This is a genomic window from Hahella sp. HN01, from assembly GCF_018986435.1.
Classification (GTDB): Bacteria; Pseudomonadota; Gammaproteobacteria; order Pseudomonadales; family Oleiphilaceae; genus Hahella.
In genome coordinates this window covers 1-57,227 of record NZ_JAHMIN010000017.1, presented here as the reverse complement: position 1 = coordinate 57,227, position 57,227 = coordinate 1, and the positions used below count along the sequence as shown (strand labels likewise).

Annotated in this window: 53 protein-coding genes (1 of these 53 running past the window's edge); 25 read left to right on the top strand and 28 right to left on the bottom strand. The window is 56.6% G+C overall.

Annotated features, from left to right (window positions below; genetic code table 11):
• The 4 genes from KP814_RS17145 to KP814_RS17130 all read left to right on the top strand — a co-directional run.
• On the top strand, positions 1-1,654 hold the 3' portion of the coding sequence (locus tag KP814_RS17145; protein ID WP_216737891.1) for a methyl-accepting chemotaxis protein. The gene continues 317 nt to the left of window position 1, outside the view; only the last 1,654 of its 1,971 coding nucleotides appear in the window; the start codon falls outside the window, past its left edge; the stop codon is at positions 1,652-1,654.
• 417 nt (positions 1,655-2,071) lie between these two features.
• Positions 2,072-3,553 carry a glycoside hydrolase family 19 protein gene (locus tag KP814_RS17140; protein WP_216737890.1) on the top strand — a complete coding sequence of 494 codons (1,482 nt, stop codon included), beginning with the start codon at positions 2,072-2,074 and terminating at the stop codon, positions 3,551-3,553.
• Between the two features lie 29 nt (positions 3,554-3,582).
• The gene (locus tag KP814_RS17135) at positions 3,583-6,723 is read left to right on the top strand and encodes a chitinase C-terminal domain-containing protein (protein ID WP_216737889.1); all 3,141 of its coding nucleotides are present in this window, start codon (positions 3,583-3,585) and stop codon (positions 6,721-6,723) included.
• A gap of 236 nt (positions 6,724-6,959) precedes the next feature.
• Entirely contained in the window at positions 6,960-7,499 is a 540-nt protein-coding gene (locus KP814_RS17130; protein WP_216737888.1) for a suppressor of fused domain protein, read from the top strand.
• Positions 7,500-7,569: 70 nt separating this feature from the next.
• On the opposite strand, the gene KP814_RS17125 is transcribed toward KP814_RS17130, so the two are convergent.
• The 6 genes from KP814_RS17125 to KP814_RS17100 are packed head-to-tail and all read right to left on the bottom strand — an operon-like array spanning position 7,570 to position 11,491.
• Complete coding sequence (locus KP814_RS17125; protein ID WP_216737887.1) at positions 7,570-7,866, bottom strand: cyd operon YbgE family protein; 297 nt, start codon at positions 7,864-7,866, stop codon at positions 7,570-7,572.
• Positions 7,867-7,869: 3 nt separating this feature from the next.
• The gene (cydX, locus tag KP814_RS17120) at positions 7,870-7,986 is read right to left on the bottom strand and encodes a cytochrome bd-I oxidase subunit CydX (protein ID WP_216737886.1); all 117 of its coding nucleotides are present in this window, start codon (positions 7,984-7,986) and stop codon (positions 7,870-7,872) included.
• 50 nt (positions 7,987-8,036) lie between these two features.
• Complete coding sequence (gene cydB / locus KP814_RS17115) at positions 8,037-9,176, bottom strand: cytochrome d ubiquinol oxidase subunit II (RefSeq protein ID WP_216737885.1); 1,140 nt, start codon at positions 9,174-9,176, stop codon at positions 8,037-8,039.
• A 27-nt stretch (positions 9,177-9,203) separates the two neighbouring features.
• Entirely contained in the window at positions 9,204-10,778 is a 1,575-nt protein-coding gene (locus KP814_RS17110) for a cytochrome ubiquinol oxidase subunit I (protein WP_216737884.1), read from the bottom strand.
• Positions 10,768-10,965, bottom strand: coding sequence for a cytochrome oxidase putative small subunit CydP (cydP, locus tag KP814_RS17105; RefSeq protein WP_127973335.1), 198 nt, complete (start codon positions 10,963-10,965; stop codon positions 10,768-10,770). The genes KP814_RS17110 and cydP overlap by 11 nt, the downstream gene beginning before the upstream one ends.
• Positions 10,958-11,491: a hypothetical protein gene (locus KP814_RS17100; protein ID WP_216737883.1), complete on the bottom strand. Its 534-nt coding sequence runs from the start codon at positions 11,489-11,491 to the stop codon at positions 10,958-10,960. Before KP814_RS17100 ends, cydP begins: the two co-directional genes overlap by 8 nt.
• Before the next feature lie 187 nt (positions 11,492-11,678).
• Here KP814_RS17100 and KP814_RS17095 point away from each other — a divergent pair, with 187 nt between their 5' ends.
• The 3 genes from KP814_RS17095 to KP814_RS17085 all read left to right on the top strand — a co-directional run bounded on the left by KP814_RS17095 (position 11,679) and on the right by KP814_RS17085 (position 14,063).
• The gene (locus KP814_RS17095) at positions 11,679-12,995 is read left to right on the top strand and encodes a sigma-54-dependent Fis family transcriptional regulator (RefSeq protein ID WP_253938447.1); all 1,317 of its coding nucleotides are present in this window, start codon (positions 11,679-11,681) and stop codon (positions 12,993-12,995) included.
• Between the two features lie 75 nt (positions 12,996-13,070).
• Complete coding sequence (locus tag KP814_RS17090) at positions 13,071-13,289, top strand: hypothetical protein (RefSeq protein ID WP_216737882.1); 219 nt, start codon at positions 13,071-13,073, stop codon at positions 13,287-13,289.
• 384 nt (positions 13,290-13,673) lie between these two features.
• Positions 13,674-14,063 (top strand): hypothetical protein, encoded by a 390-nt coding sequence (locus KP814_RS17085; RefSeq protein ID WP_127973331.1) that lies wholly within the window; start codon positions 13,674-13,676, stop codon positions 14,061-14,063.
• Between the two features lie 53 nt (positions 14,064-14,116).
• Here KP814_RS17085 and KP814_RS17080 read toward each other — a convergent pair whose 3' ends face one another.
• Both KP814_RS17080 and KP814_RS17075 read right to left on the bottom strand, forming a co-directional pair.
• Complete coding sequence (locus KP814_RS17080; RefSeq protein ID WP_216737881.1) at positions 14,117-14,473, bottom strand: response regulator; 357 nt, start codon at positions 14,471-14,473, stop codon at positions 14,117-14,119.
• Complete coding sequence (locus tag KP814_RS17075) at positions 14,470-15,207, bottom strand: hypothetical protein (RefSeq protein ID WP_216737880.1); 738 nt, start codon at positions 15,205-15,207, stop codon at positions 14,470-14,472. Before KP814_RS17075 ends, KP814_RS17080 begins: the two co-directional genes overlap by 4 nt.
• 184 nt (positions 15,208-15,391) lie before the next feature.
• Here KP814_RS17075 and KP814_RS17070 point away from each other — a divergent pair, with 184 nt between their 5' ends.
• On the top strand, positions 15,392-16,687 hold the full coding sequence (locus KP814_RS17070) for a hypothetical protein (RefSeq protein WP_216737879.1): 1,296 nt from the start codon (positions 15,392-15,394) through the stop codon (positions 16,685-16,687).
• A gap of 131 nt (positions 16,688-16,818) precedes the next feature.
• Here KP814_RS17070 and KP814_RS17065 read toward each other — a convergent pair whose 3' ends face one another.
• A complete protein-coding gene (locus KP814_RS17065; protein ID WP_216737878.1) occupies positions 16,819-17,721 on the bottom strand; it encodes a LysR family transcriptional regulator in 903 nt (300 codons plus the stop codon).
• A 137-nt stretch (positions 17,722-17,858) separates the two neighbouring features.
• Here KP814_RS17065 and KP814_RS17060 point away from each other — a divergent pair, with 137 nt between their 5' ends.
• The 3 genes from KP814_RS17060 (at position 17,859) to KP814_RS17050 (ending at position 19,547) form a co-directional block, all read left to right on the top strand.
• Positions 17,859-18,446, top strand: coding sequence for an NAD(P)H-dependent oxidoreductase (locus tag KP814_RS17060; protein WP_216737877.1), 588 nt, complete (start codon positions 17,859-17,861; stop codon positions 18,444-18,446).
• A 60-nt stretch (positions 18,447-18,506) separates the two neighbouring features.
• Positions 18,507-19,295: a (S)-ureidoglycine aminohydrolase gene (allE, locus tag KP814_RS17055; protein ID WP_216737876.1), complete on the top strand. Its 789-nt coding sequence runs from the start codon at positions 18,507-18,509 to the stop codon at positions 19,293-19,295.
• A gap of 93 nt (positions 19,296-19,388) precedes the next feature.
• Positions 19,389-19,547, top strand: a complete 159-nt coding sequence (locus tag KP814_RS17050) for a hypothetical protein (RefSeq protein ID WP_216737875.1) — start codon at positions 19,389-19,391, stop codon at positions 19,545-19,547.
• Positions 19,548-19,596: 49 nt separating this feature from the next.
• On the opposite strand, the gene KP814_RS17045 is transcribed toward KP814_RS17050, so the two are convergent.
• From KP814_RS17045 to KP814_RS17005, 9 genes are all read right to left on the bottom strand, one after another.
• The gene (locus KP814_RS17045; RefSeq protein WP_127973323.1) at positions 19,597-19,815 is read right to left on the bottom strand and encodes a hypothetical protein; all 219 of its coding nucleotides are present in this window, start codon (positions 19,813-19,815) and stop codon (positions 19,597-19,599) included.
• Positions 19,816-19,970: 155 nt separating this feature from the next.
• Entirely contained in the window at positions 19,971-20,201 is a 231-nt protein-coding gene (locus KP814_RS17040) for a hypothetical protein (RefSeq protein WP_216737874.1), read from the bottom strand.
• Positions 20,202-20,433: 232 nt separating this feature from the next.
• On the bottom strand, positions 20,434-21,936 hold the full coding sequence (locus tag KP814_RS17035) for a CoA-acylating methylmalonate-semialdehyde dehydrogenase (RefSeq protein ID WP_216737961.1): 1,503 nt from the start codon (positions 21,934-21,936) through the stop codon (positions 20,434-20,436).
• 125 nt (positions 21,937-22,061) lie between these two features.
• A complete protein-coding gene (gene iolE / locus KP814_RS17030; RefSeq protein ID WP_216737873.1) occupies positions 22,062-22,961 on the bottom strand; it encodes a myo-inosose-2 dehydratase in 900 nt (299 codons plus the stop codon).
• 31 nt (positions 22,962-22,992) lie between these two features.
• Positions 22,993-24,843, bottom strand: coding sequence for a 3D-(3,5/4)-trihydroxycyclohexane-1,2-dione acylhydrolase (decyclizing) (iolD, locus tag KP814_RS17025; protein WP_216737872.1), 1,851 nt, complete (start codon positions 24,841-24,843; stop codon positions 22,993-22,995).
• 152 nt (positions 24,844-24,995) lie between these two features.
• Complete coding sequence (iolC, locus tag KP814_RS17020) at positions 24,996-26,918, bottom strand: 5-dehydro-2-deoxygluconokinase (protein ID WP_216737871.1); 1,923 nt, start codon at positions 26,916-26,918, stop codon at positions 24,996-24,998.
• Between the two features lie 368 nt (positions 26,919-27,286).
• A complete protein-coding gene (locus KP814_RS17015; protein ID WP_305858197.1) occupies positions 27,287-28,369 on the bottom strand; it encodes a Gfo/Idh/MocA family protein in 1,083 nt (360 codons plus the stop codon).
• Complete coding sequence (locus KP814_RS17010) at positions 28,347-29,243, bottom strand: sugar phosphate isomerase/epimerase family protein (RefSeq protein ID WP_216737870.1); 897 nt, start codon at positions 29,241-29,243, stop codon at positions 28,347-28,349. Before KP814_RS17010 ends, KP814_RS17015 begins: the two co-directional genes overlap by 23 nt.
• Positions 29,244-29,289: 46 nt before the next feature.
• Complete coding sequence (locus KP814_RS17005; RefSeq protein ID WP_216737869.1) at positions 29,290-30,126, bottom strand: TIM barrel protein; 837 nt, start codon at positions 30,124-30,126, stop codon at positions 29,290-29,292.
• Between the two features lie 647 nt (positions 30,127-30,773).
• On the opposite strand from KP814_RS17005, the gene KP814_RS17000 reads away from it, so the two are divergent.
• From KP814_RS17000 to KP814_RS16990, 3 genes are read left to right on the top strand one after another with little or no spacing between them, the layout of a single operon-like run.
• A complete protein-coding gene (locus KP814_RS17000; protein WP_127973318.1) occupies positions 30,774-31,703 on the top strand; it encodes a sugar ABC transporter substrate-binding protein in 930 nt (309 codons plus the stop codon).
• A 39-nt stretch (positions 31,704-31,742) separates the two neighbouring features.
• Complete coding sequence (locus KP814_RS16995) at positions 31,743-33,290, top strand: sugar ABC transporter ATP-binding protein (protein ID WP_216737868.1); 1,548 nt, start codon at positions 31,743-31,745, stop codon at positions 33,288-33,290.
• A 59-nt stretch (positions 33,291-33,349) separates the two neighbouring features.
• Complete coding sequence (locus KP814_RS16990) at positions 33,350-34,372, top strand: ABC transporter permease (RefSeq protein WP_216737867.1); 1,023 nt, start codon at positions 33,350-33,352, stop codon at positions 34,370-34,372.
• A gap of 93 nt (positions 34,373-34,465) precedes the next feature.
• Here KP814_RS16990 and KP814_RS16985 read toward each other — a convergent pair whose 3' ends face one another.
• The 3 genes from KP814_RS16985 to KP814_RS16975 form a co-directional block, all read right to left on the bottom strand.
• Entirely contained in the window at positions 34,466-35,497 is a 1,032-nt protein-coding gene (locus KP814_RS16985; RefSeq protein ID WP_216737866.1) for a LacI family DNA-binding transcriptional regulator, read from the bottom strand.
• 14 nt (positions 35,498-35,511) lie between these two features.
• The gene (locus tag KP814_RS16980) at positions 35,512-35,973 is read right to left on the bottom strand and encodes a thioesterase domain-containing protein (RefSeq protein WP_216737865.1); all 462 of its coding nucleotides are present in this window, start codon (positions 35,971-35,973) and stop codon (positions 35,512-35,514) included.
• 115 nt (positions 35,974-36,088) lie between these two features.
• Positions 36,089-36,910: an ABC transporter substrate-binding protein gene (locus KP814_RS16975; RefSeq protein WP_216737864.1), complete on the bottom strand. Its 822-nt coding sequence runs from the start codon at positions 36,908-36,910 to the stop codon at positions 36,089-36,091.
• A gap of 196 nt (positions 36,911-37,106) precedes the next feature.
• Here KP814_RS16975 and KP814_RS16970 point away from each other — a divergent pair, with 196 nt between their 5' ends.
• Positions 37,107-38,582 carry a hypothetical protein gene (locus KP814_RS16970; protein ID WP_216737863.1) on the top strand — a complete coding sequence of 492 codons (1,476 nt, stop codon included), beginning with the start codon at positions 37,107-37,109 and terminating at the stop codon, positions 38,580-38,582.
• 135 nt (positions 38,583-38,717) lie between these two features.
• Here KP814_RS16970 and metE read toward each other — a convergent pair whose 3' ends face one another.
• Entirely contained in the window at positions 38,718-41,006 is a 2,289-nt protein-coding gene (gene metE / locus KP814_RS16965; RefSeq protein ID WP_216737862.1) for a 5-methyltetrahydropteroyltriglutamate--homocysteine S-methyltransferase, read from the bottom strand.
• 102 nt (positions 41,007-41,108) lie between these two features.
• On the opposite strand from metE, the gene KP814_RS16960 reads away from it, so the two are divergent.
• Positions 41,109-42,002, top strand: a complete 894-nt coding sequence (locus KP814_RS16960) for a LysR substrate-binding domain-containing protein (RefSeq protein WP_216737861.1) — start codon at positions 41,109-41,111, stop codon at positions 42,000-42,002.
• Between the two features lie 32 nt (positions 42,003-42,034).
• Here the strand turns inward: KP814_RS16960 and KP814_RS16955 are convergent, their stop codons facing one another.
• Entirely contained in the window at positions 42,035-43,309 is a 1,275-nt protein-coding gene (locus tag KP814_RS16955; protein WP_216737860.1) for a sodium:proton antiporter, read from the bottom strand.
• A 223-nt stretch (positions 43,310-43,532) separates the two neighbouring features.
• Between KP814_RS16955 and KP814_RS16950 the strand changes: the two genes are divergently transcribed.
• The 3 genes from KP814_RS16950 to KP814_RS16940 all read left to right on the top strand — a co-directional run bounded on the left by KP814_RS16950 (position 43,533) and on the right by KP814_RS16940 (position 46,756).
• Positions 43,533-44,399 carry an MBL fold metallo-hydrolase gene (locus KP814_RS16950; protein ID WP_216737859.1) on the top strand — a complete coding sequence of 289 codons (867 nt, stop codon included), beginning with the start codon at positions 43,533-43,535 and terminating at the stop codon, positions 44,397-44,399.
• Positions 44,393-45,079, top strand: coding sequence for a DsbA family protein (locus KP814_RS16945; RefSeq protein ID WP_216737858.1), 687 nt, complete (start codon positions 44,393-44,395; stop codon positions 45,077-45,079). Before KP814_RS16950 ends, KP814_RS16945 begins: the two co-directional genes overlap by 7 nt.
• Positions 45,080-45,217: 138 nt before the next feature.
• Positions 45,218-46,756: a DUF11 domain-containing protein gene (locus KP814_RS16940; RefSeq protein ID WP_216737857.1), complete on the top strand. Its 1,539-nt coding sequence runs from the start codon at positions 45,218-45,220 to the stop codon at positions 46,754-46,756.
• A gap of 93 nt (positions 46,757-46,849) precedes the next feature.
• Here the strand turns inward: KP814_RS16940 and KP814_RS16935 are convergent, their stop codons facing one another.
• Together KP814_RS16935 and KP814_RS16930 are read right to left on the bottom strand one after the other, a co-directional pair.
• Positions 46,850-47,956, bottom strand: coding sequence for an alkene reductase (locus KP814_RS16935; RefSeq protein WP_216737856.1), 1,107 nt, complete (start codon positions 47,954-47,956; stop codon positions 46,850-46,852).
• A 13-nt stretch (positions 47,957-47,969) separates the two neighbouring features.
• Positions 47,970-48,380, bottom strand: a complete 411-nt coding sequence (locus KP814_RS16930; protein WP_216737855.1) for a VOC family protein — start codon at positions 48,378-48,380, stop codon at positions 47,970-47,972.
• A 106-nt stretch (positions 48,381-48,486) separates the two neighbouring features.
• On the opposite strand from KP814_RS16930, the gene KP814_RS16925 reads away from it, so the two are divergent.
• Positions 48,487-49,449: a LysR family transcriptional regulator gene (locus tag KP814_RS16925; protein ID WP_216737854.1), complete on the top strand. Its 963-nt coding sequence runs from the start codon at positions 48,487-48,489 to the stop codon at positions 49,447-49,449.
• An 8-nt stretch (positions 49,450-49,457) separates the two neighbouring features.
• Here KP814_RS16925 and KP814_RS16920 read toward each other — a convergent pair whose 3' ends face one another.
• Positions 49,458-51,203 (bottom strand): alkaline phosphatase, encoded by a 1,746-nt coding sequence (locus tag KP814_RS16920; RefSeq protein ID WP_216737853.1) that lies wholly within the window; start codon positions 51,201-51,203, stop codon positions 49,458-49,460.
• Positions 51,204-51,318: 115 nt separating this feature from the next.
• Positions 51,319-52,233, bottom strand: a complete 915-nt coding sequence (locus KP814_RS16915) for a LysR family transcriptional regulator (protein ID WP_216737852.1) — start codon at positions 52,231-52,233, stop codon at positions 51,319-51,321.
• Between the two features lie 227 nt (positions 52,234-52,460).
• Here KP814_RS16915 and KP814_RS16910 point away from each other — a divergent pair, with 227 nt between their 5' ends.
• Both KP814_RS16910 and KP814_RS16905 read left to right on the top strand, forming a co-directional pair.
• Positions 52,461-53,165, top strand: coding sequence for a pirin family protein (locus KP814_RS16910; RefSeq protein ID WP_216737851.1), 705 nt, complete (start codon positions 52,461-52,463; stop codon positions 53,163-53,165).
• Between the two features lie 80 nt (positions 53,166-53,245).
• On the top strand, positions 53,246-54,232 hold the full coding sequence (locus tag KP814_RS16905; protein ID WP_216737850.1) for a hypothetical protein: 987 nt from the start codon (positions 53,246-53,248) through the stop codon (positions 54,230-54,232).
• On the opposite strand, the gene KP814_RS16900 is transcribed toward KP814_RS16905, so the two are convergent.
• Positions 54,218-54,697, bottom strand: coding sequence for a lasso peptide biosynthesis B2 protein (locus KP814_RS16900; RefSeq protein WP_216737849.1), 480 nt, complete (start codon positions 54,695-54,697; stop codon positions 54,218-54,220). The two genes, KP814_RS16905 and KP814_RS16900, sit on opposite strands and share 15 nt — an antisense overlap.
• 204 nt (positions 54,698-54,901) lie before the next feature.
• Here KP814_RS16900 and KP814_RS16895 point away from each other — a divergent pair, with 204 nt between their 5' ends.
• From KP814_RS16895 to KP814_RS16885, 3 genes are all read left to right on the top strand, one after another.
• Positions 54,902-55,597: a hypothetical protein gene (locus KP814_RS16895; protein ID WP_216737848.1), complete on the top strand. Its 696-nt coding sequence runs from the start codon at positions 54,902-54,904 to the stop codon at positions 55,595-55,597.
• Between the two features lie 90 nt (positions 55,598-55,687).
• Entirely contained in the window at positions 55,688-56,461 is a 774-nt protein-coding gene (locus KP814_RS16890) for an ABC transporter substrate-binding protein (protein WP_216737847.1), read from the top strand.
• Positions 56,462-56,747: 286 nt separating this feature from the next.
• Positions 56,748-57,227 (top strand): DUF6531 domain-containing protein (locus KP814_RS16885; RefSeq protein WP_216737846.1); only part of this gene is annotated, 480 nt, incomplete at its 3' end.

Here is a 57,227-nt window from a genome sequence, read left to right as displayed (position 1 = left end):
CCGACCACAACTGCTGGAGCTGATGAAAACCGTCGATGACCTGATAGCGCAAATGCCGCAGATCCGACAACGGGTCGACAGCCTGAATATTCCCGCCGCCGAAGCCATCGGCTATTACACCAAGCTTAACGCACTGCTGCTTTCCTCCGCAGCGACCGTCGCCGATGACGCGGTGACCCCTCAGATCAGCTCGGCGCTGATGGCTTATTACAACTTTCTGCAGGGCAAGGAACGGGCGGGAATCGAGCGGGCAGTGCTCAGCAATACTTTCGCCGCCGGGAAGTTTGCGCCCGGAAATTATGAAAAATTTATCCGGTTGGTCAGCGAACAGAATGTTTACCTGGATACCTTCGACCAGTTCGCCCAGCCTGAGCAGGTTGAATATCGCAAGCGCACCTTGCAGGGCGATGCGGTGGAAAAGGTGGAAAAATACCGCAGCTTCGCCTTGAGCGGCGAGTTGCAGCAGGATGCGGCGGATTGGTTCAAGCAGTCAACTGGACGCATTAACCTGCTGAAAAACATCGAAGATAAATTGACGAGTGATGTGTTGGCGCTAGCTGAGCAGGTTAAGAGCGATGATCTGAGTTTGCTATGGTGGCATTGCGCGCTGACTCTGATTTCTCTGGTCATCGTCGGGGGTATGGCGACATTTCTGACCCATGGCGTGCACAAGCAGGTGAGCAGCCTGATGGAGACCATGCGCGCCGTATCTATTCGTAAAGACCTGCGCAGCCGGGCGAAAGTCCTGGCGGGAGATGAGCTGGGGGAAATCGCAAGCCTGCTGAACGATATGCTGGATAATTTCCGCGACGCGGTGCATCGGATTTCCGCCTGCAGCGGGCAATTGGCGTCCGTGGCGGAAGAAAGCGCCGTGACGGTGGCGACGACCGCGGACAGCCTGGGTACGCAGAAGCAGGATACGCTCATGGTCGCCTCCGCCATCGAGGAAATGAGCGCTTCCATCAAAGAGGTTGCGGAGAACACGTCCAGCGCCTCCAGCGCCGCCGGTTCCGCAGATTCGCTGGTGAACAAAGCCAATGAGCTGATCTCGGATGCGGCGGCGACTATTGATACCGTCGCGGCGCAGGTCGGCGAAGCCTCGACTTCTATTCGCAGTCTGCGTGATAGCAGCGAGCGTATTTTCCAGGTGGTGGACGTCATCAAAAGCATCGCGGAACAAACCAACCTGTTGGCGCTCAACGCCGCCATTGAGGCGGCTCGCGCGGGTGAACAAGGACGTGGGTTCGCCGTGGTGGCGGATGAAGTGCGTTCGTTGGCGCAACGCACTCAGAGTTCAACCACAGAAATTGAAGATATGATCCGCGCTTTCCAGGACGAAAGCGGCCGGGCGGTGTTGAAAGTGGAGGCGAGCAAGGATTCCGTCAACAAGAGCGTGGTGAGTGCGGGCGAGGTGCGTCAGGTGCTGAACGACGTGCTGGCGGCGATCCACGACATCAATCAGCGCGCGTTGCAGATTGCGGCGGCGGTGGAACAGCAGGCGCAGGCCAGCGGCGATATCGCCTCCAAGATGCAGTCAATTGGAGAAAAATCTCAGGTTGCTGAGGAAGCCGGGGACCAAATCTCCGCCGCCGCCGGCGAGCAAAGTCGCCTGGCGGACGAACTCAAAACCCTTTCCACCGCATTTCAGGTGTAATTACTCAGAATAAAAAAGCATAAGAGGCCCTGCCTCTTATGCCTGTCGCTTTGTTTTTCCTGCTTGTCCGCCTCAAATAAATAACGCCTGTCCTAAGTTAAAATCAAATAAAACAAACTGTTGCGTATTGCCTTTCGGCCTTGGCGGCCACTCACTTCATCCGCCAAATTGCATAGAAAAAATACCTTTCTGGATGATACCAATTCGTGTACTAATATATACCATTGAGATACCAATAATAAGTAATCTCATGTGGTAGGTAGGTCCATTGATATAAGTGGTACGGTATAGGCGGTCCAATATAGCCCTAACGAGGCGTGCAAGGCGCAGCCCAGTAAACCGGCCTGGGCCGCTTATTACAAAAATCCAATAAGGAGTCCCGTAAACGCCGGGACGTTTTGCCTCAAGGAAATAACTATGCGTACTCAATTTAGATTCGGAATGGGGATATTAGCCTCTGTTTTCTGTCTATCCAGCGCAGTGGTCATGGCTGCTGTGCCGGAGTGGAAAAGCAACTCCGTTTATCAGGGCGGCGATCAAGCGCACACCGCCAATACGATTTTTCAGGCCCGCTACTGGACGCAGGGAGATGATCCCACCGCCTCGGGAGAGTGGGGCCCCTGGAAGCAAGTAGGACCTTGCGACGCCTCCTGCAGCGGTGGCGACAGCCCCGGCGATGGCGGCGATAATCCGGGAGATGGCGACGATAGCGCCAGTGATCTGCCGCAACCTCTACCGGGCGGCGGCTACAGCATGAAAGCCTCTGCGCTGGACGCAGCGGAAGCCAGCCTCACTGATACGCCTCTCTTCAACAAAGTCAAAGACTCCGTCAAAACCCTGGATAACGCTCAAGTCGAAGCCATCGCTCCCGGCGCCGCGTCTAACCCGGCGAACGTCAAACGGGTGGAGAACATCATGTCTTCCGCTCAGTTCGAACAGACCTTCCCGCAGCGTCATGAGTCCTACACCTACACCCGCTTTCTGAGAGCCGTCGGCAAGTTCAAAGGATTCTGCTCCACCTATGATGACGGCCGCGACAGCGACGCCATCTGCCGTAAATCCCTGGCGACCATGTTCGCTCACTTCACTCAGGAAACTGGCGGCCATGATGGCAACTCTTCCATTCCCCAGTGGCGTCAGGGTCTGGTGTTCGTCAGAGAAGCCGGGTGCGACGCGAATAACTCAGGATGCGGCTACAACGCGGAATGCAGTCCGGACACCTGGCAGGGCAAAACCTGGCCTTGCGGGAAGGACGCCAGCGGCGACTATCTGAAATATTTCGGCCGCGGCGCCAAACAGCTCAGTTACAACTACAACTACGGTCCCTTTTCCCAGGCCATGTACGGCGATGTGAGGGTGTTGTTGAACGATCCTGAAAAAGTCGCCGACACCTGGCTGAACCTGGCTTCCGCCGTGTTTTTCTTCGTGTATCCGGCGTCTCCGAAACCCAGCATGTTGCACGTGGTGGATGGAACCTGGACGCCTAACGCTCACGATGCGCAACTGGGCATCAAACCCGGTTTCGGCGCCACCACCAATATCATCAATGGCGGCATCGAATGCGGACACGGTTATGAGAAGCCACAGTCAGTCAATCGCATCGACTATTACCGCAACCACGCTCAGGCGCTCAACGTCGCCATTGGCGCCAACGAAGAGTTGGGATGCAAGGATCAGAAAAGCTTCGACACCCAAGGCTCCGGCGCATTGCAGGTGTACTGGGATCAGGATTGGGGTTACTACCCGGACATGCCCGAAGGCAAATCTTTCGCCTGCAAGCTGGTCGGCTATCAGACCCCCTACTTCGCGCTGGCGCAAGGCGACTATCGCAGCTGCGTGGAGAACTTTTTCAACGTCACCGTCGTGACTGATGAAAAACAACAAACAGCGGGACAATGAAGCCCGCGACCGCAAAAGGACTATAAATTATGAAAATGAAATTGCTGACCGCCACCTTGATTGCTGCGGGAGCCCTCAGCCAATCGGCGTTCGCCTATGATTGCGCGGGACTTTCCGACTGGGACAGCGGCGCCGTATACACCGGCGGCGCGAAAGTGAAGCACAAAAACAGCGCCTATGAGGCGGCCTATTGGTCGCAGGGCGCTGATCCTGAAACTCATTCCGGCGACTGGCAGGAATGGAAGCCCCTGGGGCAATGCGACGACGGCGGCCCTGTCGATAACAAACCGCCCAGCGTGACGTTGACTGCGCCTAAATCCGGCTCTGAATACGCCGTCGGCGACAATGTCGTGCTATCCGCTGACGCGTCCGATGAGGACGGTTCTATCGCCAAAGTAACCTTTATGGTGGATGACAAAGTGGTCGGCGAAGACGACAGCGCGCCTTATTCCGTAGAGTGGAAGGCGGAGCTGGGCGACCACACTGTCAGCGCTACCGCAGTGGATGACGACGATGCGGACGCCACGTCCGTCAAGGCCAGCATTAAAGTTTCCGATGACGATACGCCACCGGATAATCAGGCCCCTACGGCCAGCGTGACGTCTCCCAAAGCGGGCGAAGAATTCAATGTGGACGACAACGTCAATATCAGCGTTGACGCCGCGGATGCCGACGGCTCCGTCAGCAAGGTGGAGTTCTATGTGGACAACGCCCTGATCGGCGAGGACGACGCTGCGCCCTATGAATTGGACTGGAAAGCCAAGGCCGGCGGTCATCGCATCGCCGCCAAGGCGATTGACGATAAAGGTCTGAGCGGCATGGCTCCAGCGGTCGCCATCAAAGTGAATGGCGGAACCGATCCTGGCGGCGAAGACTGTCGTCCGGAAGGTCTCTATCAGACTCCTGGCGTCGATGTGCCCTACTGCAGCATCTACGATGAAAACGGCCGCGAAAAAATGGGCGCGGATCATCCCCGTCGCATCATCGGTTACTTCACGTCCTGGCGCACCGGCAAGAATGGCGCGCCGTCCTATCTGGCCAGCGATATTCCCTGGGAGAAGCTGACCCATATTAACTACGCGTTCGCTCATGTGGATGGAAACAACAAGATCTCCGTGGGCAATGTGAATAATCCGGAAAACGCCGCCACCGGTCTCACTTGGGATGGCGTGGAAGGCGCGGAAATGGACCCAAGCTATTCCTATAAGGGCCATTTCAACCTGCTGAACAAGTTCAAGAAGCAGTATCCCAACGTGAAGACCCTGATCTCCGTTGGCGGTTGGGCGGAAACCGGCGGCTATTTCGACGATGACGGCAAGCGCGTTGACAGCGGCGGCTTCTACACCATGACCACCAACGCGGATAACAGCATTAACCAGCAGGGCATCAACACCTTCGCCGATTCGGTGGTGGCGTTCCTGCGTTCTTATGGCTTTGACGGGGTGGATATCGACTACGAATATCCCACCAGCATGAATGACGCCGGCAACCCGGATGATTTCTCCATCGCCAACGCCCGTCGCGCCGGTTTGATGGCCTCTTACGTGGAATTGATGAAAACCCTGCGTGAGAAGCTGGACGCCGCGTCGGCGGAAGACGGCAAGCACTACATGCTGACCATCGCTTCGCCATCTTCAGGCTATCTGCTGCGGGGCATGGAAGTGATGCAGATCACGCCGTATCTGGACTACGTCAACATCATGTCTTACGACTTGCACGGCGCCTGGAACCAGTTCGTTGGTCCCAACGCGGCCTTGTATGACACCGGCGAAGACGTGGAGTTGAAAGCCTGGAACTACTACAACACCTCTCAGTACCAGCGCATTGGTTATCTGAATACCGACTGGGCCTACAAGTATTTCCGTGGAACCATGCAGGCGGGCCGCATCAATATCGGCGTGCCTTATTACACCCGCGGCTGGCAGGGCGTGAACGGCGGCGACAACGGTCTGTGGGGCACGGCTTCCGCGCCGGATCAGAACAACTGTCCTCCCGGCACCGGTTCCGGCGATAAGAATGACTGCGGCAACGGCGCCGTCGGCATCGACAACATCTGGCATGACCTGGATAAACAGGGCAATGAGATGGGCGCCGGCTCCAACCCGTTGTGGCACGCCAAGAACCTGGCGGAAGGCGTAGCGGGTAGCTACATCGCGGACTACGGTCTTGATCCGGCCAACGATCCTACCGATGTGCTGACCGGCTCCTACAGTCGCCACTATGACTCGACTGCGGTGGCGCCCTGGTTGTGGAATGCGGAAAAACGCGTGTTCCTGTCCATCGAAGATGAAGAGTCCATTGGCGTAAAAGCCAAGTATGTCGCGGATAACGGCATTGGCGGCGTCATGTTCTGGGAGCTGGCCGGCGACTACGACTGGAATGCGGACAAGGGCGAGTATTTCATGGGCGACACCCTGACTACGCAGTTCTATGACGCGTTCAAAAACGCAACGCCATACGGTGATCAGGTCGGCTCCGATGTGCCGGCGACCAGTCTGGACATCAAGTACAGCATCAGCGGCTTCAAATTGGGCGATCAGAACTATCCGATCAATCCCAAACTGAAGATCACCAACAACTCAGGGCAGACCATCCCAGGTGGAGCCACCTTTGAGTTCAATGTGCCCACGGCGATTCCCGACACCATCAGCGATCAGAGCGGCGTAGGCCTGAAAGTTATCGCCAGCGGCGCTAACAGCTCAGGCAACAACATCGGCGGCCTGGAGAACGATCACCACAAGGTGGCGTTCACCCTGAAAAACTATCAGGCCCTGGCGGACGGTGAGAGCATGGACATCACGCTCAACTACCATCTGCCGATGTCGACGCCTTCCAGCTGGAGAGTGAAAATCGGCGGCGCCACCTTCGCCCTGAAACAAGAGCATCCGGAACTGCCCGCAGGCTCTTTGGACGGCGGCGATAATGGCGATGGCGGAGACGACGGCGGCGATGATGGCGGTAACGACGGCGGCTCCTGCGCCGACGCCAACGTCGATCCCAGCAAAGTGAACGTCTATCCCAACTGGACCCAGAGCGACTGGCAGGGCAATCCCAACCACGCGGGCACAGGCGACCTGATGTCACACAACAAGGTCGTCTACCGCGCAGGCTGGTGGACCCAATCCACCCCAGGCAGCGACGGCAGCTGGACCCTGGTGTGCCGCTTCTAAACTAAATCCACCCAGTCCGCCCCTTTAACCGGGGGCGGACTCAGAACTGAATAGCTCGCCTTGTGCGGGCTTTTTACTGTTGCTCTAAAGTAGCTGACGGTGAAAATGCTGGCATTCGTGGTAGAGTGGAGCGCCTTCGTACCTCGCCGATTTCCACAAGACCGATACTTTATTTGTGCGCGAATCAGCAGGAGTTCGGGTGAAGGTGAATGAATCTTTTAATTGGCGGATGAAATATGGCTACGGTTGCCGATTACTATTACTTCAGGTTTGGGGCGCCAGCAAGGAAGGCGAAATATGTGACGCCCGAGGGAATAGAAATTTTTGTGTTGAAGTGGGATGAATCACAGACGAATGAAGGCGTTACGATCTATGCGACGCTAGGCGCAAGCAATGTATTGGGCGCGCAGAATGAAAGCTGTGAGTTTTTCATCGGGCTGACTCCTGAGGTGGATAGTATCGCTGAAGCGTTGGCGGAAACTGCTCTGCATGGCAATGGCGCCAAGCACATTCCAAACAGCGGCGATACGACGACTCTGACCTATTGTTTGTGGAAGGGAACCACGGCGAAGACATTTATGTTCTCAAATGGCGACGATATTATTCCGCCGATACAAGAGGGGCTTCCCAAGCGGGTGCGATTTATTCAGCTGACGCCTTTATTTGATAACGAGTTGGAATACAAAAAAGCCCATGGAGAAAGGTCCTTGTGGGGAAAGTTTGAGGCGTCCGAAGTTGCCTATTGGGACTCCGCAAGGGGCGACGCTTTTCTGTAAGTCCACCGCATGAGGAAAGCGCACCTGCGCAGGCTTTTTCTGCTTCTATCTCTCAAGAGCTTCCAAACGCTCACATCACCCACAAGTACACGCATAACGCCATCACTGGCCAGCCTACGTAGGGGCCTAGCGTCCAGCGCCAGATCGTCAGGCGCGGTACGTAGCCGACGCCGTGGACGAAGCCGGCGCTGACGCCCCACAGGCAGAGCGTCAGCAGGCCGTGTTTGAGTTCCGCGGAGCTGGCGGCGATGAGCTGCGGCGCGGCGAACGCCATGGCGGCCAGCGCCAGGGCGCTCAGCAATGACAGGCCCCGCGCCCAGCCGGCGTAAAGCGGCCCGTAAGCCATGTAGTCGCCGGGATGGCTCATGGGTTAATCCTTGATGTCGGGTTCGCGGTCTAAGTTCTCGGTGACTTCCAACCACAGGGCGTTGATCAGCCCGAATGAACACGCTAATAGTACGCCCAGAATCCAGGTGAAATACCACATATCCGGTTCTCCTCTAATCGTAAAAGCTGTTTCAATTCGCCATTGCGGGTTCAATAAACGCCGTGTTTGTTGCTCTCGATAAAATCCGTGGTCAGTCGTCCCCACATTTTGTAGTAGCCCCAGAGGGTGTAGGACAGCACAATCGGCACGAAAATCATCGCCACCCAGAACATGATGTTCAGGGTTTTCTCACTGGATGTGACGTCCCACAGCGTGAGGCTGTGTCCCGGCATCAGGTTGGAGGGCATCACAAAGGGAAACAGACTGAAGCCGGCGGTGCAGATAATGCCGGTCAGCGCCAGGGAACTGCCCACAAAAGCCAGTCCGCTGCGCTGGGCGGCGGTCATAATCAGCGTCAGAAGCAAGCCTGCGTATGCCAGAATCGGCGCGGTCAGTGTGATTGGATATTTGCCGTAATTGGCCAGCCAGGCGCCCTCTTTCAGTTCGACGGATTTCTGCAGAGGCGTCATGGCGGCGCCGACATCAGCGCTGGCGGTGATGACATAACCTTCAATGCCGAAGTACAACCAGATTCCCGCCAGAGTGAAGCAAGCCGCCACCACGATAGCCAGCAGGCGCGTGTAACCGCTGGCGCGTTGACGCAACTCCCCGTCAGTGCGCATTTGCAGATACGCGGCGCCGTGCATGGCCAGCATACTCAGACTGACGACCCCGCACAGAAGCGCGAACGGATTCAGCAACGCCCAGAACGAGCCGGTGTATTCGGAGCGCATCAACTCGTCCAGTTTGAATGGCGTGCCCAGAAACAGGTTGCCAAAGGCGACGCCGAACACCAGCGCAGGCACGGCGCCGCCGGCGGTCAGTCCCCAGTCCCAGGCGTTGCGCCAGCGCGGATCTTCCATCTTGGAGCGGTACTCGAAGCCCACCGGGCGGAAGAACATGGCGAACAACACCAGCAGCAACGCCCAGTACAGACCGGAAAAGGCGACCGCGTAAACTACCGGCCAGGCCGCGAAAATAGCGCCGCCGGCGGTGATGAACCAGACTTGGTTGCCATCCCAGTGCGGGCCGACGGTATTCAGCAGCACCCGCCGCTCGTTGTCGTTTTTGCCGATGATGCGTAACAGCGCGCCCACGCCCATATCAAAGCCATCGGTGACTGCGAAGCCAATCAGCAACACGCCGACCAGCACCCACCAGATCATTTTCAGCGTTTCATAATCAAACATACTTTGACTCCTGATATCCGTAAGGGCTTAGGCGTTGGCGGCTGCGGAGGCGGCCGATTGTTCGAGGTCGTAACGCCCGGTGTGCAGACTGGAGGGACCCAGGCGCGCATAGCGAAACATCAGGTACATTTCCGCCACCAGCAACAGGGTGTAGAACCCGATGAAACCGGCCAGACTCATGTACAAATCCGCTGCTGTACGCGTGGAGGCGGATAAGTAGGTCGGCAGCACCTCACCGATGGACCAGGGCTGACGCCCGAACTCGGCGACGAACCAGCCCATCTCAGAAGAGATCCAGGGCAGGGGAATGGCGAACAGCAGCGCCTTCAGCAGCCAGCGCTGACGCTCCACGCTATGGCGGGAGCTGTGATAGAACGCCAGTCCGATCAGAATCAGCATGGCGAACCCCAGGCCGACCATGATGCGGAATGTCCAGAACATGGGACCCACGGAGGGAATGGTGCCGTGCGCCGCCTGCTTGATCTGCGCTTCGCTCGCATCCACCACATTGTCCGTGTATTTCTTTAGCAGCAGCCCGTAGCCAAGGTCTTTTTTCAGGGCGTCGAAGGTTGACAGCGTTTGCGCAGACTGGTCGCCGCCTTTGAGTTTCTGCAGCAGCGCATAGGCCTGCATACCGCGGCGAATGCGCTCTTCATGCTCTACGATCAGATCTTTGATGCCAGTGACTTCTTCGTCAATGGAGCGGGTCGCGATCAGGCCCAGGGCGCCGGGTACTTTGAGCGCGTAATCCGTTTTCATGTTTTCGCTGTCGGGAATGCCGAAAAGCGTAAAAGCCGCCGGCGGTTCCACCGTTTCCCATTCCGCTTCAATGGCCGCAAGCTTGGTGCGTTGCACATCGCCCAACTCGTAGCCTGACTCGTCGCCAAGCACGATGACGGAGAGTATGGACGCGAAGCCAAAACTGGCGGCGATGGCGAAGGAGCGCCGTGCGAAGGGAAGGTCGCGCTTTTTCAACAGATAGTAGGAAGAAATCCCCAGCACGAACATGGCTCCAGTGACATAACCGGCGGAGACGGTGTGAACGAATTTCACCTGCGCCACCGGGTTGAAAATCAGTTCGCTGAAACTGACCATTTCCATGCGCATGGTTTGATAATTGAATTCGGCGCCGACCGGATTCTGCATCCAGCCATTGGCGATGAGAATCCACAGTGCGGACAGGTTGGAGCCAATCGCCACCAGCCAGGTGACCGCCAGATGCTGGACCTTGCTGAGGCGGTCCCAACCGAAGAAGAACAGGCCGATGAAAGTGGACTCCAGGAAGAACGCCATCAGCCCCTCAATGGCCAGCGGCGCGCCAAAGATATCGCCGACATAATGAGAGTAATAGGCCCAGTTGGCGCCGAACTGAAACTCCATCGTAAGACCGGTGGTGACGCCGAGCGCGAAGTTGATGCCGAACAGTTTGCCCCAGAACTTGACCATGTCCTGATAGACCTGCTTGCCGGTCATCACATAAGCCGACTCCATGATGGCGAGAAGAAACGCCAGTCCTAGGGTTAAAGGCACGAACAGAAAATGGTAGAAGGCGGTGATCGCGAACTGGAGCCGCGACAGGTCCACCACGTTTTCACTGATCATAGTGATCCTCCGATTGAGTAGGAATAACGCCGAACTGCTTGGAAATGCTTTCCTCTGGATGGGATAAATCCACAGGATCAGAGAAGTAGGCCGCCTTGATGGCGAAAATCAGAATCAGTTTGAGCAGCAGAAACAGACTGAGCTCGCGCACCAGAGGAATGGAAAAGATGGACTTGCGCTCAGGCATTGCGGGATCTCCCTGACGTCTCCCGCGCCGCAATCGCCTTCTCCTGACCGAGGCTGGTGATGCGTTGTCCGCCGACGATGCGACCGGGGTAGACTATGGTGTCGTCCGCCAGTTCCAGCAGGGACTGCAACAACGCAGGAGAAGGTTCCTTTACTGTTGTTAAGTAATGCAGGGCGCCAGGAGAAAACCACTGGCCGGTGAAGGCGAATCCCTCACAACGAAATCCGCAATACTCACCGGCTGCGTCAGGCAAGGTCCATAAAATGGTTTCCCCCAAAGGCAGACTCTGGGGTAATCGCTCCCCTGACGTCGGCGCAATGCGTAGTCCTGCAATATCAGAAACATCCGATGTTTCCGCGGTGGTATACAGCAGATATTGATTACTGAGCCCCTTGCTGGTCAGAAAGCTCCGGTAGCTGTCCGAAAGCGCGGGAAGGGCGTCGATCAGAGCGCTGCGCCGTGAGATGGGCTCGAACAGCAGGTAGCTGAGTCGGTCGCCGTAAATCCATTGTTTCACTCTGGCCATGGTTAGTCGTCGAATTTGGGGTAAAGGTTTTTGTGGTCTGCGATGAGGATTGAGCAAGCGGCGGGCCAGAGGCGGGAATGTCTTGTATTCCGCGGAGATAGAAGCAAAAACAGGGGCTGCGCCGCTTTACTTTATGGTGATGTCGCGCCATATTTGTCATGAGTTATGACATAAATGGCGGTCTGTTATGACAGAGTCCTCTTATCCCACACTCCCCGCTATCAGCTCTATGCTGGAAGCGATTCCTGCGCCCGCTGTGTTGCTGGATCGCGAATACCGTATCCGCGCCGCCAATGACGCCTATCGCCGCACCTTTCAACAGGACGGCGCGCTGCTCAATCGCCATTGTTATGAAGTGTCCCATGGCTATTCCGTGCCTTGCGATCAGGCGGGGGAGACCTGCCCCTTGCGTCAGTGCCAGGAGAGCGGACGACGGCAGCGCATGCTGCATATTCACAACACGCCGAAGGGGCGCGAGCATGTGGATGTGGAGCTCAGTCCGATTCGCGATGAAGAAGGCGAAATTCGCTTCTATGTCGAGATCATGCAGCCGGCGCATCCTGGCCGCAGGGAGCGCAGCGAACGGCGCATGATTGGATTCAGTAACGCGTACACGCATATGCTGGAGCTGCTCAGTCGCGCTGCGCCTGCGGATATCAGCGTGCTGCTGTTGGGGGAGTCGGGAACCGGCAAGGAACTGGCGGCGGAATACCTGCATGAACGCAGCCCTCGCGCAAGCAAACCCTTCGTCACCGTAGAGTGCTCCGGATTGACCGACAGTTTGTTTGAAAGCGAGTTGTTCGGCCATGAGAAGGGCGCTTTCACCGGCGCGACGCACCGCAAGATGGGACTGGTGGAAGCCGCAGCGGGTGGTACGCTGTTTCTGGATGAAGTGGGCGATATTCCTCTGAGTATGCAGGTTAAGCTGCTGCGTCTGCTGGAATCCGGCGCCTATCGGCCGGTCGGTGGGGTGACGCCGAAACAAGCGGACTTTCGCCTGGTCTGCGCCACGCATCAGCCGTTACAGGAACTGGTGCGGGAAGGGCGTTTTCGTCAGGATCTGTACTATCGCATCAGTCCTTTTCCTGTGCGCTTGCCGGCGTTGCGCGAACGCGGCGACGATGTGCTTCATCTGGCTCGACACCTTCTCGACAGTCTCAGCAAACAACGTATTCTTAACTTCGCAGAAAATGCGGAGCATTGGCTGCGACGACAATGCTTTCCCGGTAACATCCGGGAGTTGCGCAACCGGATTGAAAGGGCGATTCTGCTCTGTGACGGCGCGGAAATCGAAGCCTCTCACCTGCAGCTTGATGACGAGGCGACGACGGATAACCGCCCGCTTATCGCGGCTGCGGAAGAGAAGCTTCTGACCTTGGAAGAAGCTGAGCTTTGCTACTTGCAACAGGCGCTTGAGCGACATCAGGGCGATAATGCGTCCCTGGCCAAAGCGCTGGGCGTTAGCGAAAGAACGTTATATCGGAAAATCAGGACGTTGAAATAGGGGCCGGCCACGCCCCGCCGATAGCCTGTCGACACATCAGGGCCTGTGTGCGTCGATGAAAAAGGGAGTATAAAAATGGGCGTTATTCTTCGAAGACTGTTTGCTTTCTCCATGATTGTTCTGGGTGGAATCCTTTTCATGTGGGGGGCGTCCGACCTGTTTACGGTGAAGAGCATCATGGGCGATAAGTTCGTCGCCGGTGGGAAAGATAGCGCAAGAGACGTCGTTATTATGCTTTCGGGGCTGGCGCTGATTGGTTATGGCGTTTTCGACATCAAGCTAACCGGTAATTAAACATCTGCGTAACCATTGATTACCTCTTTTTCCTTACTTGCCGTTCTGCTCTCAGCTGTTCAGTAATGAGAGGCGGCGCCTCTCAATCCGCCGAAAAACCACGTCGTTAAATTGCGTAAAAACTTTCCAGTCGTTTATAGGGGAAATTAATCCTCCTGTGCTAAGATGCCCCGGATTTTTCGGACGTTATGCACGCGTTCGCTGCATTTTTTGATATCTAGACGCTCAAGCCGAACTTTTACGAGCGTCGTCGCCGGCGCTAAGCCGGTCACTCTTCATCCAAAATACAAGGAGGTAACCCGACAAGACGGATATTTGTAACCCCTCATTTTTCTTGCATAAAAAATATACTTACGACATTGGCTAACGTACAAAGAAATTAAAATGAAAAAGTTGAAATTGACTCTGGTCATGCTGGCGACCTTGATGCTGGCTCCATCTCTTTCCTACGCAAAAGGCATCCCCATGTTCTTCAACACGGGCGACGAGATTTTTGAAATCGAAGGCGCTCCGCAATATGAAGAAGGTTACTCGCTAGGTTACGCCTGTAAGCGTTTCGGCCTGTTCGGCGCGGATATCTGGACGTGGGACTGCAAGATGATGGCGGTGAACCTGAACTTGTTCTCCGTCGCGGATATCGACGAGTCTGACCTGACGGAGTTTTCCGCCAAGTACTCCCTGAGCGACCGCAAGCGCAACCTGTGGAATCACTATGGCATCGCGCTGCTGCTGGTGGTGATTGTCGCCTTCGGTCTGCTTAAGCGCAGAGCCTGATGGGCAATAGGGCGAAGGGAAGCACGACTGAATGTGGCGCTTCCCTTCGCCGCTCATATTGGGCGTTCTAAAGCCCTCTCTATCGTTTCTCTGATTTTACTGAACTCCATTTTCCCGCAAATAGCCGCAGCGCCTGCTTCCTGAATTTTTGCGTTACCCTGCGCATGAGATGAAACCGCGATAATTTTTAACTGGGGAAAGCGCACACGAATCTCCCGCGTCACTTCATCGCCTTTACAGTCATCCAGATCGAAATCAATCAACGCTAAATCAAAGCTGTTTGACTCCAACGCGGTCATGGCGGATATCTTGTCAGGCCTCACGGTAATCTCACAATCCGACAAAAAAACATCCTGCGCCGTGGCCGCGAAGACGGGATGATTTTCGATATAAAGTATGCGGGTTTTCATGGCGTGTATTGTGTCGATGATGGTTTGGACGATGGGCTATCAGACTCGCTATTCAGCCTCTTTCTCATTTCTTCCAATAACAAGTTTCTTTTGCTCAGCGCGGATATCAACAGAAGCGCCAGTAAGCTCAATAGAAGCATGCTGATGATGGCGCTGACGTGATTGCTTACCGGGAAAAATAGATTGATCAGCAGCCACATAAACGCAGCGCCAAGTATAAAACCTTTTATCCTTCCCGATGGAGATCCTGCAATCTTCAGTATGAGTTCGTCATTGCTCAGTGTATCGAGCGGCTTGCTGAGGCGCTCTATCCAGCGATCAATGAGAGTGCGGGGAAGAAGGCTGGCCGGCCTGTTCTGCTGATTTGGGTGCTTGAATATGCGGGCGCAGAAAATAATAGTGACCAGATATATCAGATAGGCGACTAGCCCGTAGGCGATCAGCCGTTCGGAGTTCAATGTTTGGTCTGACGCCTGAAAGATAAAATAAGCGCAGGCTTCTAATAACAGGCAATAACCAGCGCCAAGTGCTGCGAAGGCGCCGAGTTCCGCCTTGGCGAGAGGCTTTCCACTGACTTTGCAGTAATAGTGCGCGCTCAATACCGCGCTAACCATCGCGCAGGAAAGCAAGCCCAACTCCACAAAGGCGTAGGAGAGCAGGGCAATGATCGGAGCTAACGCCAAAATAGAGAGTGCGAATAAAGCCAATGCACGAAGTAAGGGATAAGATTTCATTTTGACTACGCCTCAAAACAGAGCCTATGAAGAAACAGGGTAGTCATAGTTTTCTATCACGCCCACTTCAACGCACCGTACAATCCTGTAGCATCGCATACTTCTCTCAACGAAACCTGTTTTAGTCTGAGACTCTCCATATAATGCCGCGGCTTAAATAACCTGAACAGGCAACAAGGTAGTTATGAAAATGTACAAGTGTATTGCGTCCCAATATCTCGGTAGTCAGGATGCCAAGCTCAAATCAGGCATGCTGATGCCTTCTAAATCCAAACTCGTTTTAATCTGTGCGGTGTTAGCTCATTCATTGGCGGCCCCTATGGCCAACGCAGAAGAAAAGCTCCGCAACATTTTCAGTTACAAGGGCGAAGTGAACCAGATTGGAAAAGTGGGCTGGGAGCCCACTGAAGATATAGAGCAAGAAGGGTTTCATATCAGCTTTTTTGGCGCACCAGATTCAGCTGCAGGGTGCCCGAAAACGGTCAGATCAGGCGCTGTGACCAGCAATATTTTCTGGGCGAATTTAGAGGAGGATACCGGGCTTGGCTTGATAGACTGGGATCATCAGTGGTCCCCCATGAGCGACGCTAAGTGCAAGATGCAAGGATGGCAGGGGTATACGCATGCACATTTAAAGAACGTACCCGGAGGCGGAATTGGGCTTTATACGCACACTGGGCCGAAGCCGACAGATTCTTCGCTGGCCTTTTTTCAGCCTTATACTTCCGCCGGAGATAGAAATGGCGTGAATGCAGGCGTTGAGGGAGCGTTCGCCACTTTTCGAAATACACCATATATGGCCGACTCGAAGTTGACGCGTCCATTTGGCGGTAATTCGCAGGATAACGATCTGACCCGCGTCGCAATTCGAACCTACCAAAACTTGACCAAGTTCGTTATGGAAGACCCCTCCTCGCAACAGATCCGGCAGCAGACAGTGGTGACTCTTCTGAACAAGCGGTGCATTCTGGAAAGCCGAGAAAAATTTAAAAAGTGCCATATGCAAATTTTGTTTATGAATGCGATAGCTGGCCAAAGCGCGAAGCAAACCTATGCGCAAATCTTTTCCGATAAGGCTCAAGGGGATATTCCCGCCATATATGGCGATTTAGGCGCGCCAGGGCAGACGACTTATGCAACGGATGGAGCGGGTAATGTCTTCCCGGTATGGACTTCCTGGGCTGCGGAGACACAGTCGCAGGTTTGGTCGGGACAAAAGTGGTTCCAGGGAGAAGTTTCCTTTATCCAATTTTTGAATATGTTGAAGCTCGCCACGGCCAACGCTAAGAAGATAGCGAACGCAAATAGCGTAACCGCTGGACAGTTAAATGAGTATTTTGGACCCGCATACGATGATAAAGAACAGTGGATATTGCTGGACGCGGGCTTTGCGCAAGAGATTTACAACGTGAACCTCGAACGTCGCGCCTATGTTGGCGGCAACCTGACTGAATTGAGTGTGATTGCGTTGCCTTATTGATTGCTCTCTCGCGCAGAATAGAACGGAACGGACTCACACTGGCGGCAGGAAGCCGCCTGACTTAAGTTTTTCAGACACCGCCATACATAAGCGTATCAGGCTCCCCATAGTCTTCTGACAATCATGCGCGCTTAACTACGCAAATGCTCCGCCAAGTAATCAATAACGGCTTTGACGCGTTTTATCTTCGCTTTGTCTTTTGAGTAAACCAGATACATGCCGTTTTCAAATCGGTTGGGCGTGATGGCGTAGTTGGGCATCAGGCGTATCAACTCGCCGCGTTTCACTGCATTCAGGACGCCATGATCCGCCAGCAGGCCGATGCCGCCGTGGTTCAACGCGCAGTGCAGGATGCTTTCGGTATTGTTGGTGAGCAGATAAGGGCTTTGCATGGCGATGCGTTGTTGCGACGCGCCGTCATCAAATATCCAGCTGCTGTGAGGCGATGAAAACCGGTATGCGAGCAGCCGGTGATCATGCAGGTCTTTGGGGTGTTTGGGTTCGCCGTATTTCTCAATATATTGGGGTGAGGCTATCAGCCAGAATTCGTAAGCGCCGAACTTTTTCGCCAACAGGCGGGAGTCGTTCAACCTGCCGAAACGAACGTAGATATCATGCAGTCCCTCGTTGGGATCGATGACGCGGTCATCGCAATCCAGAATCACCGTGAGATCAGGGTAGTGGTCCCTCAAGCCCGCCAGAGCAGGGGCGATAAAATAAGACGCGAACCACCAGGGAGCGGAGAGACTTACTCTGCCTCCCACTTCCTCTTTTTGCTGGCGCAGACAATCACTGACTTCATCCAGCGAGACGACCAGCGGCGCCGCTTCTTCATACAAACGCTGACCCTGTTGGGTTAACGCCACCATGCGCGTACTGCGGGTGAACAGCGCCACATTCAGCTCTTTCTCCAGCTCAGTTATCTGTCGGGACACGGACGATGCGGATAAATGCAACTCGGCGGAGGCCTGGGCGAAGTTCAAATGTTTGGCGACGGACAGAAAAACGCGGAGGGCATGCAGGGATCGGATCATTGTTGCGAATATTCAAAGTATGAAAAAGATAATTCGAGATTAAACAATAATGCCCGCCTCGCTAATCTACAACCCGTTTATATAGCCAAGGCGCTGCGAGCTATGAGTGGCGGCGCCGAATAACAGGAGCATGACGGATGAATAAGGTATTAATCGTAAACGGCGCGGAACCCAAATCCGGGGTGGCGGACGGAAGCTTTAATGAAGGATTGATCAGCGTGGCGATGCAGACGCTGCATCCGTTTGCAGAGGTGCGAACCAGCCGGGTTATGGACGGCTACGATATCGCCGAGGAGCAGCAAAAATATCAGTGGGCGGATTTGGTTATTCTTCAGTTTCCCGTGTATTGGTTTTCCGCCCCGGCGGCGTTGAAGCGCTACATCGACGATGTGTATGCGCACGGCGTTTTCTTCGCCGGCGCAGAGCGATACGGCGAAGGCGGATTACTCAAAGGCCGACGCTATCTGCTTTCCACTACCTGGAACGCCGCTGAAAAAGCCTTCCATCCTGACGGCGGCGTGCTGGCCGGACTGGCGGCGGATCAAGTGCTGACCTCCGTGCATATCACCCAGCGATACGTTGGCCTCACACCATTGGAGAGCTTCGCTGCGTTCAATGTTATCAACGAACCGCGTTTCGATTACTGGGCGGAAAGATGGCGGGCGCACCTGAACTCTGTGGTGAGACCAGTCAGCGCAGTTAAGACGTTGGAGGCGGCGATCTAGTCAGTAGCGTTTTGCTCACAGCAAAAGAGGGGGGCGTCGATGTTGGGATAGGTCGCTATAATGTTTATCGCGTTACGCAAATATAACAACGAAGGTAAACACATGACCCTGACCGGCGCTACCCGCAGTAAATTGTCCCGCAACTATTCTCTGATGTGTCCCGACTCTCACGTGCCGTTGAATTTGCCGCAATGGAAAAACTGTCAGGTGATTTATACGGCGTCTCCGGAAATGGGAGCGAAGTTTTGTCAGTTTCTGGTGAATATGAAAGCCGGCGGTAGTTTTTGTTCGGAGAGCCCGTCAGATGAGTTTTTGTTGCTGGTGCTGGAAGGAGAAATAGCGCTGAGTTTTAGTGGCGAGACCCATCGTTTACAGCAGGACGGTTTGGCGCACTTGAAGGCGGGAGAGCGCTTTGAGCTGGTGAACCAGGGCGACTCGGCGCGGCTACTGGCGTTTCAGAAAAAATATGCGCCGCTGCCGGAGGCGACGGATGCGGTCACGTCCTTTGCCAGCTCCCTGACGCAAGTCCCTGCGAAACCCTTTCTTGGCGATGATGGCGCGTTGCTGCAAGCGCTGTTGCCAGACGCGCCGGCATGGGATTGGGGCGTCAATGTATTTGAGTTTCAACCTGGCGCCACGCTGCCAATAGTGGAAATGCATTTCATGGAGCATGGTCTGTACTTTCTGCAGGGGCAGGGCGTCTACCGTCTGGGAAGCGACTGGCATCTGGTGGAACAGGGCGATGCGATCTGGATGGGGCCTTATCTGGAGCAGTGGTTCGCCGCAACGGGGAAAGTCTCCAGCAAGTATATTTATTACAAGGAAATGAATCGGGCGCCGGAGCTTTAATTAACGGCGTTCGCCAGAGATTTTTGTATTTAAATCTCCTCGCGCATAAGCCATTATGACGCCAAGACTTTCTACTGTTTTCGAGAACCTTTGATGTTAAAAAAACTGCTGTTTCTTGTCGGATGCGTACTGGTTATCGTCGTCGCCTGGTGGGCGTTCAAACTGATCGGCAAGCTGGTGTTCTTCGCCGTACTGGCCATCGGCGCCTATCTCCTGTGGACCAAGGTTATCAAACCCAGTTCAGGTGGGTGAGGTCTTCAAGGACGCGGCAGTCTAATCCAACTACTAACGACGCGATGCGTTATTTGCCCGCGTCGGAATTTTCCTCGTTGTTCGCCCCCACATTTGCATCAAACGCATAAAATAACTGCCAGTAGCAATAAAGCGCTGCGCCGCTGGCGAGCATGCCCCACAGAGGTTCGCCGGTGGCCCATTCAAGCGTCGCCCAGAACAAGCAGAATACCGTGATGGCGACACGTCTCCATACGGGACGAAAGAATTCCAAATCTCGTTGCTGCATGGGCGTTGTCTCTGTACTCCGGGTGGTGAGTTGACGCGACGTTTCGGGTAAACGTCGACGGGACGGATAGTTTGCAGTATCCCGGAATGGTTGGCCAGTCCGGGATTGTTTTTAGTAAATGTCAGAAAGCGATCAGGAGTTCTGAGCAGGGAGAGTTATTCTTGATCTTCCCATGCATATGGAAGCAACTCAGCGACATCATCAAAGTCGATAAACGCAACGATCTTTCCTGATTGATCCTTGATTTCCCAGCCTTCGAGAGGGCTCCACGCACTGAAGTCGTAAGCCCCCAGCCCGCACTCATGCTCAATAGCTACAACGTAACGCCCTGCTTTTTTTGGAGCCTCTGCACGGGTCCACTGGACTTTTTTAGGTTCGCGTTTCATTACCATTTCATCCTAAATTCAAGAGCCTCATCTACATACTGACGGAGAGTTCAAAAAGCTATTTCTTCTTGGCGCTGTCGTCAAATCTTCAACTCGCGCTTAAAAGGTACGTAGTGTGTTTGCTTCTATTTCTTGAACTGGAATTGATGATGTATGAGTTTCTTGCTCACTGAGAACTATCCACCTAATGCGGATAGTTCTCTTTAATGAGCTTGGATCGCTCCAGTGGAGATTACTTCATCGTCGGCATGGAAAACTCGGCGCCGGCGCGGAGGCCTGTTGGCCAGCGGCTGGTGATGGTTTTCATGCGTGTGTAGAAGCGTACGCCGTCCGGGCCGTGCATGTGCAGGGGGCCGAACAGGGAGCGTTTCCAGCCGCCGAAGCTGTGGAAGGCCATGGGGACGGGGATGGGGACGTTGACGCCGACCATGCCGACCTGGATTTCCTCGCAGAACTGACGGGCGGTGTCGCCGTCGCGGGTGAAGATCGCCGTGCCGTTGCCGTATTCGTGCTCATTGATCAGGCGAATGGCTTCCGCGTAGCTGTCGACGCGCACTACGCACAATACCGGTCCGAAGATTTCCTCTTTGTAGATGCGCATGTTCGGCTTCACATGATCGAACAGTGTGGGGCCGACGAAATATCCTTTCTCATTGCCGGCGCAGACGAAGTCGCGGCCGTCGCGAATCAGCGCGGCGCCTTCTTCGATGCCCGAACCAATATAACTGCGCACCTTGGCGGCGTGCTCTTTCGACACCAATGGTCCCATGTGGGCTTCTTCCGGCAGGCCCAGACCGGGACCGACGCGCATGCTATCGATTTCGCTTTGCAGGCGGCTGACCAGGGTGTCCGCCACCTCATCGCCCACGCAGACTGCGACGGAGATCGCCATGCAGCGCTCTCCCGCGGAACCGTAGGCGGCGCCTACTAATGAGCCGACGACCTGCTCAGGATCGGCGTCCGGCATGACCACCATGTGGTTTTTAGCGCCGCCGAGAGCCTGCACCCGCTTTCCATGCGCGGACGCGGTGGCGTAGATGTATTCGGCGATAGGCGTGGAGCCGACGAAGCTGACCGCCTGCACGCGCTCGTCGGTCAGCAGCACGTCGACGGCTTCTTTGTCGCCGTTCACTACGTTAAAAACACCGTCGGGCAGACCGGCTTCTTTCAGCAGTTCAGCCAGACGCAATGGAACTGACGGATCTTTTTCCGATGGCTTCATCACAAAGGTATTGCCGCAGGCGATCGCTACCGGGAACATCCACATGGGCACCATGGCTGGGAAATTGAATGGAGAGATGCCGGCGCAAACCCCTAAAGGCTGCATCAGGCTGTAGCTGTCAACGCCACGGCCCACATTGAGGCTGTGCTCGCCTTTTTGCAGGTGCGGAATGCCGCAGGCGAATTCGACGACTTCCAGGCCCCGCACCAGTTCGCCCTGGGCGTCGGAGAACACTTTACCGTGCTCCAGCGTGATTAACTCCGCCAGCTCGTCAGCGTGCTTCTCCATCAGCTCCTTGAATTTGAACATGACGCGGGCGCGGCGCAGCGGCGTGACTTCCTTCCAACTGGCGAACGCGGTTTCCGCCGCTGTAATGGCTGCGCGGGTCTCGTCAGCGCTGGACAGGGCGACGTTCAGGCGTTGCTCGCCGGTGGCGGGATTGAAAACCGGACCGACGCGGCCCGAGGCGCTGTCGCAACGAACGCCGTTGATGAAGTTACCAAGAGTTTGCATGTCGAATACCTTTTTCATTTGCTGCGGCGCGCCTGCGCAGAGGCGCGCGTCATCGGAGATGCAGGGCCCATGCCGGGCCGGATTTTGCTATTTGTCTGCCTGATTAATAGGGTGGATGCTGGCGCTTATTCCGATAGCGTAATGCCCGCCTCGGCGCATAGCCGCTTCAGGTTGTTGGCGCCCAGTGTGGCGTAGGTCAGCGGATGGGCGACGGCGGGGTCCTGTTCCGCTTCCACCACCAGCCAGCCTTTGTAGCCGCTGGCTTGCAGGCCTTTGAACAGGGTCGCATAGTCAACGCCGCCATCGCCGGGAACCGTGAACACGCCGTTGAGCACAGCATCCAGAAAACTCAGATCCCGGTTTTTGGCGTCCGCCAGCACTTGCATGCGAATGTCTTTGCAGTGCACATGGTTGATGCGATCCGCGTGGCGTTGCTGCACCGCAATGGGATCGCCGCCTGCGTAGGTAAGATGCCCGGTGTCGAGCAGCAGGCCCACGGAGTCGCCAGTGTTGGCCATCAGCGCGTCGATCTCCTCTTCAGTTTCCACCACGGTGCCCATGTGATGGTGATAGGCGATCTTCACGCCTTGCTCCAGGCAGTAATCCGCCACTTGCGTCAGCTTGGCGCCGAAGGTTTCCCACTGGTCTTCCGCCAGACGTGGACGGTGAGACACCGGCGTGTTTTGATCGCCATGCACGCAGCCTGTGACCTCGCAATACACCATCGCCGTAGCGCCAAGGGATTTCAGCAGATGCAGGTGATCCTGAATGGCGGCGATTTCCGCTTCCACGCTGCGCTCCAGGAGTTGGCCGCTAAACCAGCCGGACACCAGACGCAGTCCGTGATGGTCCAGAATCGGTCCCAGCGCTTCCGGCGTGCGCGGGAACTTGTGCCCTAGCTCAAAACCGGCGAAGCCCGCCTGTTTACCTTCGCTGAGGCACACTTCCAGCGGCGTGTCGCCGCCCAGGGAGGGCAGGTCGTCGTTAGTCCAGGTCAGAGGGTTGATGCCGATACGTACGCTCATGAGAAATCTCCAGATATTCCGCCAAAAGTGATTACAGATTTTTGAACTGACGAGCTTTGAAGCTCTCGTAACGGCGGCGGGCCTCTTCGACCTGCGGACGTTCGGATACTTCCGCGACCGCCACGTCCCACCAGGCCCCGCCGTCTTCAGTGACTTTCAGGGGATCGGTGTCGATAGCGATCAGATAACTGATGTCGGACGCCTTGGCGCGCTCCAGGGCGGCCTCCAGCTCCTTGATATTGCGCACGCTTTCCGATTTGGCGCCCAGCGCGGCGCCGTGGGCGGCGAAGTCGATTTTGGGCGCGCCGCCGTCAGTGGTGAGGCAATCGTCCAGCAGGTTATTGAAACCGGGACCGCCGCAGGCTTGTTGCAGACGATGAATACATCCAAAGCCACGGTTATCCAGCACCACAATGATGATTTTCTGCCCCAACATGACGGAGGTGGCGATTTCGGAATTGAGCATCAGATAAGAGCCGTCGCCGACCATGACGAACACTTCCGAATCCGGCTTCGCCATTTTGGCGCCGACGCCTCCCGCCAGCTCATAACCCATGCAGGAATAGCCGTACTCCAGGTGATAGCCTCTGTCATAGCGGGTGCGCCAGAGCTTCTGCAGATCTCCCGGCAGACCGCCGGCGGCGCAAACCACAATGTCTTTTTCCCCCGCAGCGCGATTGACCGCGCCGACCACTTCTGCATCCGTAGGCAGGTCCGCCTGATGGTCGGCGGTGGCGTTGTCCACGGACTTATGCCACTGCGCGCGTAAGCGTTCTGCCTTTTCAATCCACTCTCCGTCGGGGCGCCAGTCGCCCAGAGCATCTTGCAATTGCGCCAGCGTCAGTCTGGCGTCGCCCACCAGGGGCTGTCCCTTGTGTTTGACGGCGTCAAAAGAGGCGACATTGATGCTTAGCAAGCTGGCGTCGGGGTCAATGATCGCACGGGAACCGGAAGCGAAATCGCCCAGACGCGTGCCGACGGCGATGATCAGATCCGCCTCCGCAGCGAGCGCATTGGTGGAGGCGGCGCCGGTGACGCCCAGCGAACCGATGTTTTGACGATGATCCCAGGGCAGGGCGCCTTTGCCCGCCTGGGTTTCCCCTACAGGCAATGCATAAGTGGAGGCCAGGCTGTCCAGCTCCGCCAGGGCGCCGGAGTAATGCACGCCGCCGCCAGCGACCAGCAACGGCTTTTTCGAGGCTTTGATCATGGCGATGGCGTCAGCCAGTTCTGTGGCGTCTGGCGCCTGACGACGCAGCCGATGGATTTTCTCCGCAAAGAAACTTTCCGGGTAATCGAACGCCATGGTCTGCACATCCTGCGGCAGCGCCAAAGTCACCGGGCCGCATTCGACGGGGTCTGTTAAGACACGCAAGGCCTGCGGTAACGACGCCAGTAATTGTTCTGGGCGAGTGATGCGATCAAAGAAACGGCTCACCGGTTTGAAGCAATCATTGGAAGTCAGGGTGTAGTCGTGGAAATTCTCCACCTGCTGCAGCACCGGATCGGGTATGCGGGTGGCGAAGGTGTCGCCGGGAAGAAACAGCACAGGGATGCGATTGACGTGCGCCACGGCGGCGGCGGTCACCATATTCACCGAGCCGGGTCCGGCGGACGCAGTGCAGGCCATCATCTGACGGCGATTCTGCGTCTTGGCGTAGGCGATCGCGGCGTGGGCCATGCCCTGTTCGTTATGGGCGCGATAGGTGGGAAGCGCATCGCGCACATGATGCAGCGCTTCGCCCAGACCGGCGACGTTGCCGTGGCCGAAGATCGCCCACATCCCTGCGAATAAAGGTTTGATTTCGCCATCCACGTCGACCTTTTGCGCGATCATATATTTGATCACCGCCTGCGCCATAGTCAGTCTTATTGTTTTCATTCGGCTTAGCCTCTCGTCTTTGCTGATCCGGACGTCGGTCCGTTCGCCATCTCTGTCTGTTTCACGGGAGACAGGACCTGACCTGTGCAGTGCCTGTCGTTGCAGACAAATAGAGGGAAGCTATTTGTCTGCCTGATTAATAAGGAAATCGTCTAGGGCTGCAGGCTGTTGCGTTGCTTCCAGCAGGCGACCAGCTCCAGGTAATTGGCGGCGACCGCGTCGATCAGCTCCTGGTCGTTGAATTCGCCGCGCAGCCACTTGCGGCTGGGGACGCTGAAAATTGTGCGACCTACGGCGAAACCTTTGCAGATGTCGAAGCCGGCGCTGTCCATAAAGCCTTTTTTCAGCTCTTCCGCCGGCGCGTCCAGCCCCAGCATCACCACGCCGCGGCAATGGGGCGAGCGTTGTGCGATCAGGTCGCTGATGCGGCGCCAGTTGGCGGGCGATTGCGGCGGCAGTTTCCACCAGTCCGGCTTGACGCCAAGGTTGTAGAAGCGGGCCATGGCGTCGATATAAACATTGTCGGTAACGTTCTGGTCACGAGGCGGAATCAGCTCCAGCAGCATTTCATGACCGGAATCGCAGCAGGCTTTGTACAGTTCGCGCACCTGACGCTCCTGCGCCATGCGCAGGTCGATGCAGTCTTCCGGGTGGTAGAACACCAGGCATTTGACGATATGCTCTTTGGGCCAGGTTTTCAGGCGCGCGCTGACGCTGCGGCCGCCTTCCAATTCCAAGGGGCGTGAGCTGGGAAACTCCACCGGGCGACCAATCCACCAACCGCGCCCGCTGACGTCATTGAGCGCGTCCTGTCCATAGGTGTCGTCAACCAGGACGCCGACCTGACTGTCGCCGATGCCTTTGGCCCCCAACTCCGTCGCTTTTACCAGCAAGCGTTTTAGCTGCTTGATGCGGGACAGTTCTGCGCCTTCTTCCCGCGCCATGTCGAACAGTTGCTTGCGATGATCGAAAGCCAGAATGCACAGATCGCTCCACTGGGCGCTGTTGCGCTGGGTGGTGACCCGATGCAGATAGTTCAGCCGCTCGTCCAGATCCGGACGGGGAATGGATTGCGCCCGCGCCATATAGTCGTCCAGCTCTTCCGCGCTGGGAATGGCTGGCGCGCAGCTGTGCCGGGACACCACCAGGGCGCCGCAGGCGTTGGCGTAGGCGCAGCAGCGCTCATAGGATTCGCCGCGCAGCCAGCCGCGCAGAAAACCGCTCATAAAGGCGTCGCCGGCGCCGAGCACATTGAGCACGTCCACGCGCACGCCGGAATACACTTCGAAGGCCTCCGCGCTGGCGGGAATTTCGCCGTCAAGCACGGTGCAGCCCTGGGCGCCCAGTTTCAAGACGATGGTGGCGCCGGTCAGCGCGCGAATCGCCTGCAGGGCGGTGATTGTGTCTGTACTGCCGCCAGCGATATGCACTTCTTCCTCGGTGCCCACAATCAAGTCGAAGTGGGGCAGGATGCTTTGCAAATGCCGAGTGACGCCTTCGCTGGAAATAAAGCGGGTTTCGCCGTCGCCGAGGCTGGTCAGACCCCACAGCACCGGGCGGTAATCGATATCGAGAATCCGCCTGGCGCCGGCGGCTTTCGCATATTCCAGCGCTGTCATGCTGGCGCGGTAAGTCTGGTCTGTGGAGAAGTGGGTGCCGGTGATCAACAGGGCTTTGGAGGACGCGATAAATTCGGGGGTGAAGTCACCGCTGTCCACCGCCATGTCAGCGCAGTCGTTGCGATAGAAAATCAGTGGAAACGTGTCTTTATCTTTGATGCCGAGAAGCACCAGACCGGTCAGGCGTTCTTTGTCGGTGACCACATGGCTGACGTCGACGCCAGCGCGGGCCAGTTCTTCGCGTACGAAACGACCCATGTGTTCGTCGCCGACGCGGGTCAGCATGGCGGATTTCAGGCCCAGGCGGGCGGTTCCATATGCGATGTTGCCGGAGGAGCCGCCGAGGTATTTGGCGAAGCTGCTCATGTCTTCCAGTCGGCTGCCGATTTGTTCGCCGTAAATGTCGACGGCGGCTCTGCCGAGGCAGATCAGGTCCAGAGTTTTGTCTGTACTCATATTATTGTTTATCTCCCGTGGCCGGGAACTGCGGCTCCCATAACCATACATCGAATTCCCCCGGCCTGTCTCCGTGCTGACGCAGACATCGCCGACATTTCATTTTTTCAAAAGAATAGAATAAAAATTCCATAATGACAATAGATGGAAAATACTTTCTTTTTTACGAGGAGGATGGGCCGTAAGCCCTGGCGCAAGCGGCGCAAAACTTAAGTAAGGCGACCTTCCGCAGCATCGTGGAGACGAACTTTTATCGGTGAAGTAGGTGGAACAGGGAAGATTTCTAACGCTCTGTGGAATAAATATTCCAATAGGGCGAGGCCTTGAGCCCAACCGGACCCAAGGCGCTATGCCGGGGAAGATCGGAGTCAGGCGTAGAAGGCGGGACGAGTAGGCATTTCAATGGTTTCAATGCGTCCACTGTCCTGAGCCTTGATGCAGGCGTCTGCGGCGATGGCGGCGGCGAATCCATCCCAGGCGGAAGGGCCGCTGAGCGCGCCGTTCTGGATATCCTTGATAAAGGCTTGCAGCTCGCTGTCATAGGCGTCGATGAAGCGCTGTTTCCAGTCTGTCAGCACCCTGGCGTAATGCATGGCGTCTTTACGCATCAGCAGGCTCTGCGGCTCCGGCAGATTGGCGATGCCTTCTTCACCGACCACCGCGCATTGAATGTCATAGCCATAACGGCAATTTACGAAAATCTCCACATCAATGCGCACGCCTTTGCGAGTCTCCAGCAGCACGATCTGGGGATCGGCCACTTTACTGTGAGCGTGCCGGGTTTTGCGGGGAAACACGACCTGCGCGCTGACGTAGTCGTCATCCAGCAGCCAGCGCAGCACATCCAGTTCATGAATGAGGGTGTCATGTATCGCCATGGGCGTAACGTAAGATTCCGGGACGGAGGGATTGCGATGAGCGCAGTGAACCATCAAGGGCGCGCCGATTTCGCCAGCGTCGATGGCCTGTTTCAACTGTCGATAGCCGCTGTCATAAGGACGCATAAAACCAACCTGAACCAATCGTTTGCCTGCGTTGATCTCTGCGTCCACGATATGACGGCATCCGTCTGCGGTGGTGGCCAGCGGCTTTTCGCAGAAGACGTATTTTCCTGCGGCGATCGCTGCGAGCACGAACTCCTCATGAGTGGGTCCCCAAGAGGTGACGAGGACCGCGTCGACAGACTCGGCGTGAATCAACTCATGGCTGTCGCGATATACCTGAGCCTTTAACTGGAGCCCATCTATAAGGGCGTGGGCCTGCTCAGGATTGACGTCGGTGACGGCGACGACTTGCGCGCCGCTTAATGTATTTGTGATGCGGCGGGCGTGATCCGTTCCTATGGCGCCGGCGCCGATAATTCCGATTCTAAGAGACATGATTGCATTATCCTCTTTGTAGCTTTGTAGCTTTGTAGCTTTGTAGCCGCTAATGCCAGTATTTATCGACATAGCGTTGGATCTCCTCCCGCATGAAGCCTGAGGACGACTCCGCCCGTTCTTCCCACGCGAAGACGCAGCTCGACAGCACGCCGTCGAAATCAATGTCACGCAGGGTCTGGAAGAAGACGTCCCAGTCGATTTCGCCCTGGCCGATATCCAGATGCTGATGCACGCGGGCGCTGGAGCCGGGCGGGTTGACGATGTAGCGTAATTGCGATGAGGCTTTATGGTTGAAGGTGTCGGCGACCCGGACATGCGTCAGCACATCTTTGGTCGCCCGGATCGACTGCGCCAGATCGTCCCCGTAATAGAAAGAGTGCGGAGCGATGTAGGAGCATCTCACGGCTTTGGAGTTAATCGTCCTGATGATGTCCACGGCTGCATCGATCTGTTCCACCCAGTCTTCAGGGTGGGGTTCGATGCTTAAGGTCAGGCCTTCTCGCTCCAGCAGTGGAACCAGCGTGTCCATAGCGCGCCAGAAGGCGTTCTCGCAGGCTTCCGGCGTGTGCAGGCCGCTGTGATCTGCGGCGGAGCGTTCCGGAGAGCCGCCGCGGCCGAATTCGGAAATGAGCAGATCGCAGTCCATCTCCACCGCTATCTGAATGGTTCGCTTCCAGTTGTCTATGGCGACTTCCCATTCATCCGGATAAGGACTGGACCAGCGGTACATGGGCTGCAGGGAGGCCAACGCGACGCCGTGGTCGCGCATGGCTTTTTTGAATGATTGCACTCGCTCTGGATAAATCCGGGGGCGCGTCCACCATTGCAGGAAATCCGCCCGCGGCGACAGCTCGATATAGTTGTATCCCAACTCCCGCGTCAGACGACATATGTCAGGCAGCGATAAATGACGATGCATGTAGGGATCAAGGGCTATTTTCATCAGGACGCCTCTTGTATTCGGTGATGTGAAAATCCTGTCGGAAGCGTTATTGGGCGAGCGCCTGCCGGATATACGCCATGCTTTCTTTCACGGCGTTGAGCGGATCTGCAAGACTCCACACGGTTTCGGAAAAGGGTTCGAAGGAGATGGGGCCGCGATAACCTGCGACCAGCATTTGTTGAAGCTGCTCGATATTGCCCAGCCTGTCTTTGGGGCCGACCAGTACGCGGTCGCCGTCCAGCATGTCGGTGAAACTGAGAGCCGGATCTTCAACGCCGGATAAGTGGATCAGTCCGGTGCGTTGGGGATACAGGCGCTGGTCGCCCGCGCCGCGATGATGGAAAGTGTCATGGAGCAACTGAAAGCAATCCGCCCCATCTATGGCGTCAATGGCCGCCAATGCTTCCTGCTTAAAACGCAGAGAGGAAACGGGGAAGCCAAGCGGCTCGACATAGCCCTGAAGCCCATGCGGCTCCAGGATTTCCTTTAACGCTTGAAGAGCCTGGCGAAGCTCTTTGTCTTTGCTGGCGCTGGGGGCCACCTGGGTTCCATCATTTAAGGGGCACAATACCAGCGCTTTGGCGCCGCAGGCGGCGGCCAGGTGCGCCAGCTCCTTCGCCTGTGCGACGCGTTCGTCATTCCAGATATTGAAAGGGTAGAGGGCGTTGACGCTAAGGATCTCGATGCCCATTGCCGCGGCCTTGGCGTTAACGGCTTTAGCCTGTTCAAGGTTGGTGAGGCTGTTGTCGACTATGTCGTTGCGCAGCTCAACGGCGTCGACACTTAGGGACGCCGCAGCGTCCAATAGCGCAAGCGGCGTGAGGGACGGGCATACCATGTGATTCAACGCGAAACGAAGCAAATCGGGAGAGGGATGGGACATAGTCGGTTTACCTTGTTGTTGTTATCTGTGTGCGTCGGGGACGTCACTATTGTCGTTACTGTGGTCCTTAACTTGCGCGTGACCCTGGAGGTCGGCGGCGTTCAGGACTTGTGCGAAAAAAATTAAATCGTCCCTCGTCTGGGCGTCAATCAATCCCATCACTGAGACATCAAATCGCCTCAAAAAACATCATTTTTGAAAGCAAGGCAGAGCGAATCCTGAGGTGATTACATCATTGGGAGAGTGTTGCAGGTTGTGATCGCTCGGCGGCAAGCCGTTTTAGAGGAAAGTCCGTCCATATGAAACTGCGATGAAATAAATATTCCGTTTATAGCGAGCCGTCGCCGCGGCCTTTATACGGCGGGGGCTGAGGGAAAACGCTCAGGGGCGCGGAAAAAGGGTTGACAAATTGGGGCGGCAGGTGCAAATTGGAATATATGTTCCATCATATAAATATCTGGAATAAAAATCTCGATATCAAGGAGTCGGAACTGCACTGAGGCGAAACGGCGGCGGTTGGATCTGCGGCCTATGCGGACGCACAGAAATTGACCACAATACGCGTTGCGCCGATGTGATTCAAACCGGAACCAACAATAAAAAAGTGAGTGCAACGGGTACTCGAAATCAAAGAGGATAATTATAAGATGAAAAAGTTAGCCTTGAGTGTCTTGGCGTCAGCCATGTTTGCCGGCTCCGTTGCGGCCGCTGATCTTAAAATTGGCGTATCCATGGCCGTATTCGATGATAACTTCCTGACCGCTTTGCGTAACGGCATTGAAACCGCCGCTAAGGATAAAAGCGTAGATGTGCAGATTGAGGACGGTAAGAACGAAGTCGGCACGCAACTCAATCAGATTCAGAACTTTATTGCGTCGGGCGTGGACGCCATCATCGTCAACCCTGTCGATACCGACGCCACCGTGTCCATGAGCAGCGACGCGGAAGCCGCCGGCATTCCCCTCATTTATGTCAACCGTCAACCTATCAACGTTAACCAGCTTCCGGACAATCAGGCGTTTGTCGCTTCCAACGAGGAAGTGTCCGGCACCCTGCAGGCGGAAGAAGTGTGTCGTCTGTTGGGAGGCAAAGGCAACGTGGTGGTCATGATGGGCGAACTCTCCAATCAGGCGGCTATTCAGCGTACCAAAGACGTGCATGACGTCATCAAGCGTAAAGAATGCTCCGGTATGAAAATCGTTGCGGAGCAGACCGCGGAATGGTCGCGTCTGAAAGGCAACGACCTGATGACCAACTGGCTGTCCGCGGGCCTGGAGTTTGACGCGGTCATCTCCAATAACGACGAAATGGCCATCGGCGCCCTGCAGGCTTTGAAAGCGGCGGGTCGCAAGATGGATTCCGTTGTCGTCGCAGGCATCGACGCCACCCCTGATGCGCTGGCTGCGATGAAGTCCGGCGATCTGGATGTGACCGTATTCCAGAGCGCCAAAGGTCAGGGCGCGGGTGCGGTAGACACCGCCGTTCGTCTCGCCAAAGGTGAAAATGTGGATCAGAAAGTTTGGGTGCCCTTTGAGCTGGTGACGCCGGCTAACCTGGATAAGTACCTGAGCAAGTAAGTCGATTTTCCACCTTAGGCAATGCGGAGGGATTGCGTTATGAGTAGCGCATCAGTAGTGGAGGCGGTGTCTGTGAACAGCGCAATTCCCCAAAATCGCAATTACGAATACGTGCTCGAAGTGGCCAATGTCCGTAAGGAGTTCCCAGGTGTGGTGGCTCTGGACAACGTCTCCCTCAGGATTCGTCCGGGGACGGTGCATGCGTTGATGGGGGAGAACGGCGCGGGCAAGTCGACGTTGATGAAAATCATCGCCGGTATTTATCAGCCCGACAAAGGACAGGTATTGCTGCGGGGCGAACCGGTGCGGCTGGAAAAGCCGCTGGACGCACAGGAAGCCGGCATCGCCATGATTCATCAGGAGTTGTTGCTGATGAATCCCATGACCGTGGCGGAAAACATCTGGATTCGCCGCGAACCCAAAGGCCGCTTTGGCCTGATCGATCACGACGAGATGCGGCGGCGGACTCAGGACCTGTTCGACCGTCTCAATATCAGCCTTGATCCGGATGCGGAAATCAGCGAACTGTCGGTCGCCAACCGGCAGATGGTCGAGATCGCCAAAGCGGTGTCTTTCAATTCCGACGTGCTGATCATGGACGAGCCGACATCGGCGATCACCGAGACCGAAGTCGCCCATCTTTTTGAGATTATTCGCGACCTGCGCGCCAAGGGCATCGGCATTGTCTACATCACCCACAAAATGAATGAGCTGTTCGAAATCGCCGATGAGTTTTCGGTGTTTCGCGACGGCCAGTACATCGGCACGCATCTGTCCTCCAACGTCACTCGCGACGACATCATTCGCATGATGGTGGGACGGGAAGTATCGCAGATGTTCCCGAAAGAAGAGGTGGCGTTGGGCGATGTGGTGCTGTCCGTGAAGAACCTGAGCCGCGAAGGCGTATTCCGTAACGTGTCTTTCGACGTGCGCGCGGGGGAGATAGTCGGGTTTGCAGGGCTGGTCGGCTCCGGCCGTTCCAACGTCGCCGAAGCCTTATTTGGCGTCGCCCCCGCTGACGGCGGGGCGATTCAGATCAATGGCGAATTCGTGCAGATCAAATCTCCTAATGAAGCGATTCAGCATGGCATGGCGTTTCTCACGGAAGACCGTAAGGAGACGGGCTGCTTTCTTCCCTTGACCATCCAAGAAAACATCCAGTCGGCGGTGCTGCATCAGAAATTCGTCAACAAGGGATTCGTGGCGGAAGCGGAGCTGGCGAAAGAAGCGGTGGAAATCTGCAACAAGTTGCGGGTGAAAACGCCGGGGATGGATGAAGTGATCGAGAACCTGTCAGGGGGCAATCAGCAGAAAGTGCTGATCGGCCGCTGGCTGTTGACCCATCCGAAAATTCTGATTCTGGATGAGCCTACGCGGGGCATCGATGTCGGCGCCAAAGCCGAGATACACAGCCTGATCACCCAACTGGCTCACAAAGGCGTGGCGGTGGTGATGATCTCCTCCGAACTGCCGGAAATACTCGGCATGAGCGATCGGGTCGTGGTTATGCATGAAGGGCGCGTCACCGGCATTCTGGACCGGGCGGAAGCGGATCAAGTGAAGATTATGGATCTGGCGGCGCAGTAAACCGCTGGTGACTAATATTGAGAGAGGTTGAAATGGCAACGACAACAACGAGTGGTCCCATGACGACGGATAACGGACGCCTGACTCCCACGTCAAAGAAGCGCATGCCTCCCGAGCTGAGCATCCTGATGGTGCTGTTCGGCATTGCGGCATTGTTCGAGGTGCTGGGCTGGTTCATCGTCGGGCAGAGCTTCCTGGCCAATGTGAGCCGTCTGCAGATTATTATTCTTCAGGTGTCGGTGATCGGCATCATCGCCGTCGGCGTCACTCAGGTCATTATCACCGGCGGCATTGATTTGTCCTCCGGCTCAGTGGTGGCGATGACCGCTATGATCGCCGCCACGTTCGCCCAGGACAGCAACTGGCCCAAGATCATTTACCCTGCGTTGGTGGACCTGCCCTTTGTCGTGCCGCTGGTGGTGGGATTGGCCATTGGCGCCCTGGCCGGCTTCATCAACGGCTGGTTGATCACGAAAACCAAGATTCCTCCTTTCATCGCCACCCTGGGCATGATGGTTTCCGCTCGCGGCATCGCCCGCTGGTTCACGGACGGCAGCCCTGTTTCCGGTTTCACGGAGAGCTTCACCATGCTCGGCAGCGGCCTGGGACGCTGGGCGCCGGTAGTGGTGTTTCTGCTTGTCGCGGCGTTCTTCCATGTCGTCATGCGTTACACCCGCTTCGGCAAGTTCACCTATGCGATCGGCGCCAACCCTCAGGCGGCGCGGGTATCCGGCATCAATATCGACGCCCACCTGATCAAGGTCTACATGATCGCAGGTCTGCTGGCGGGACTGGCGGCGATGGTGGCGATAGCCCGCATTAAAACCGCGCAGGCGGGCATGGGACTGATGTACGAATTGGACGCTATCGCGGCGGCGGTAATCGGCGGGGTGTCGTTGTCCGGCGGACGCGGACGCATCACCGGGACGGTTATCGGCGCCTTGATACTGGGCGTCATGCTGTCCGGATTCACTTTCCTGAGAGTGGACGCCTATTATCAGGACATCATCAAAGGCGCCATTATCGTGTGTGCGGTGGTGGTGGATCAGCACCGGCAGAATAAACGCAAGAAGACCAGCTGACCCATCGCAACGATTAGGATACGGCCATGAATAAGCCCGACGCGAAAAGCGTGCGGGCTTTTTCTTTTGACTCTGCTTTTGATTCTGGCGGCGCTAAATGTTTTCCAGAATATGGAGTTCCGGGGCCAGCAAGACCGGCGCAAAGCGTTGTTCGCCTTTGGCGTTGAAAGCGCGCACGAACAAGGCCAGGGTTTCAGCGGCCAGACGTTCCACCGGCGTGGCGATCACCATGTCCACCAGCCCTTCGTTAAGGGCCTCTCGGGTGCTGGGCGTCAGCTCATTGCAGACCACCACCAAATCGCGGTCAGGAGCTTCGTTGCGCAGTGCGGAGATCATCCCCGCCATGCCGCCGCCGGCGCTGTAAAGCGCCACCAGATCAGGATGCGACGCCAGCAGATTAGCGGTGGCCTCGGCGGCGAGGCGATCGTCGTCGAGATTGAGGATTGGATCAAGCAGGCGGAAGTTGCGGCCCAGCTCGCGAAAGTAACTGATAAAGCTGATCTCGGATATTTCCTGATTCAGGTAGCGATGACTGCCCAGCAGTATCCCAACCTCTCCCTCTTTCTTCGCCAATCGTGAAATTGCCCAGGCGGCGCTGCGTCCCGCTTTGCGGCTATCCAGGCCGAGATGCCCGGCGCAGGCCTGAGAGGAGAGTTGCGACAGCAGAGTGATGACGGGCTTTCCCTGGGCGGCCAGTTGCTCGATGACCTGGTTGATCGAGTGATGGTCTAACGCCACCAGCGCCACTGCGTCAGATGCTTCCGCTACCTGCTGCAGCTGCCCCGCGATATAGGCGGGGGCGACTTCGTCCATGAAAATCAAATGGGTCTGGATCTGATAATCCCGCTGTCGCGCGGCGGCGTTGACCAGCGCGGTTCCCAGCGCCTGATAAAAGGCTTCGGCGCTGCGTTGCAGCAGCAGTGTGATGGTTTTGCGGGGTTTGGATTCCTGAAAGCGTTTTTTCAGTAGTCCAGAGGCGTGATAGCCAATATCCTCCGCCGCCAGCAGCACTCGTTGCGCCGTCGCTTCTCGCACTTTGGAGCGGTTATTCAGCACCCGGTCCACGGTGGCTGGACTGACTCCCGCGGCTTGGGCGAGATCGGTGATCGTTGGGCGTTTGGACATGGCTCCGCGCCGCCTCAATCCGCCTTCAGCGCCACATAACGTCCGGTAAAGCGCACTGCTGTTTCGCCGTCCGCAAGAATCTCCGCCACCAGCTCCCGACGGGCTTTGCCCCGTTGCTGGTAAACGCTGACGAACTCATCCACCTGCTGTGGCTCAGCAAAAGCGCAGCGCACGGCTAAACGCTCTGATCGCAGCGGCTTGAGAAATTGAATCTGGCTGTCCTGTATCACGATATCCCCCTTGAGGTCATGAGACTTCAAGGTCAGAGTCAGCAGACCCCAGCCGGACAAGACGCACATGGAATACAGACTGCCGCCGAACGCCGTCGCCTTATCGTTAATGTTGTTCTCCAGCGGCGCCGACAGCGCCAGCGCCTGTCCGTCATACTGATCGACGCGTAACGCCATCGCACGGGTAAGGGGAATCTCATCATCAAAAATACGTTGCAATTGCGCAGCTAACGACGCGTCACTCATAGCTTTTCCTTGGCGTAGTTGGATGTAGGCTAGGGGGTATTATAATCAGAGCGGGCGCGCAGGGACTTATCCATTCGTCGGTGTCTGGCGGTATTGGTTTTGTGGCGCTGCGCCCTTACAACCCTTCTTCCCGCACTTCCTCGCTGACTAAACGATATTGTCCCTCTCGGGATTCGCGCAGGTATTGCTCGATTTTGCCCTCTGCGTGCAGTTGTTGCAGGCCGGCGTTGAAGCGTTTGAGGCGTTCGACGCTTTCCGGTTTTTCCATGGAGAACAGGAGATGCATGGTGGTGAGCGGTTTTAGCGGGTGAGGGTGGTGCGTCACGCGGTTGGCCTGTTCCGCCGGGAACAGGTCGCGAAGTTCGGCGTAGCCTGCTTCTACGTCCGAGGGAAAGATGTCGAGGCGCCCCGCCAGCAGTTTGCGCCAGTTCAGCTCGTCGGAGTGCACCCACTCAATCTCAAACAGCCCGTCCTTTGAGGCGCTCACGAAGTCTTCTCCGTAGTTATAGCTGTTGGTGCCGCCGACTTTCAGGCTGCGCAGGTCACTGAGTTCACGCCATTCAAACGATGTGGTTTTGAGGTGGAAAAACACATACCCATATCTGCCGATGGAATCGCTGTAGTAATGATGGGCTTCCCGTTCCGGTTTGTGGCTCCAGGGAAAAGAGGCGTCCGCCAGCCCTTCTTCCGACATCAGCAGCGTGCGCTTCCATGGAAAGAACTGAAACACGACTTTATCCCCCGCCGCCTCGAAGGCTTCTTTGACGATGCGCGCGGTGACGCCATAGTGCTTTAACTGCGGCGACACATAGGGAGGCCAGTCGCCGGTGGCCACGGTCAGAGTTTCCGAGGCGACCGGGGCGGCGATCAGAAACAGACTGTATAAAGCGGCAAGAGCAGTGAGGCCTGGGCGACTAGTGGAGACGGGCGAGGACATGGGATGCACCTGCGACGTTAAAGCTGTCTTAGTAATTATAGGCGCTTCGGGCGGGATTACATTTCTTAACGGAAGGATGTAGGACGTTACCCGGATTCGTGAAGCAGAGACCGTTTCCCGCCCCCGCGTTAGCTATAGTCATCATGGAGCTATTTGTCTGCCTGGTTAATACTGTTGCAAGCGCAAAGGAATCGCCATGAAAACCTTAATATCTCTCCTTCTCGCGGCGACGCTGTTCCTGACGTCCGCCGTCTACGCGGCGCTGATGCCCATCAACGGCAAAATGGAAACCCCGCAAACTTTGAATGGTTTCATACACCTTCCTGCTGATTACGACCCTCAGCGCGAGGAGGGTTATCCTCTGCTGATTTCCTTGCATGGACTGGGGGAGTGCGGCGACGCCACCGTGAATAACGGTGATGGAACTTATTCCCTGAACATGCAAATTCTCAACAAGGTGTCAGGCGCTGGCGTTCCCAGGATGATTCGGGATGGCCTGTGGGAAGCGTCATCTCCGTTGATTGTGCTGGCGCCGCAGTTGCCGGCGGGCGGATCGGGAATTTGCGGCATGCATAAAAGCCGCTATGAACAAATCTATAACCACGCGGTGGCCAATTACAACGTGGACCTGAATCGCGTCTACGTCACCGGCTACAGCCAGGGCGGCAACGGTACTTACAACGTGCTGCGGGACAGGCCGGACACCCTCGCCGCAGCCGCCCCCATCGCCGCCTGGTATCCACAGGAGTTCGACTGCGAGGCTATTCATCACATTGCCGTCTGGGCGTTTCATGGCGATGAAGACGCGGTTATCGGTCATAACTCCGGTAAAAACGCCGTGGATAAAAAGCTGAACGGCTGCGGCGATCCGGATTACCCGCCGATGTATCCCGCCAAGCTGACCAGCTTCGCGGGCGTTGCACACAATTCCTGGGATGGCGCCTATGGTCTGAAGCTGAATCACACATTTAGAAACAGCGATGGTCAGGTTGTGGACAGCAAAAACTACTATCTGGAATTAGCCTACGACCACAATGATCCCAATGTCGACGCCGCCGGCGCTTATGGCGGCGACGGTTATTACTATCACTACAACGAATTTGGCCGCCATGTTCTGTTTCACTGGTTGTTGAGCTTCGCCAAGGACGCTGGCGCGCCTCCCGATCCAGACCCGCAGCCGGGAGAGGGAGATGGCCTGTATCTGCGTTTGCACGGAGACGATGTGCAGTGGGATCAATTTCGCCTGTTTGAAAGCGCCCTGTGGAGCGGAGAGTTCGACCTGCCCGCCATGGGGCTGGATAAACTGTCGCTGTCCTTCAAGACGCTGAACGGCGCCGCGCCGTCGCAATGGTATGTGCAGTTATGGGATACGCAGGTGAGGAAAGACCTGGGCGTATCGTTGAACGACTACCTCAGCGTCGGCCCGGATTGGAGTACGGTGGAAATTCCGCTTGCTGATTTCGCCGCTCAGGGCGTGGACCTGCGTCATGTGCAATGCGTGCGTGTGTTCTTTGGCGCCTCGGCGCAGTTGGATCTGGGGCTGGACGAAGTGAAGTTCACTGGCGCTGGGGAGGCGTTGGTATTTTTCGGCGCTCAGCATCAATCCACCGCTTATCGCGCCAATGGCGCGCTCTCAGTGGAGCTTGTCTCCGGCGACGATAGCGATGGCTGATGCGTATTGACGTCGATAACGGGGCTGCGGATACGCAGAAAAGCGGAAAGACAAAGCAGTAACAACAAAAAAGAAGAGGACCGGGATGGCTCCGGTCCTCTGAACGCGCTTGCACGCGGGGGTGGTTAGGGAATATCAGGCTGCGGCGACGGTGTCGGCGCGTAGCTGTTTGGCGGCGTTCACCATGTTCTGCAATGCCGGGCGTACTTCTTCCCAGTTGCGGGTCTTCAGGCCGCAATCCGGATTCACCCACAGTCGGTGTGCGGGAATGCGCTCGGCGGCTTTTCGCATCAACTGGACGATGTGCGTTTCGCTCGGAATATTCGGCGAATGGATGTCATACACGCCTGGGCCGATTTCATTCGGGTATTTGAAATTATCGAAGGCGTCCAGCAGCTCCATGTCGGAACGGGAGGTTTCGATGGTGATGACGTCCGCGTCCATCCCGGCGATGGCCTCGATAATGTCGTTAAACTCGGAGTAGCACATGTGGGTGTGAATCTGAGTTTCATCACCGACGCCGTTGGCGGCGATGCGGAATGAGCTGACCGCCCATTGCAGGTATTCCCGCCACTGCGCGCGTCTTAACGGCAAGCCTTCCCGTAACGCCGCTTCATCGATCTGGATGACGCGAACGCCGGCGCGCTCCAGGTCCTGCACTTCGGCGCGAATGGCCAGCGCCAGTTGATAACAGGTGAGGGCGCGAGGCTGGTCGTCCCGTACGAAAGACCAGTTCAGAATGGTCACCGGACCGGTCAACATGCCTTTCATCGGGCGGTCAGTGAGTGATTGCGCATACTTGATCCATTCCACGGTCATCGCCTGCGGGCGGCTGATATCGCCGAAAATAATGGGCGGTTTGACGCAGCGGGAGCCGTAGGACTGCACCCAGCCGAACTGACTGAACACATAGCCGTCCAACTGCTCGCCGAAATACTCCACCATGTCGTTGCGTTCCGCTTCGCCGTGCACCAGCACGTCCAGGCCCAGGCTTTCCTGCTCTCTTACGCAACGCTCGATTTCCTGCTGCATCAGCGCGCGGTATTCGTTGTCCTGCAGCTCGCCCTGACGATAACGGCGGCGCGCATTACGAATGTCCGCAGTTTGTGGAAACGACCCGATAGTGGTGGTCGGGAACGCAGGCAACTGCAATCTTTGCGCCTGTCTGGCTGCCCGGGTTTGATAGTCGCTGCGACGATCGCCCATGTCGGCGGTGATCGCCTCCACGGCCTCTTTCACCGCTGGATTATGCACGCGAGAAGACCCTTTGCGGCTGTCCACGCAAGACTGATTTTCCTGCAATGCCTCTGCGACCGTGTTGCGGCCCTCGCTCAATGCTGTCGCAAGAATCTTCACTTCATCCAGCTTTTGCAGGGCGAACGCCAGCCAGGATTTGATCTCCGCATCCATCTTCTCTTCGCTGTCCAGATCCACAGGGGAGTGCAGCAGAGAGCAGGACGGCGCCAGCCACAAACGGGATTGCAGTTTGTCGTAAACCGGTTGCAGCCAGTCCAGGGTTTGATTGAGGTCGGTCTTCCAGATATTACGTCCGTTCACTACGCCCAGAGACAGCACTTTATGGCTCGGCAGCCAGTCGATCAGTTTACCGATCTCCGCACGTCCATTGATGGCGTCCACATGCAGCCCACCCACAGGCAGTTCGCAGGCCAGTTGCAGGTTGTCCTGCAGTTGTCCGAAATAGGTCGCCAACAGCAGTTTGGCTTTACTGGACTTGAGCGTGTGATAGGCGAGGTTGAGCGCGTATCGCCAGCTGGCGTCCAGCTCAGTGACCAAAATGGGCTCGTCGATCTGCACCCACTCCACGCCCTGGCTAGCCAACACGTCCAGTAGCGCAGCGTAGACCGGCAACAGACGCTCCAGCAGGTCGAGTTTATTGGAGCCGTCTTTGCTCTTGCCCAGCCACAGATAGGTCACAGGGCCAATGATGACGGGCTTGATCTTGGCGCTGGTTTGCTTCGCCTCCGCAATTTCCGCCAGCAAACGGGACGGATTGAGCGAAAATGCGGTGTCTGCGGTGAACTCCGGCACGATGTAGTGATAGTTGGTGTCGAACCACTTGGTCATCTCTCCGGCATGCACGCAATGGCAATCGCTGTCCTGCGCCGAACGGCCGCGGGCGACCCGGAAGTAGTTGTCCAGCTCGTCGCCTTGCAGACGGCTGACCCGCTCGGGAATGACGCCGAGGGTGAAGCTCATATCCAAGACTTGATCGTAGAAGGAAAAGTCGCCTACCGGAACCAGGTCCAGTTGGGACTGATTACGCCAATGGCGCTGCCTCAGCTCCGCGCCTACTTTCAGCAGCTCTTCCTGGGGAATGCGTCCTTTCCAATAATCTTCCTGAGCGAATTTCAATTCCCGTTTTGCGCCAATGCGGGGGAACCCCAGGTTGTGAGTGGTAATCATGTCATGCCTCCTATGTCGATGACTTCATCATAGAGACTCAGAATTATGAAAAATAATGTTAAGATTTCATCTATCTATTAAATAAATTCATGAGTTGCTGACATGCTGGAACGTAATCATCTCGCCATCCTGCGGGAAGTGGACCGTTTAGGTTCGCTGACCGCCGCTGCGGAAAGCCTGTGTCTGACGCAATCCGCTCTCAGTCATGCGGTAAAGAAACTGGAGCAGCAATTAGGCGCCGCGGTCTGGACCAAGGAAGGCCGCAATCTGCGCTTTACCCAGGCTGGAGAGTACCTGTTGGCGTTGGCCAAACGACTGCTGCCGCAGTTCGAACACGCCGAACTGGTGATGAGTCAGTTCTCTCAGGGGCAGCGCGGCGCATTGCGCATCGGTATGGAGTGCCATCCCTGTTATCAGTGGCTGCTGAAAGTGGTGGCGCCGTACCTGCAGCGCTGGCCGGATGTAGATGTGGACGTCAAACAGAAGTTTCAGTTTGGCGGCATCGGGGCGTTGATTGGGTATGAAATCGACGTGCTGGTGACGCCGGACCCGATGCGCAAGGATGGATTGTCCTTTCAGCCGGTGTTCGATTACGAGCAGGTGCTGGTGGTGAGCAATAATCACCCGCTGGCGCAAACTGCCTTCGTCGAACCTGCCCACCTGTTGCAGGAGACCCTGATTTCTTATCCCGTGGATATCGATCGCCTGGATATCTACAACCAGTTCCTGTTGCCCGCCAACTGCAACCCCAGGCAACACAAGACGATTGAGACGACGGACATCATGCTGCAAATGGTGGCGGCGGGGCGTGGCGTGGCGGCTTTGCCGAAGTGGCTGGTGGCGGAGTATGCGCAGAAGATACCGGTGCGTCCGGTGCGACTGGGGCCGCAGGGCATCGCTAAACAGATTTTTCTGGGCGTGCGTGAAGAGGACGCCGGCACGGACTATTTGGCCTCCTTCGTCGCCATGGCGCGGGATGCGGAGTGGAAGGGCTAGCAGTCGTCTGTTTAAACGCTCTGTTGGAGCGTTCAGGTTTCCTCGCGCCCAAAGGGTCGCCGGGTAGGGAAGCTGGAGGTTTCTTTCTGCTCGGCGCCGGTATCCGCGCTGTTGCGCTGAATATAGCGGCTGTATCGTTGCGCCAGCGGCGCGGCGGTGACGCCATGCAGCAATACGCTGAGCAGGATGGTCAGCACGGCGACGCTGAAGAGCTGATCTTTCCCAGGCGCATGATCCTCCTGCATGACCAGCAGCACATAGAGCAGGGAGGCCAGCCCCCGTGGCCCGAACCAGCCCAGAAACAGCTTGCTGGTGAACTGCAGCTGGGTGCCAGTCAGGCTGATTATCACCGGGATGATGCGAATGACCGTCAGACTCAATAGCGCATAGAAGAAGTGCGTCCAGGTGAGATCCGGCAGGGCGTGTGGAATCATGATGGCGCCGAACAACAGAAAGTTGATCAGGCTTAATAACTGCCCTTCGGTTTCCGCAAAGCGATGCAGAGGGGCGCAGAAAACGTGAGTACGCGTGCCTACCGCCGCGCCCGCGCAGAAGGCGGCGATAAAGCCATTGCCGCCGCACAGTTCCGCCAAGCCGTATGACGCCATGGCGATGGCCAGCAGTCCCAGACGCTGATAGGTCGGGCTCACCCAGCGTCGTTGCACGCCGACGTCCAGCGCGCGTCCCGCCGCCAGACCCACGGCGACGCCATAGATCGGGCCTAGCAACAGTTGCATCGACGCCAGTTCCAGCCAGTGACTGGCGCTGTGGTTTTCGCCAATCAGCCAGGACAGACCGATGATCAGCAAAGGCAGCGCCATGCCGTCATTGAGTCCGCTTTCCACATTGAACGCCTGACGGATGCGCACCGGTACGCGTTCGTTATTGATGACCGCCTGTCCCAGCGCCGCGTCCGTCGGCGCCAGGATCACCGCCAGGGTGAAAGCGCCCGCCCAACCCAGCTCAGGAAACATGGGATAGGCGATCAACGCGCCGACGCCGATACACAACGGCAGCCCCAAACCGAGCAGACGTAGCGGAATATTGTGGCCTTCCCTGAGCTGACGCAGATTGATGCGCGACGCATCGGTAAACAACACCCACACCAGGGTGACCTCCGCCAACCAGTGCGCCAGACTCCATTCAGGATCGGCGGCGAGCAGACCCAGACCGCGATCGCTGAGCAGCAATCCGGCCAGCGTAAAAAACAAGGGGGCAGTCATGGGTCCCTGCTGGGACCAACGGGAAATAAGCGCGAAGGCGATCACCGCAGCGCCGAACAGCAGGAGCGTCAATTCAAAGTTCATGGATGATTTGTCATATCCGCCAGAGCGGAGCAAAGATGAAAGTTTGCGGATTCATGTCTTTTATTTTGTACCGACGTCAGCGACTTAGCGCAACCCAACGCACCAGTCCCGTCCCCTATTCGCTTAATTCATGCAACAAAGTTGTGCGGATATGGCCATTTTTCTGCGCTTATCTGGAAATTATAGTGCTCCCATCAATTATTCATATGAGGAGTCACTGATCATGTTTCGCAAACTACTTTTAGCCGCATCCGTCGCTGTTTCATTCACTGCCGCCGTTGAAGCGAAAGAACCGCTGCAATTGAAGGTCTACAACGCTGACGACAACAGTTTCAACGTCACTTCCACCGTCATCAGCGGAGAAACTGAAGCGGTTGTGGTGGACGCTGGATTCACCCGCGCCGACGCCTATCGCATCGCCGCCAATGTGCTGGACTCCGGTAAAACGCTGAAAACCATCTTGGTCAGCAACGCTGATCCGGACTATTACTTTGGCGTGGAAGTGCTGAAGGAAATCTTTCCGCAAGCCGACGTCGTGGCGCCGCCTGCGGTGCTGGAGCACATCAAGGCCAAACTGCCGTTCAAAGTGGAGTTCTGGGGCCCGAAAATGGGCGCTAACGCACCGCGCCATCCGGTTGTCCCGGCGGCGTTGAAAGGTAACTTCATCACTGTGGACGGAGAGAAACTGGAAGTGCGCGGCATGCAGGGCGAGCTGGCGCACCGCCCCTACGTGTGGGCGCCTTCTTTGCAGGCGATTGTCGGTAACGTTGCTGTGCTGGCGGACATGCATGTGTGGATGGCGGATACGCAGAAGCAAAGCGAACGCGACGCCTGGGTTGCGCAACTGGACGAAATGAAAGCGCTGCACCCGGCTATCGTGGTGCCCGGACACATGCTGCCGGATTCCGATATGGACGTGAGCGCCATCGATTTCACCCGCACTTACCTGAAGCGCTTTGAAGAAGAAGCCAAGGACGCTAAAAACGCAGACGCCCTGATGCAGGCGATGGAGCAGGCTTATCCGAAGCTGGAAACCGGCATTGCTCTGGAAATCAGCGCGAAAGTAGAGAAAGGGGAGATGAAGTGGTAGAACTCGACTACTTTTACGATCCGATCTGCGGGTGGTGCTACGCCGCCGCGCCGCTGATCAGCAAGGCGCGGGAAATGATGCCGGTGAATCTCCGCGCCGGCGGACTGATGATCGGAGCCAACCGGCAGCCGGTGAATGAGTCGCTGCGCCGTTATGTTATGCCGCATGACCAACGGATTCAGGCGCTGACAGGTCAGCCTTTTGGAGACGCCTACTTCAATGGCCTGCTGCGGGATCAGGATGCCGTATTTGATTCCGAGCCGCCGATCCGCGCGGTGCTGGCGGCGGAAAGCCTGGGCGGCGATGCACTGGCGATGCTGCACCGACTGCAGCGGGCGCATTATGTCGAAGGTGAGCGCATCGCCGACCTGGCGACCTTGACCCGACTGGCGCAAAGCATCGGTCTGGATGGCGAACGCTTCACTGCGCAGATGTCCGTCAACGCCAGCTCCGCCGCCGCCCATATTCAGGCGACGCGACGGGAGATGACGCGCCTGAGCCTGCGCGGCTATCCCTCACTGGCGCTGATTATCGACGGCTCAGTGGTTCCGGTCGCCGTAGGTCCCCATCTCGGCAAACCGGACGCCTTCGCCGCTCATCTGGAAGTGTTGATTGGAAGCAAGGCGCAGAAAGACGACTCGGACGATGCGCCCTTCTGTACGCCTGACGGCTGTTCCTGAGACATTCATCTATCCGGGCAAGGACGCCCGTTGCAACCATAACCCGACGTTTCGGTTCTTATGCTGAATAGCGCGTAACCGCTCTCAAGGGAGACGGGAAACGATGGTTGGTATTGGTCTTATAAGGAAATTACTGTGATGAAGAAGTTAATAGCGGCGGGTTTGTTGAGCTGTCCGGCCCTGGGGTTTGCAATGGAAATCAGTGCGCCGATAGTGGGCAATGCAACCTTTTCCGATAACGACGTCGATGGACGTTTTGAATCCATTTATTCCACCAGTTATCTCTATGCGCACTGGCGCAACGTTAACTATCTGAATCAACGCTATACGCGACGCGCAGTCATCGAGATAGATCTGAGCGCGTTTCCAGACGATCGTCAACTGGAGCATGCATGGCTTGAGTTTTATCTGACTGGATACAGCAATCAGCCGGATGTGGCGTTTTGGGGATACAGTGGCGACGGCGTGCTGGACTTATCTGATGCGGAAAGAGGGGAGGCGCTGCTTGCGACTCAGGCCATTGATAACTTGGGTAGCTGGCGGGTGGACTTGAGCCGCTACGCGCGCCAGTTGAAGGCTGAAGGGAAACGCTACCTTGGTTTGAATATTCGTTCTGTCAGTGAAGGCAAAAGAGATAACACCTACAACGATCGAATTATTTTTCCGGGATACCAGAGCAACGGCAATGTAGTCAAAGGCGTTCGCTTCTTTATGAACGATGAACCCGGCGCGCCCTACACTCCCGACAATGTATTGTTCCAGCGCCATTTTGATTGGGGAATGCCTTCCCAGGACGAGGGTTTTCAGTTCCGAAGCAGCAACCAGGGCGGTCGCATGAGCGTCGTCAATGGCCGTTTGCGGATGGATCAGACTAACTATTTCTCCACGCCAACGACGAATGAAATGGACTGGTCGGTGGACCTCAGTAACGCCTCGCAAGTCACCCTGAGCTTTTATCAGTCCGAAACCACCGATGACGCCGCGATGCTTCCCGAGAGCTTTGCCGGCTCAGTGGAGGGAGATGGCGTCAGCATCAGCAACAATGGCGTGGATTGGTATCCGGTGGTCAATGCAGACCGGCTCGACCTTGGTGCCGTGGGCGGAAGGATTGACGTTGATCTGGACGGCGAGATCGAGCGTATTCGCGCCACGCTGGATTCGACCTTTGAATACGGACCCGACTTCAAAATACGCTTCCAGCAATTTGGCGTCGGCAAGTTTGGCTACGACGGCAGAGACTGGGGAGATTTGTTATTGACGGGCATGCATGCCGGCGAGGCGACGGACCTGGAAGCGGCGTTCGCCGCTCCGGTGGAAACGGTAGTCAACGCCGACACCGAGGTTAAAATCAATATCACTAATCTGGGCTCTTCTAAGGCGGTGGGCGCTCGCGCCAAACTGACTTTACCGGTAAGCGCCCGCACCCTGTCCACACCTGCAGGATGCGAACGCGCAGGCGGCCTGATCACTTGTTTCGCTGGCGAACTCGAACCGGGCGCGGAGAAAGAATTCGTATTGTCTTTCAGGCCCAGCCAGGCAGGGCGCTTGCCCATGTCGCTCACCGTGGGCGCGGCGACAAATGACCCTATAGAGCAGAATAACGTTTCGGACCATGATATTCCTGTCCTGGCTGGACCTGCTCTCGTACCGGCGGATGTTCAGTTGAATCCAAACTAAGCCCGCTTTTCAGGATAAACAGGCCGATGGCGGCCTGTTTATATCTCAACTCGCTGACTTAACCGTTTTTAAACCCACCTAGTTTCATGTTGCTTACGCGGCGCCGCTATAGGCGGGGTAGTCCGTATATCCCGCCGCATCGCCGCCAAACAAGGTAGAGGGATCAGTGATGGCGTTCAGCTCCAGGTTGTGCTGCAGGCGGTAGGGCAGGTCTGGATTCGCCAGGAACATGCGTCCGAAGGCGACATAGTCAGCGTGGCCCGCGTTGAGGATCGCGTTGGYTTTGTCGGCGTTGTAATTACCCGCCACGATCACCGCGCCGCTGTAGACTTCCCGTAGTTGGCGGCGGAAACTGTCCGGCACGGGCGGGGCGTCGTCCCAGTCCGCTTCCGCCAGATGGATGTACGCCATGCCCAGTTCGTCGAAGGTTTTGGCCGCCGTCAGGATGGCCGCAGGGGCCTCCGGATCGTCCATGCCTCTCTGAGTGATGAACGGCGATAAACGGATGTCGACCCGATGCGAGCCGATGGCGTCGCACACCGTACGCGCCACCTCCTGCACGAAACGGATACGCTTGTCGAGGCTGCCGCCATAGTCGTCGTCGCGCTGGTTGGCGGTGGCGCGCAGGAACTGGTCGATCAAATAACCATTGGCGCCGTGAATCTCCACGCCATCAAATCCCGCCTCCATGGCGTTAAGCGCCGCCTGTCGGTAGTCCCGGATAATCGCCTGGATGTCCGCCTGACTGAGCGCGCGCGGAGTGGGGCAATCCAGCATCTGACCTACACCGTCCTCGCCCACGATCCAGACTTTGGCGTCAGGGGCGATGGCGGAAGGCGCAACCGGCATGCCGTCTTCATGCAATGAGGCGTGCGACATTCTGCCGACATGCCAGAGCTGGCAAAAAATCCGTCCGCCAGCGGCGTGGACGGCATCGGTAACTATGCGCCAGCCTGCGATCTGTGCGTTGGTGTAGATCCCCGGCGTGAAGGAGTAGCCTTTGCCCTGTGCGGAAATCTGCGTGGCTTCGCTGACGATCAATCCGGCTTGCGCCCGCTGGGCGTAATAGATCGCCATGAGATCGCGAGGCGCGTCTTCAGGTTGAGCCGTGCGGGCGCGGGTCATCGGCGCCATGACAATGCGGTTGGCGATGTCCAGTGCGCCAATAACGCCCGGGTTAAACAGTAATGGATAATGCATGGGAATACTCCGCTCAAGAGGGATAAGGGGTTTTGTCTTCGGCGAACAACAGCTCCAGCTTCAGTCCCTCCGGACCTTCCACAAAAACCTGATGTTCCCGTGAAGCGGGCACGGTGCGCTCGCTATACGTCGCGCCGTGATGGCGTAAACGGGTTAAGAGTTGCTCGTAATCGGCGCCCGCCAGCGCGACATGATCAACGGCGCCGCGTCCTTCCAATGTGTTATCGCCAAGATAGGCGGCCTGCTCTTCGTCCGACGCATCCGCGCCGACCAAATGAACGATGGGACGGTCGTCGCTGTACAGCCAGGCGCCGGGAAAGCGGAAGCCGGGACGGTCGCCGTTCCTGAGCCCGATAACCTCTACGAGAAACGTCGTCATGGCCGTCAGGTCTTGTGTGCGAATCAGAACATGATTGATATACATGGGAGTCACTCTGTTGACGGAAGCTGATGTAATACAGCCTAATGCTTATAGAAAAAGTTGATAATCGCCGCATATATGTAATCTGTTTTCGTAAAAGCTGAATAATATGAGCAAGATTGACGACATTGAGCTGTTTGTCAGAGTGGTGCGCGCAGGCGGACTGGCGGCGGCGGGGCGGGAAGTGGGCCTGTCGCCGGCGAGTATGACGGCGCGCATGAATGCGCTGGAGGCTCGTTATCAGACCCGGCTATTGCAGCGCAGCACCCGCAGCATCGCATTGACCGAGGCGGGCGCGCGTTTTTACGAGGCGGGTCAGCGGGTTGTGACGGAAATGGCGCAGGCGGAAGCGGCTCTGCTGGAGAAAGAAGGGGAGCTGCGCGGCTCACTGCGCGTCACCGCCACCTCAGATTTTGGCCGGCAGTATGTGGCCCCGGCGCTGGCGCAGTTTGTCAGCCTGCATCCCCTGGTGCGACCCGCTTTGCATCTGCATGACGGGGTGGTGAATCTGATTGAAGAAAGTTTTGATCTCGCCATTCGTTACGGCAACCTGCCGAACAGCAATCTCATTGTGCGCCCTCTGATGGCTGACAACCGTCGCGTGCTTTGCGCGTCGCCTGCGTATGTGGCGTCATTTGGCCAGCCGCAAACGCCGGAAGATCTGCTGGGACATCGTTGTCTGGTGATGACGCGTTTTGGGGAAATGTTGGCGGAGTGGCGCTTTCAATCCGACTCAGACTGGCGAACGCTGACCGTGGAGGCGTTGCTGGCGAGCAACGATGGCGCGCAGATCCGTCAATGGGCGTTGGCGGGGCTGGGTATCGCGCTGAAATCCTGGTGCGATGTGAGCCGGGATATAACGGAAGGGCGGCTGCTCCAACTGTTGCCGGATCAGATCGTCGGCTTGCATGGCGCAGACGCGGGCGCAGTGGGGCTGCAGATGATCTACCCCAGCCGCAAATACACGCCAGCCTGCGTAAAGGCGTTTATGGACCATCTGGGGGGCGTTCGTAAACAGCGAAGCCGGCCTGTGAGGCCGGCGTATCGGCTAGCCGCGGGAGACAGGGCCTGATTAATACATCAGACTGCAATCAACTTGCGGTCATTTTGCCCCGGCAGCGTTTTATAACTGACGGAACGCGCGGCGGCCAGCTGGTAGGTCGGGCTCTTCACGGTGTCGACAAAACGCCAGTCCGCCCTGGCTTCGTCTGCGGTGAATGTCGTCAGCAGGTAGCCGCGCTGATTGACGTTCAGATACTGTAAATCGCTCACCAGCGTGGTCACGCCCAGTTCGGTCTGGGCAATCGTGGTCGCGTCATCGGGCAGGGAAAGGTAAGTTTCCAGGCCGGGAGAGGACACCGAGGCGGTGGCGAACTCCACGCCGACATGGTCACCGGACAGGGTTTTCAGATCGCTGGCCCAGGCGTTGTGAGTGTCTCCCGCCAACGCCACCAGATTCTTGTTCATGGCTTTCGCCGTTTCGAACAAAACCTCCCGCTCTGCCGCGTAGCCGTCCCAGGCGTCCAGGTTGTAAGGCAGTACGGTTTCCACTCTTGCGCGTTCCGCATCCGTCACGCTGGGGTCGCCCATCAGGATACGGCCCTTGATATTCGCCAGCTCGGCGAAAGCAGGCAGGATGGTGTTGGGGTCTGGGTCCAGTAGCTGCGTCAGCAGTTCCGCGGGCAGCAGCATGCGCCCCATCAGTATTTGCTGACCCAGCACCTGCCAGGTTGCATTGGACGCGGCCATGGCGTTTTGCAGCCAGTTGCGTTGTTCCGCGCCCAGCAGCGTACGGTTGGCGTCGCTGACGTCTGCGCTGAACTGAGGCGCGTTGAAGTTCCCGCTGACCGGGTCCAGATAGTCGAGATAATCCAGCTGTTTGTCACGGGCGAGCACGCGGGTGTCGAGCATGTAGAGGGACACAAGGTCGCCGAACTGAAACTGGCGATAGATGATTTCCTGATTATCATCCACAACCGGTCGAATCGGCATCCATTCGAAGTAAGCCTGCAGCGCGGCTATTTTGCGATCCTCAAACTCGCCTTCGCCCTCATTGTGGTTTTTGGCGCCGGACTTCCAGGTGTCGTCGGCGACCTCATGATCGTCCCAGACGGTGATGAACGGCGTTTTGTGATGCAGCGCCTGCAGGTTGGCGTCGCTGCGGTATAGCGCATAGCGCTTACGGTAGTCTGCGAGGGTCAGGATTTCGTTGGCGTTGTCGTCCGGCAACGTGCGTCCTATCGCGGCGGCGTCTTCCGTCGCATAACCGCCAGCGCCGTATTCGTAAATGTAGTCTCCCAGGTGGATGACGGCGTCCAGGTCGTCATGCAACGCTGCTTCCGCGTATACGTTGAAGTGTCCGGCGGGATAGTTGGCGCAGGAGAACACGGCGAACTTCACCTGTTCCGGGCTGACCGTTGGTAAGGTTTTGGTGACGCCCGCCGGTGAGGTCGCGCCGTTTGCGGTGAAGCGGTAGTAGTAAGTCGCTCCGGGTTGCAGGTTCAACACGTCTACTTTGACGGTGAAGTCCTGAGCGGCGGAGGTCTGCGTGGTTCCAGTGTGGAGCAGGTTGGTGAAACCTGCGTCGTCCGCCACTTCCCAGGATACCGACACCTCGGCGCCGGCATCATCGGGGAGGGCGCGGGTCCAGATGATCACCCGGTCGCTGAGCGGGTCGCCACTGGCGACGCCATGACTGAAGGTCACCTGATAGGGCGCATTGCCGTCGTCATCGGAGCTGCATCCCATCAGACCAGTGGATATGGCCAACGCCCCCATGCCGGCGGCGGTGACTTTGATAAAGTCGCGTCTGCTTATTTTTTTCATTATTCCTTTCTCTGTCCTGCTTGTGAAAGTCGCGCGGAAGATAGAGGGATAATGTTACATAAATATTTAATTTTGCTAGAAAATGCGGGCTTATTTCAGAAACTTGTGCGAATCGTCACGAAATCAGATCCCAATAGGGCGGATCGCCAAAACGGTCCTGCATGAACTTGACGAAGACGCGAACCCGGGCCGCCAAATGCCGGTTAGGCGGGTATAACAGGCTCAGATAAACCGGCGGCGCCTGATATTCCGGCAGCACGCTCACCAGACGCCCCGTCTGCAACTCCGGGCCGGCGATAAACGTGGGCAACAGGGCGACGCCAAGTCCCGCCACGGCGGCGTCGCGCAGGGCTTCTGCGTTATTGCAGCACAGCACCCCGTTCACCCGCACGCTGGTTTCCGGGGCGTTGCCGCGACGCAGCCGCCACGTGTAGCCGGAGGCGAGGTTGCCGTAATGCAGGCAAGGGCGACTGGCGAGTTCTTTGATGGTGCGAGGGCGACCATGCTGTTGCAGATATCCCGGCGATGCGCACAACAGGCGTTTTGCCTCAACGATGGTATGTTCAATCAACGAAGGCGCTTCACGGGTTTCCGCCACTCTCACCGTAATGTCGAAGCCTTCCGAGACCGGATCGACGAAGCGGTCGTCCAACACCAGTTGTACGCGGATGTTGGGATAGCGCGTCATGAAGTCCGCCAGGGCGGAACTCAAGTGCAGAGTGCCGAAAGACATGGGCGCGTTGATTTTCAAATCGCCCTGCGGCTCCGCATGATCGGATTGAATAGCGGTTTCTGCTTCCAGCAGATCGTTAAGAATGGATTTGGCGCGCAGATAAAACGCCTGCCCGGTCGGGGTGAGGGAGACCTGACGCGTCGTGCGGGCCAGCAGGGTGACCCCCAGTTCGTCCTCCAGCGCAATCACCTGTCGATTCACCTGCGAGCGCGACAGTCCCATCTCGCGCGCCGCCTTGGCGAAGCTCTCAGCTTCCGCCACCTTTACGAAGGCTGTAAGCCCCGCCAGTTTGTCCATGGCTTCCTCTCAATTGCCGTTGCCGTTGCCGTTTTCGGTTCGGCCTTTGTTTTGCGTGTACAAATACTGGTGTGCGTGCACAAATATTGGCGTGCGTGCTCAAGTATCGGCGTACGCTCTTAAAAATTGTCGCATATATGGCGACACTATGGCTCATTTATGACTAATTGTTTACGAATATGGGAGGTTTAAACTGTCTCCATGCAACGAATACAGGAGGAGACAGTATGAATATTCGCAGATCACACGAGCGTGGCGTCGCCAATTTCGGTTGGCTGCACTCAAAGCATACGTTTTCGTTTGGACATTACTTCGACCCTGCGCATATGGGCTTTGGTCCTCTACGCGTGATCAATCAGGATCAAGTGACGCCAGGCGCAGGTTTCGACACGCATGGGCATAGCGATATGGAGATCATTTCCTATGTTGTGTCCGGCGCTTTGGAACACAAAGACAGCATCGGCAACGGCTCTGTTATCGTCCCGGGAGAGCTGCAACGGATGACTGCGGGAACCGGCATTCGTCATAGCGAATACAACCAGTCGCGGACAGAGGGCGTGGAGTTTCTGCAAATCTGGATTTACCCGGAGCAAAAAGGACTCAAACCCGGATACGAGCAAAAGGCGTTTGCGCCGGAGTCCATGACCGGCGTTTTTCGTCTGATCGGCAGTCGCGATGGCGCGGAGGACTCGGTGACGATCCATCAGGACGTTAATCTGTACGCCGCCCGTCTTAATGGCGCAGAATCTGTCTCTCTCGATATCGATCCGCAGCGAGGCGTGTGGGTGCAGGTCGTCAAAGGGAGTGTGGCGCTGAACGGGGAAGCGTTGACGGGAGGCGATGGCGCGGCGCTGGAAAACGTCAGTCAGCTCACCTTCGCCAACGCGGATAATGCGGAAGTGCTGGTATTTGATATGAAAATGCAGGCGTAGAAGAGCGAGAGTCTCGATCCTGCAGGGAGGAACCCGTTAATATCCATGGGGTTGTCAAAAGCGAGCAAGGATATGTGTCGATGCTGATTCCCTATGAACTAACCACGGTGAACGAGCGTCTGCTGTTACGATGGATCAATCCCGACCGACTGGAGCTGCGGCCGGGATTTTTTCATGAGGCGGTGGAGGCGCTGCCGCAAGAGCAGCAATGCGCCGGGTTGACCCATTTTGAGGAACTGCTGAACGGGGAGGGCGTGGAGACGCCGCCAGCGGGCCTGATTTTTCATACCAGCCGATGTGGCTCCACCTTGGCGTGTCAGATGTTGAAGCAGCATCCGCAGGCGCTGGTGCTGGGTGAGCCGTTTCTGCTGAACCAGATTGTGCGTCATCAATGTCTACCCCCCTCGCGCAAAGTAGACGCGCTACGCCGTTGCGTTGGCCTATGGGCGCAATGGGCGGCGGAAACGGGGCGGCGCTTGGTGATCAAGTTGTCTTCCTGGAACCTGATGCATATTGATCTCTATCAGCGCGCATTTCATTGTCCGTCGCTTTGTCTTTATCGCGATTATCTATCCGTGCTGGAGTCATTACTGCGGGGAACGCCCAAGTGGCTCACCGCAGACTGGCCGCCACCGCCATTTACCGGCGCCAATGCGGAGCTATTACCGGATGCATCCTTGCTGACGCCGCAACAATCAGAAACCCAATCGGCGGATATAACATTGCTGGGCTCCGCGGCTGGGACATACCTGGGATTCGCCCAGGCGATGCTGGCGGCGTTGGCGTCTGATGCGTCAGTGCGGGTGATGGGGTATGAATCCATCGCGGGAGCCTCAGCGGTGCTGGCGGAGCATTTCGGCTTGGAGCCGTATCCAGGTTTAGAGCAGGATATGCTGAGCGCGACCCAGCGCTACTCGAAAGGCGAGTCTGCTTACGAAGCGCGTGACGCGAGAGATGAGTTAAAACGTCTGGATGCGCAGCTTGAGCAACACTATCCAGCCCTAAGGCTTGCCTTGCAGGCGGTTTATTCGCGCCTGCAATCACACCGACAATTACTCGGAGGATAAAAAGCGCGGCAGGTAGGTGGAAGCTTTCACATAGCTCTCGCTGTCGGCGCCGCCAGTAATGATGGCGCCATCGACTCTGAGCCAGGCATGCGCTTTCAAGCTACTGTCAGAACCGTTTTCTTTAAGAACGCCCAGATGGATAACGTAAGGCGTCTTGTAAAACCCCAGCAGCGTTCTGGCCATAATCGCCTGCGCCAGACACTTGCACTCCCACGGCGTATAGCGGGCGACCAAACGGCAAACGGCTCCGATGCGTCGCGCCAATAATTGTTGCTCTGTCGGCGTGGAAAACAGCGCTTCATGATTCGCAGACGCGCGCCCCAAAACCCAGGCGAAACGCCGAAACGGTAACCCCCAAATCATCACACGCACCATTGCGCTGTACGGAAGCAAAAACGCCAGCCACAACTTCTCCTGACGCGGAAGTCGCCAGGCGGTTTTGAGTTTGCGCCGTAAGGTCGTCATAGAGCTGGGCAGTTCACTGCGCTTTATGCATTAATGGATGTCGTCATAATGGTTTTAGTGTAGTTGAAGTCAGGTGGTATTAATTAGGCAGACAGATAGATTCCTTCTAATTGTCTTCCGCGGCTAGCCGCCGAGCAGGATCATACATGCGCCTGATTATTAACATGCCAATATCATTGCCATATTAATAACGAGGGGAAGACCTTGATCGATAATGAACAAATCAGAAGTCAGTTGGCGGCGGAGTTAAATGAGGCGCGGCGGAACTTGGCGGCTCCTTCGGAATTTCTTGCGCCACTGGTGCAGTACTTCGATTCCCAAAAAAATGCGGATATCGCCGCGAAGCTCGCGCTAGACCTGTTGGAGGCTTTTGATTACTGGCGTAATCCAGAGCAGTGGAGTGAGCCCCAGGCCCCGATCAAAGCCGCGTGCATTGAGTGGTATTACGATGGAAGCGATCCACCGGAAGCGCTTGGTTATGTCTATGCCTCTGTGAAAAACGCCATGGACGAAGACCCTGACTTCGGTGTCCGACTGATTGACGGCTCCTGCGGGTTTGAGCTGCCGGAAGCCTGCTTCCCTCTATATGAGTTTTACGAAGCTCGCCGGGACGATGAGAATTTTCCTGAAGAAGAATATGAAGCAATTTACCAACTTTATGAACGCCGCGTGTTTTACTGCCTGCATATCGCGTTGGCGAATGTGACGGGATCAGAGAGTTTCAAGGCGCTGCCTGTTGATCGCCCCTTTTACTTTTACGCGAACGAACACTGTGACTCTCCTCACTTGCTTTTTATCCTGGATTCCGAGACGGCATTGAGCGAGGCCTATGAGCTTGGGCGCTCCGAGGCGATCTACATTGACGAACTATCTGATTGGGTCTCGTCGCTGACGTCATAGTCGACGCCCGCAAGCGCGCCAACTTGCCCCCAGGGGTGTCGCTGTTTATGCTTTCTAGACAGCATAACCTCTGTAGAGTCTCAGTAGCTTATGGCGCGAACTCGTGGCGTAGTCCTGGCATTGGCGCTCATTTTCGCCGGGTATACCTCATCCGCCGCTGAGACGGCGCGCATCGCTATTGGCGAATGGCCGCCTTATCTTTCTGAAGAACTGCAGCATTACGGTATGGCGGCGCATATTGCGGAAGTCTGCTTCAAGGCGGCGAATGTTGATGTAGAGGTTGGCTTCTTCCCTTGGAATCGGGTGGCGTTGTTTGTGGAAAACGGACTTTGGGACACCTCTATTCTGTGGGTGAAAACCGAAGAACGGGAAAAGGTTTACCTGTTTTCCGATGTGATTTTTGAAGGCTCCGCTGTTTTCTTTTACGCCAAAGCGCGGCCTATGCAGTGGCGCGACTACAAGGATCTGGTGGGACTCAAATTCGGCGGCCTGATGAGCGCCAGCTATCCCTGGTTTGAAGCCGCCAAAGAACAGGGAATCAACCTGGAAATGGAAGTCGTATCCGACGAACGCCTCAACTTCGCCAAGCTACTCACCGGCCGCATAGACGCCTTCTCCCTGGATAAGTACGTCGGCCTGTATATCCTGCACAAAAACTTTCCCCAGGAATCCAACCTCATCACCTACAACCCCACCCCCATCGAATCCTGGCCCTACCGACTCATCTTCACCAAAAATCCACGGGGAGAAAAAATGCGCAACGCCTTCAATAAGGGACTCAAAATAGTCCAGGAAAACGGCCTGCTGGAACAGCTGTTGGACGATGCGGCTAATGGGCGGTATGTGGGCCGTTCAGCCGAGTGACTTTGCGGGTTTTATATCGTTAATTTTTGATTGTTCTGAAGTGGAAACAAAGTACTTGTCACTGAATGTTCTTGGTGGGTAAACTCGCTACGCTAAAACTAACTATTTGTTTTGTTTAAATATTGAGCAGTATCGTGTCCAATAGGGATATGGAACAGAGCGCAGCATCCTGCGCGCTATACACAGCATTAATTTTACTAGGCCACTGACGACAGGCGCAAAGTCTGCCGTCAGTGGCTTTTTTATGCGTTAAAAAAGTCAGTCGGAAGGATTTAGGAGTCATCAAATGGTTGCGGTTGTATCAGGGGAAGGTCTGGGATTATTTGGCGCGGCCTTGTCAGGCGCGGGCGCGGGACTGTCGCAAGCGGGCGTGGGCCAGGGCGGCGAGCGGGTTTACGTCAATGCGGCCACGGGCAACCTGGTGCTGCAGCGCCGCGATGAGCTGCTGTTAGGCGCGGGGCGCGACGCCAGCCTGATCCGCACCTACAACAGCCAGGGCCGCTTCACCGACGACAACGGCGACAACTTCTATTTCAGCTTCAACCAGCGCCTGGAATTCAACGGCGGTACCCTGAACAAAGCCGGTAGCGTGATCACGCGGATCGCCGGCGACGGCAGCCGCACGGATTATCGTTATGACGAGAGTCGGGGATTGTACGTCTCCAGCGTCGGTGAAGGCGCTCACGACACTTTGGAATTCCGTGGCGGAACCGGCGCTGACGCGTTCCTGTGGACGGAAGGCGAGAGYGGCGCGCAGGAAGGGAAG

Excerpts from the sequence above, each read along its gene's own strand:
- KP814_RS17140 (WP_216737890.1), top strand. The coding sequence starts at position 2,072 with ATGCGTACTCAATTTAGATTCGGAATGGGGATATTAGCCTCTGTTTTC.
- KP814_RS17135 (WP_216737889.1), top strand. The coding sequence starts at position 3,583 with ATGAAAATGAAATTGCTGACCGCCACCTTGATTGCTGCGGGAGCCCTC.
- KP814_RS17130 (WP_216737888.1), top strand. The coding sequence starts at position 6,960 with ATGGCTACGGTTGCCGATTACTATTACTTCAGGTTTGGGGCGCCAGCA.
- KP814_RS17125 (WP_216737887.1), bottom strand. The coding sequence starts at position 7,866 with ATGAGCCATCCCGGCGACTACATGGCTTACGGGCCGCTTTACGCCGGC.
- cydX (WP_216737886.1), bottom strand. The coding sequence starts at position 7,986 with ATGTGGTATTTCACCTGGATTCTGGGCGTACTATTAGCGTGTTCATTC.
- cydB (WP_216737885.1), bottom strand. The coding sequence starts at position 9,176 with ATGTTTGATTATGAAACGCTGAAAATGATCTGGTGGGTGCTGGTCGGC.
- KP814_RS17110 (WP_216737884.1), bottom strand. The coding sequence starts at position 10,778 with ATGATCAGTGAAAACGTGGTGGACCTGTCGCGGCTCCAGTTCGCGATC.
- cydP (WP_127973335.1), bottom strand. The coding sequence starts at position 10,965 with ATGCCTGAGCGCAAGTCCATCTTTTCCATTCCTCTGGTGCGCGAGCTC.
- KP814_RS17100 (WP_216737883.1), bottom strand. The coding sequence starts at position 11,491 with ATGGCCAGAGTGAAACAATGGATTTACGGCGACCGACTCAGCTACCTG.
- KP814_RS17095 (WP_253938447.1), top strand. The coding sequence starts at position 11,679 with ATGACAGAGTCCTCTTATCCCACACTCCCCGCTATCAGCTCTATGCTG.
- KP814_RS17090 (WP_216737882.1), top strand. The coding sequence starts at position 13,071 with ATGGGCGTTATTCTTCGAAGACTGTTTGCTTTCTCCATGATTGTTCTG.
- KP814_RS17085 (WP_127973331.1), top strand. The coding sequence starts at position 13,674 with ATGAAAAAGTTGAAATTGACTCTGGTCATGCTGGCGACCTTGATGCTG.
- KP814_RS17080 (WP_216737881.1), bottom strand. The coding sequence starts at position 14,473 with ATGAAAACCCGCATACTTTATATCGAAAATCATCCCGTCTTCGCGGCC.
- KP814_RS17075 (WP_216737880.1), bottom strand. The coding sequence starts at position 15,207 with ATGAAATCTTATCCCTTACTTCGTGCATTGGCTTTATTCGCACTCTCT.
- KP814_RS17070 (WP_216737879.1), top strand. The coding sequence starts at position 15,392 with ATGAAAATGTACAAGTGTATTGCGTCCCAATATCTCGGTAGTCAGGAT.
- KP814_RS17065 (WP_216737878.1), bottom strand. The coding sequence starts at position 17,721 with ATGATCCGATCCCTGCATGCCCTCCGCGTTTTTCTGTCCGTCGCCAAA.
- KP814_RS17060 (WP_216737877.1), top strand. The coding sequence starts at position 17,859 with ATGAATAAGGTATTAATCGTAAACGGCGCGGAACCCAAATCCGGGGTG.
- allE (WP_216737876.1), top strand. The coding sequence starts at position 18,507 with ATGTTTATCGCGTTACGCAAATATAACAACGAAGGTAAACACATGACC.
- KP814_RS17050 (WP_216737875.1), top strand. The coding sequence starts at position 19,389 with ATGTTAAAAAAACTGCTGTTTCTTGTCGGATGCGTACTGGTTATCGTC.
- KP814_RS17045 (WP_127973323.1), bottom strand. The coding sequence starts at position 19,815 with ATGCAGCAACGAGATTTGGAATTCTTTCGTCCCGTATGGAGACGTGTC.
- KP814_RS17040 (WP_216737874.1), bottom strand. The coding sequence starts at position 20,201 with ATGAAACGCGAACCTAAAAAAGTCCAGTGGACCCGTGCAGAGGCTCCA.
- KP814_RS17035 (WP_216737961.1), bottom strand. The coding sequence starts at position 21,936 with ATGCAAACTCTTGGTAACTTCATCAACGGCGTTCGTTGCGACAGCGCC.
- iolE (WP_216737873.1), bottom strand. The coding sequence starts at position 22,961 with ATGAGCGTACGTATCGGCATCAACCCTCTGACCTGGACTAACGACGAC.
- iolD (WP_216737872.1), bottom strand. The coding sequence starts at position 24,843 with ATGAAAACAATAAGACTGACTATGGCGCAGGCGGTGATCAAATATATG.
- iolC (WP_216737871.1), bottom strand. The coding sequence starts at position 26,918 with ATGAGTACAGACAAAACTCTGGACCTGATCTGCCTCGGCAGAGCCGCC.
- KP814_RS17015 (WP_305858197.1), bottom strand. The coding sequence starts at position 28,369 with ATGTCGATAAATACTGGCATTAGCGGCTACAAAGCTACAAAGCTACAA.
- KP814_RS17010 (WP_216737870.1), bottom strand. The coding sequence starts at position 29,243 with ATGAAAATAGCCCTTGATCCCTACATGCATCGTCATTTATCGCTGCCT.
- KP814_RS17005 (WP_216737869.1), bottom strand. The coding sequence starts at position 30,126 with ATGTCCCATCCCTCTCCCGATTTGCTTCGTTTCGCGTTGAATCACATG.
- KP814_RS17000 (WP_127973318.1), top strand. The coding sequence starts at position 30,774 with ATGAAAAAGTTAGCCTTGAGTGTCTTGGCGTCAGCCATGTTTGCCGGC.
- KP814_RS16995 (WP_216737868.1), top strand. The coding sequence starts at position 31,743 with ATGAGTAGCGCATCAGTAGTGGAGGCGGTGTCTGTGAACAGCGCAATT.
- KP814_RS16990 (WP_216737867.1), top strand. The coding sequence starts at position 33,350 with ATGACGACGGATAACGGACGCCTGACTCCCACGTCAAAGAAGCGCATG.
- KP814_RS16985 (WP_216737866.1), bottom strand. The coding sequence starts at position 35,497 with ATGTCCAAACGCCCAACGATCACCGATCTCGCCCAAGCCGCGGGAGTC.
- KP814_RS16980 (WP_216737865.1), bottom strand. The coding sequence starts at position 35,973 with ATGAGTGACGCGTCGTTAGCTGCGCAATTGCAACGTATTTTTGATGAT.
- KP814_RS16975 (WP_216737864.1), bottom strand. The coding sequence starts at position 36,910 with ATGTCCTCGCCCGTCTCCACTAGTCGCCCAGGCCTCACTGCTCTTGCC.
- KP814_RS16970 (WP_216737863.1), top strand. The coding sequence starts at position 37,107 with ATGAAAACCTTAATATCTCTCCTTCTCGCGGCGACGCTGTTCCTGACG.
- metE (WP_216737862.1), bottom strand. The coding sequence starts at position 41,006 with ATGATTACCACTCACAACCTGGGGTTCCCCCGCATTGGCGCAAAACGG.
- KP814_RS16960 (WP_216737861.1), top strand. The coding sequence starts at position 41,109 with ATGCTGGAACGTAATCATCTCGCCATCCTGCGGGAAGTGGACCGTTTA.
- KP814_RS16955 (WP_216737860.1), bottom strand. The coding sequence starts at position 43,309 with ATGAACTTTGAATTGACGCTCCTGCTGTTCGGCGCTGCGGTGATCGCC.
- KP814_RS16950 (WP_216737859.1), top strand. The coding sequence starts at position 43,533 with ATGTTTCGCAAACTACTTTTAGCCGCATCCGTCGCTGTTTCATTCACT.
- KP814_RS16940 (WP_216737857.1), top strand. The coding sequence starts at position 45,218 with ATGAAGAAGTTAATAGCGGCGGGTTTGTTGAGCTGTCCGGCCCTGGGG.
- KP814_RS16930 (WP_216737855.1), bottom strand. The coding sequence starts at position 48,380 with ATGTATATCAATCATGTTCTGATTCGCACACAAGACCTGACGGCCATG.
- KP814_RS16925 (WP_216737854.1), top strand. The coding sequence starts at position 48,487 with ATGAGCAAGATTGACGACATTGAGCTGTTTGTCAGAGTGGTGCGCGCA.
- KP814_RS16920 (WP_216737853.1), bottom strand. The coding sequence starts at position 51,203 with ATGAAAAAAATAAGCAGACGCGACTTTATCAAAGTCACCGCCGCCGGC.
- KP814_RS16915 (WP_216737852.1), bottom strand. The coding sequence starts at position 52,233 with ATGGACAAACTGGCGGGGCTTACAGCCTTCGTAAAGGTGGCGGAAGCT.
- KP814_RS16910 (WP_216737851.1), top strand. The coding sequence starts at position 52,461 with ATGAATATTCGCAGATCACACGAGCGTGGCGTCGCCAATTTCGGTTGG.
- KP814_RS16905 (WP_216737850.1), top strand. The coding sequence starts at position 53,246 with ATGCTGATTCCCTATGAACTAACCACGGTGAACGAGCGTCTGCTGTTA.
- KP814_RS16900 (WP_216737849.1), bottom strand. The coding sequence starts at position 54,697 with ATGACGACCTTACGGCGCAAACTCAAAACCGCCTGGCGACTTCCGCGT.
- KP814_RS16890 (WP_216737847.1), top strand. The coding sequence starts at position 55,688 with ATGGCGCGAACTCGTGGCGTAGTCCTGGCATTGGCGCTCATTTTCGCC.